Annotated in this window: 44 protein-coding genes and 2 pseudogenes (1 of these 46 cut by a window edge); 35 read left to right on the top strand and 11 right to left on the bottom strand. The window is 63.5% G+C overall.

The window, feature by feature from the left end:
* Window positions 1–459, bottom strand: partial view of an epoxyqueuosine reductase QueH gene (locus XalbCFBP2523_RS05905; RefSeq protein WP_045761188.1) — the 5' portion only. Its footprint begins 204 nt before the window's first position; only the first 459 of its 663 coding nucleotides appear in the window; its start codon is at window positions 457–459; its stop codon lies off the left edge, out of view.
* 235 nt (window positions 460–694) lie between these two features.
* Here XalbCFBP2523_RS05905 and XalbCFBP2523_RS05900 point away from each other — a divergent pair.
* The 6 genes and pseudogenes from XalbCFBP2523_RS05900 to XalbCFBP2523_RS05880 form a co-directional block, all read left to right on the top strand.
* Window positions 695–920, top strand: a pseudogene (locus XalbCFBP2523_RS05900) (transposase); the annotation flags it as partial.
* A gap of 173 nt (window positions 921–1,093) precedes the next feature.
* Window positions 1,094–1,279 (top strand): hypothetical protein, encoded by a 186-nt coding sequence (locus XalbCFBP2523_RS16290; protein WP_146084046.1) that lies wholly within the window; start codon window positions 1,094–1,096, stop codon window positions 1,277–1,279.
* 163 nt (window positions 1,280–1,442) lie between these two features.
* Window positions 1,443–4,088 (top strand): class III lanthionine synthetase LanKC, encoded by a 2,646-nt coding sequence (gene lanKC, locus XalbCFBP2523_RS05895; protein WP_146084045.1) that lies wholly within the window; start codon window positions 1,443–1,445, stop codon window positions 4,086–4,088.
* A gap of 82 nt (window positions 4,089–4,170) precedes the next feature.
* On the top strand, window positions 4,171–4,875 hold the full coding sequence (locus XalbCFBP2523_RS05890) for a hypothetical protein (RefSeq protein WP_146084044.1): 705 nt from the start codon (window positions 4,171–4,173) through the stop codon (window positions 4,873–4,875).
* Window positions 4,876–4,896: 21 nt separating this feature from the next.
* Window positions 4,897–6,192, top strand: a complete 1,296-nt coding sequence (locus XalbCFBP2523_RS05885) for an HlyD family secretion protein (RefSeq protein WP_146084043.1) — start codon at window positions 4,897–4,899, stop codon at window positions 6,190–6,192.
* Window positions 6,193–6,208: 16 nt separating this feature from the next.
* A complete protein-coding gene (locus XalbCFBP2523_RS05880; protein WP_211286559.1) occupies window positions 6,209–8,341 on the top strand; it encodes a peptidase domain-containing ABC transporter in 2,133 nt (710 codons plus the stop codon).
* Between the two features lie 51 nt (window positions 8,342–8,392).
* Here the strand turns inward: XalbCFBP2523_RS05880 and XalbCFBP2523_RS05875 are convergent.
* Window positions 8,393–8,685: pseudogene (locus tag XalbCFBP2523_RS05875) on the bottom strand (transposase); the annotation flags it as partial.
* Window positions 8,686–8,739: 54 nt separating this feature from the next.
* Here XalbCFBP2523_RS05875 and XalbCFBP2523_RS05870 point away from each other — a divergent pair.
* Window positions 8,740–8,985: a DUF6680 family protein gene (locus tag XalbCFBP2523_RS05870; protein ID WP_045765059.1), complete on the top strand. Its 246-nt coding sequence runs from the start codon at window positions 8,740–8,742 to the stop codon at window positions 8,983–8,985.
* 223 nt (window positions 8,986–9,208) lie between these two features.
* Here the strand turns inward: XalbCFBP2523_RS05870 and XalbCFBP2523_RS05865 are convergent, their stop codons facing one another.
* Window positions 9,209–9,751 (bottom strand): gluconokinase, encoded by a 543-nt coding sequence (locus tag XalbCFBP2523_RS05865; protein WP_045765060.1) that lies wholly within the window; start codon window positions 9,749–9,751, stop codon window positions 9,209–9,211.
* A gap of 151 nt (window positions 9,752–9,902) precedes the next feature.
* Here XalbCFBP2523_RS05865 and XalbCFBP2523_RS05860 point away from each other — a divergent pair, with 151 nt between their 5' ends.
* Both XalbCFBP2523_RS05860 and XalbCFBP2523_RS05855 read left to right on the top strand, forming a co-directional pair.
* Entirely contained in the window at window positions 9,903–11,282 is a 1,380-nt protein-coding gene (locus XalbCFBP2523_RS05860; RefSeq protein WP_045766579.1) for an MFS transporter, read from the top strand.
* Window positions 11,279–13,678: a GH36-type glycosyl hydrolase domain-containing protein gene (locus XalbCFBP2523_RS05855; protein WP_045765061.1), complete on the top strand. Its 2,400-nt coding sequence runs from the start codon at window positions 11,279–11,281 to the stop codon at window positions 13,676–13,678. The genes XalbCFBP2523_RS05860 and XalbCFBP2523_RS05855 overlap by 4 nt, the downstream gene beginning before the upstream one ends.
* Before the next feature lie 47 nt (window positions 13,679–13,725).
* On the opposite strand, the gene XalbCFBP2523_RS05850 is transcribed toward XalbCFBP2523_RS05855, so the two are convergent.
* Window positions 13,726–16,149: an AAA family ATPase gene (locus XalbCFBP2523_RS05850; RefSeq protein ID WP_045765062.1), complete on the bottom strand. Its 2,424-nt coding sequence runs from the start codon at window positions 16,147–16,149 to the stop codon at window positions 13,726–13,728.
* Between the two features lie 216 nt (window positions 16,150–16,365).
* Here XalbCFBP2523_RS05850 and XalbCFBP2523_RS05845 point away from each other — a divergent pair, with 216 nt between their 5' ends.
* From XalbCFBP2523_RS05845 to XalbCFBP2523_RS05830, 4 genes are all read left to right on the top strand, one after another.
* Window positions 16,366–19,794, top strand: coding sequence for a hybrid sensor histidine kinase/response regulator (locus tag XalbCFBP2523_RS05845; protein ID WP_045765063.1), 3,429 nt, complete (start codon window positions 16,366–16,368; stop codon window positions 19,792–19,794).
* A 128-nt stretch (window positions 19,795–19,922) separates the two neighbouring features.
* Window positions 19,923–21,779, top strand: coding sequence for a tetratricopeptide repeat-containing sulfotransferase family protein (locus XalbCFBP2523_RS05840; protein ID WP_045765064.1), 1,857 nt, complete (start codon window positions 19,923–19,925; stop codon window positions 21,777–21,779).
* 219 nt (window positions 21,780–21,998) lie between these two features.
* Window positions 21,999–24,746, top strand: coding sequence for a TonB-dependent receptor (locus XalbCFBP2523_RS05835; protein ID WP_045765065.1), 2,748 nt, complete (start codon window positions 21,999–22,001; stop codon window positions 24,744–24,746).
* Window positions 24,747–24,842: 96 nt separating this feature from the next.
* Window positions 24,843–25,430 (top strand): 2OG-Fe(II) oxygenase family protein, encoded by a 588-nt coding sequence (locus tag XalbCFBP2523_RS05830; RefSeq protein WP_045765066.1) that lies wholly within the window; start codon window positions 24,843–24,845, stop codon window positions 25,428–25,430.
* Window positions 25,431–25,457: 27 nt separating this feature from the next.
* On the opposite strand, the gene mntP is transcribed toward XalbCFBP2523_RS05830, so the two are convergent.
* The 4 genes from mntP to acs all read right to left on the bottom strand — a co-directional run bounded on the left by mntP (window position 25,458) and on the right by acs (window position 31,080).
* On the bottom strand, window positions 25,458–26,033 hold the full coding sequence (gene mntP, locus XalbCFBP2523_RS05825) for a manganese efflux pump MntP (protein ID WP_012914654.1): 576 nt from the start codon (window positions 26,031–26,033) through the stop codon (window positions 25,458–25,460).
* Window positions 26,034–26,575: 542 nt separating this feature from the next.
* Entirely contained in the window at window positions 26,576–27,754 is a 1,179-nt protein-coding gene (locus XalbCFBP2523_RS05820; RefSeq protein WP_045765067.1) for a hypothetical protein, read from the bottom strand.
* 612 nt (window positions 27,755–28,366) lie between these two features.
* Window positions 28,367–29,032, bottom strand: a complete 666-nt coding sequence (locus tag XalbCFBP2523_RS05815) for a response regulator transcription factor (RefSeq protein WP_012914656.1) — start codon at window positions 29,030–29,032, stop codon at window positions 28,367–28,369.
* Window positions 29,033–29,136: 104 nt separating this feature from the next.
* Window positions 29,137–31,080 carry an acetate--CoA ligase gene (gene acs / locus XalbCFBP2523_RS05810; RefSeq protein ID WP_012914657.1) on the bottom strand — a complete coding sequence of 648 codons (1,944 nt, stop codon included), beginning with the start codon at window positions 31,078–31,080 and terminating at the stop codon, window positions 29,137–29,139.
* A gap of 374 nt (window positions 31,081–31,454) precedes the next feature.
* Here acs and XalbCFBP2523_RS05805 point away from each other — a divergent pair, with 374 nt between their 5' ends.
* The 7 genes from XalbCFBP2523_RS05805 to xth all read left to right on the top strand — a co-directional run bounded on the left by XalbCFBP2523_RS05805 (window position 31,455) and on the right by xth (window position 39,250).
* Window positions 31,455–31,772, top strand: a complete 318-nt coding sequence (locus XalbCFBP2523_RS05805) for a DUF485 domain-containing protein (protein WP_012914658.1) — start codon at window positions 31,455–31,457, stop codon at window positions 31,770–31,772.
* 8 nt (window positions 31,773–31,780) lie between these two features.
* Window positions 31,781–33,499 carry a cation acetate symporter gene (locus XalbCFBP2523_RS05800; RefSeq protein WP_407070996.1) on the top strand — a complete coding sequence of 573 codons (1,719 nt, stop codon included), beginning with the start codon at window positions 31,781–31,783 and terminating at the stop codon, window positions 33,497–33,499.
* A gap of 120 nt (window positions 33,500–33,619) precedes the next feature.
* Window positions 33,620–35,050, top strand: a complete 1,431-nt coding sequence (locus XalbCFBP2523_RS05795) for a coniferyl aldehyde dehydrogenase (protein ID WP_012914660.1) — start codon at window positions 33,620–33,622, stop codon at window positions 35,048–35,050.
* Between the two features lie 420 nt (window positions 35,051–35,470).
* Window positions 35,471–36,577, top strand: a complete 1,107-nt coding sequence (locus XalbCFBP2523_RS05790) for a glycerophosphodiester phosphodiesterase family protein (RefSeq protein ID WP_045765068.1) — start codon at window positions 35,471–35,473, stop codon at window positions 36,575–36,577.
* Between the two features lie 100 nt (window positions 36,578–36,677).
* A complete protein-coding gene (locus XalbCFBP2523_RS05785; RefSeq protein WP_045765069.1) occupies window positions 36,678–37,550 on the top strand; it encodes a peptidylprolyl isomerase in 873 nt (290 codons plus the stop codon).
* A gap of 8 nt (window positions 37,551–37,558) precedes the next feature.
* Complete coding sequence (locus tag XalbCFBP2523_RS05780) at window positions 37,559–38,392, top strand: hypothetical protein (protein WP_012914663.1); 834 nt, start codon at window positions 37,559–37,561, stop codon at window positions 38,390–38,392.
* 78 nt (window positions 38,393–38,470) lie between these two features.
* The gene (xth, locus tag XalbCFBP2523_RS05775) at window positions 38,471–39,250 is read left to right on the top strand and encodes an exodeoxyribonuclease III (protein ID WP_012914664.1); all 780 of its coding nucleotides are present in this window, start codon (window positions 38,471–38,473) and stop codon (window positions 39,248–39,250) included.
* Between the two features lie 124 nt (window positions 39,251–39,374).
* On the opposite strand, the gene XalbCFBP2523_RS05770 is transcribed toward xth, so the two are convergent.
* A complete protein-coding gene (locus tag XalbCFBP2523_RS05770) occupies window positions 39,375–39,626 on the bottom strand; it encodes a GlsB/YeaQ/YmgE family stress response membrane protein (RefSeq protein WP_012914665.1) in 252 nt (83 codons plus the stop codon).
* 117 nt (window positions 39,627–39,743) lie between these two features.
* Here XalbCFBP2523_RS05770 and XalbCFBP2523_RS05765 point away from each other — a divergent pair, with 117 nt between their 5' ends.
* Complete coding sequence (locus XalbCFBP2523_RS05765) at window positions 39,744–40,373, top strand: 4'-phosphopantetheinyl transferase family protein (protein ID WP_012914666.1); 630 nt, start codon at window positions 39,744–39,746, stop codon at window positions 40,371–40,373.
* A gap of 33 nt (window positions 40,374–40,406) precedes the next feature.
* Here the strand turns inward: XalbCFBP2523_RS05765 and XalbCFBP2523_RS05760 are convergent, their stop codons facing one another.
* On the bottom strand, window positions 40,407–42,011 hold the full coding sequence (locus XalbCFBP2523_RS05760) for an alkaline phosphatase D family protein (protein ID WP_301272192.1): 1,605 nt from the start codon (window positions 42,009–42,011) through the stop codon (window positions 40,407–40,409).
* Window positions 42,012–42,110: 99 nt separating this feature from the next.
* On the opposite strand from XalbCFBP2523_RS05760, the gene rsmG reads away from it, so the two are divergent.
* The 11 genes from rsmG to uvrD all read left to right on the top strand — a co-directional run bounded on the left by rsmG (window position 42,111) and on the right by uvrD (window position 53,083).
* On the top strand, window positions 42,111–42,752 hold the full coding sequence (rsmG, locus tag XalbCFBP2523_RS05755; protein WP_012914668.1) for a 16S rRNA (guanine(527)-N(7))-methyltransferase RsmG: 642 nt from the start codon (window positions 42,111–42,113) through the stop codon (window positions 42,750–42,752).
* A gap of 87 nt (window positions 42,753–42,839) precedes the next feature.
* Entirely contained in the window at window positions 42,840–43,637 is a 798-nt protein-coding gene (locus tag XalbCFBP2523_RS05750; RefSeq protein ID WP_012914669.1) for a ParA family protein, read from the top strand.
* Window positions 43,637–44,554 carry a ParB/RepB/Spo0J family partition protein gene (locus XalbCFBP2523_RS05745; protein WP_012914670.1) on the top strand — a complete coding sequence of 306 codons (918 nt, stop codon included), beginning with the start codon at window positions 43,637–43,639 and terminating at the stop codon, window positions 44,552–44,554. Before XalbCFBP2523_RS05750 ends, XalbCFBP2523_RS05745 begins: the two co-directional genes overlap by 1 nt.
* Before the next feature lie 103 nt (window positions 44,555–44,657).
* Entirely contained in the window at window positions 44,658–45,623 is a 966-nt protein-coding gene (locus tag XalbCFBP2523_RS05740) for an SDR family NAD(P)-dependent oxidoreductase (RefSeq protein WP_045766580.1), read from the top strand.
* A gap of 91 nt (window positions 45,624–45,714) precedes the next feature.
* Window positions 45,715–46,437, top strand: a complete 723-nt coding sequence (locus tag XalbCFBP2523_RS05735) for a glycosyltransferase family 2 protein (RefSeq protein WP_045765070.1) — start codon at window positions 45,715–45,717, stop codon at window positions 46,435–46,437.
* A gap of 1 nt (window position 46,438) precedes the next feature.
* On the top strand, window positions 46,439–46,780 hold the full coding sequence (locus XalbCFBP2523_RS05730; RefSeq protein ID WP_012914673.1) for a lipid-A-disaccharide synthase N-terminal domain-containing protein: 342 nt from the start codon (window positions 46,439–46,441) through the stop codon (window positions 46,778–46,780).
* 456 nt (window positions 46,781–47,236) lie between these two features.
* Window positions 47,237–47,473 carry a 50S ribosomal protein L28 gene (gene rpmB, locus XalbCFBP2523_RS05725; protein ID WP_010342733.1) on the top strand — a complete coding sequence of 79 codons (237 nt, stop codon included), beginning with the start codon at window positions 47,237–47,239 and terminating at the stop codon, window positions 47,471–47,473.
* 10 nt (window positions 47,474–47,483) lie between these two features.
* A complete protein-coding gene (gene rpmG, locus XalbCFBP2523_RS05720; protein ID WP_169411268.1) occupies window positions 47,484–47,651 on the top strand; it encodes a 50S ribosomal protein L33 in 168 nt (55 codons plus the stop codon).
* A 161-nt stretch (window positions 47,652–47,812) separates the two neighbouring features.
* On the top strand, window positions 47,813–49,231 hold the full coding sequence (cls, locus tag XalbCFBP2523_RS05715) for a cardiolipin synthase (RefSeq protein ID WP_045765071.1): 1,419 nt from the start codon (window positions 47,813–47,815) through the stop codon (window positions 49,229–49,231).
* Window positions 49,232–49,342: 111 nt separating this feature from the next.
* Window positions 49,343–50,767, top strand: a complete 1,425-nt coding sequence (locus XalbCFBP2523_RS05710) for an FAD/NAD(P)-binding protein (RefSeq protein WP_045765072.1) — start codon at window positions 49,343–49,345, stop codon at window positions 50,765–50,767.
* Between the two features lie 114 nt (window positions 50,768–50,881).
* A complete protein-coding gene (gene uvrD, locus XalbCFBP2523_RS05705) occupies window positions 50,882–53,083 on the top strand; it encodes a DNA helicase II (protein WP_045765073.1) in 2,202 nt (733 codons plus the stop codon).
* Between the two features lie 82 nt (window positions 53,084–53,165).
* Here uvrD and XalbCFBP2523_RS05700 read toward each other — a convergent pair whose 3' ends face one another.
* Window positions 53,166–55,103: a M61 family metallopeptidase gene (locus XalbCFBP2523_RS05700; RefSeq protein WP_045765074.1), complete on the bottom strand. Its 1,938-nt coding sequence runs from the start codon at window positions 55,101–55,103 to the stop codon at window positions 53,166–53,168.
* A 382-nt stretch (window positions 55,104–55,485) separates the two neighbouring features.
* Here XalbCFBP2523_RS05700 and XalbCFBP2523_RS05695 point away from each other — a divergent pair, with 382 nt between their 5' ends.
* The 3 genes from XalbCFBP2523_RS05695 to XalbCFBP2523_RS05685 all read left to right on the top strand — a co-directional run bounded on the left by XalbCFBP2523_RS05695 (window position 55,486) and on the right by XalbCFBP2523_RS05685 (window position 57,660).
* Entirely contained in the window at window positions 55,486–55,932 is a 447-nt protein-coding gene (locus tag XalbCFBP2523_RS05695; RefSeq protein WP_012914678.1) for a universal stress protein, read from the top strand.
* Window positions 55,933–56,482: 550 nt separating this feature from the next.
* A complete protein-coding gene (locus XalbCFBP2523_RS05690; protein WP_045766581.1) occupies window positions 56,483–57,178 on the top strand; it encodes a hypothetical protein in 696 nt (231 codons plus the stop codon).
* Between the two features lie 56 nt (window positions 57,179–57,234).
* Window positions 57,235–57,660: a hypothetical protein gene (locus XalbCFBP2523_RS05685; protein WP_045765075.1), complete on the top strand. Its 426-nt coding sequence runs from the start codon at window positions 57,235–57,237 to the stop codon at window positions 57,658–57,660.
* Window positions 57,661–57,671 lie beyond the last annotated feature (11 nt).

Raw genomic sequence — 57,671 nt, 5'->3', positions numbered from 1 at the left:
CAGCCCAGCGTAAGGCGCGGCGGCGCGGATGCCGCTGTCGGTGATTTGCTGCATGTTCTTCCAGCGCGAGATTCCCAGCGAACTGGTGATGACCGGGAAACCATGTTCGTGCGCATACAGCGCCGTGCGCTCGAAGCGCATGTCGAAGCACATGGTGCAACGGATGCCACGCTCGGGCTCGTTCTCCATGCCTTTGGCACGCGCGAACCAGTTGTCGGTGTCGTAGTCGGCGTCGACGAATGGCACGCCATGTTGTTCGGCGAAGCGGATGTTTTCCTGCTTGCGCAGTTCGTATTCCTTGGCCGGATGGATATTGGGGTTGTAGAAGAACACCGTGTAATCGATACCCGATTCGACGAATGCTTCCATCAACTCGCCCGAACACGGCGCGCAACACGAATGCAGCAGCAGGCGGTCGCCGCCACCAGGCAAGACAAGTTGTTCACGTGTGTTACTCATAGGCTCCTCCCGATCGGCTTCACGGCGCTGGGGACATCCAGGCCGCTATCGCCCTGGCGGCGGTTCATTTTGAAGGGCGAAGCGCCAGTTTACCAAACATGGCCGTCATCCCGATGATGGCTGTGGCTTTCGCCGTCAGACCAGCATCTTCACATCTGGCCGCGACTGCGGATGCGCAATGTCGGCTAGCCGATGACGCCCGTTGAATCCAGCCGTGCGATTGACCCAAAATTAATTTCTCGCAGATCAGTACTGCGCATGGCGGCGCGGCACCAACGAAAATGCCAACGGGTTGACGCGCCAATACTTGCCACGGCAGACCGATTTCAGCACCATAACCGATGCACACCTACGATGGATCGAGCAGCGGCTACAATCGTCCGCGCAAGATACTCGGATTCAAAACGCCCCTCGAAGTCTTCTCCGAGGAGGTCCTCAACACCGTTGTGAATCGGAGCTGAATTCGCCATTCATGTAATCTTGACGGTGTGTGTTTGCTTCGGTATCTCTACGTGGGAGTTGCAGTTGCTTATTCTGTAACTCATTGGAGTGTATTAATCGCGTCTATGTTGGATAAATCAGCTAAAAGGGAGTTTCGATGAAAAGCGATTCTAGTCTCGGCAATAAGTCTGCTTTGAGCGATAAGTCTACCGGCAAGATGAAGGTGCTGGCGCTGCAGGAACTGGAAGGCGTGAGCGGCGGGGGTCTGGATGCGTGGAGTACCCAAAGTGCCGAATGCGGTGGCGTCACCGGTAACCAGTGGAGCACCATTAGTCGTGCCTGTCGGCAAGTCGGCGGCACTGGAGGCGTCGGAGAATAATCAGCCGCTAATCTCGCTTTGATGTAGCAAGTCGGCCGTGCGATCCGCTGGTTCGCACGGTTTGTTGCTTACCATGGGCCTATAGGCGCGGCTATCCGATCTTTAATCTGCGGCGCGCAACATATCGGCGCCTAGCATCGCGCATAATTTCTGCGAGGTTAACTTGAATCACCAGAATGCTGGGGATCTTAACGCGCATCCCGAGTTTTTCGTCCCATTAAATAAATACAGGCCGAAATCCACGTATCATGATTACGTTGTTCCGCTTCTGCCTGCGCTATGGCGGCTACGACGCGATTACTTCTGGACGCAGGCCGTGGCGCCAGTCTCTCCGTATCTCACGCAGGGCTGGAAGATCCATATTAGTTGCACATTGAAGGACGCTAAGACCGTGCTTGAGCGGGTGACGCGCGTCTGCACCGATGACGGAACCGAATTCAAGTTCGCGAGCGATGAATTCATACATCGAAAGTTGCTTTCCAAGTCAGCGGCAAGGCAGTCGGGCGGAAAGTTCATGACGATCTATCCAGCCAGCATCGAAAAATTCGAGGGTCTGATTGAGTCGCTGTACCGAACGCTCCAGGATATTCAAGGTCCTTACATCCTGTCCGACAGGCAATACAAGGATTCTGGTGCGGTGTTCTATCGATATGGCGGATTTCGCGCCTTCACTGTCCGTGATTTTCATGGCCGAGAGAAGAGCATGATTCTGGATGAAGGCTTCCGTTTGGTGGAAGATCAGCGCATCCCTCACTTTCGCGTTCCCGAGTTCGTGACCGATAAGCGCTGGGGACAAATCGACGAACCTGCTGATGCTGTAGTTGCGGATGTCTTATTCGGTGATGAGTATTCAATTGAGTCTGTGCTCAAGTTCTCCAATGCTGGTGGTGTATATGCAGGACGGCGCGTAACCGACGGTCTTTCGGTGGTAATAAAGGAAGCGCGTCCGCATGTCGATGCGGAGATCAACGGACTGGACCCATTGAGTCGTCTCAGGAAGGAACAAAGAATTCTGCATGTCCTGGAAGGGAGTGGCATCGCGCCGCGCCCGCTCGGCTTGTTTGTCGAGTGGGAGCATACATTCCTCGTCCAGGAGAAGATCGCGGGGAAAACACTCAGGGAATACTGCCTTGACGCAACAAAGTCGCTGTATCCAGGATCTTCTCAAGCCGATGTCAGAACATGGTTGCAGCAGTCGGCAGCCATTGGTGCCGATCTGATAGAGAAGGTGCGGTTGCTTCATGCCGAAGGCATCGTATTCGGCGATATCTCGACCAATAATATCATTATCGACCCAGAATCTTTGACATTGCGCCTCATCGACTTTGAAGGCGCGCTCCAAGTGGGAATTGACCAGAATATCAATATCTACACTCCTGGATTCGGCGCCCCAGATCGTCGTGAGCGAGAAGTTGCTCAGGCATCTGACGATCTCTATGCGCTGGGTTGCGTTTTGCTGGCGCTGCTGGCACCAAGCTCGGTATCGCTGGACATCGTGAAAGAGTATCCCGAGCGGATACTTGCCGAATTGATGGTTGATGTTGGCCTACCGCGCGCGTTTAAGACATGTATCGAGTCGCTGCTGCGAGATCCCTGCGCCGACCTGCGGGAGTGTCGGCGACTGCTCGAGTCGATCAGCCTGGATCGGGTGACAGAGTTTTCGATCGAATCGATGGATTCGCACCGTCCCAATGTCGCGCAAGTGGTCGGGAAAGCGATGGATTACATGCGCAACGTGATGTCGATGGATCATCCGTGGCGCCCATTCCCGTTGGGCGCGCAGAGTGTGGATCTCATTGCAGTCGATCATGGCGTTGCAGGAGTCGCGCTTGCCTGGCAACAGGTTGAAAAGAACGTTCCGGTCAATTTGAAGGAGTGGATGGCGCGTTCGGAGACCAAGGGCAACCATCTGCCAGGTTTGCTTAATGGCCTGTGCGGCATGGCGTGGGTTCAGTGCGCGATTGGCTTGACTGACGAGTCCGAACGCGTGTTGGCGCGAGCGGCCGAGCACCACTTACTGCACGAGAACATGTCGTTAGGGTATGGTTATGCCGGTTATGGTTTGACCTGCCTCAAACTTTGGCTTACCAACAAGGACGCCAAACACTTGGAAGAGGCGGAAAAAGTAGGTAAAGCGTTGCTGGCGACAGGTGTTGCTCAGGAGCCCGGGGTCGCCTGGAACCTGGATGCCCATGGTTATACTGGACTTGGCCTTCACACTGGAGCCTCGGGTATCGCCTTGTTCTTGCTTTACTTAGGCGTAGCCACGGGGAAAAACGTTTACATTAGCCTCGCAATGCAGGGTTTGGATTACGATATCTCCCATGGGCGCACTGTCAATGGCGCTGTAGGATTTTCGAGTGACACCGTGCCGGAAAATCGTATTCTGTATCCCTATCTCAGCGCAGGCACCGCCGGCGTGGCATCCGTTGCGGTGCGCATGTACGCCATTACCCGGCAGGAAAAATACAAGATGTTTGTCGATCAGGTTAAGGCGTCGGTTGCCCAGAAGTACACGATGAGCGGTGATCTGTTTCTTGGACTTTCCGGGATCGGGCATTATCTTCTGGACGCCGCGCAATTCCTAGAGGATGATAGCTACCGGCGCTTGGCATGGCGGGTTGCCAGCGGTTTGAATCTTTTCAAGATAGAAAAGGATTCTGGGATATGTTTTCCTGGCGGGAACTCGCCGAAGATAAGTTGCTCGCTGGCGAGTGGAGGCGCGGGCATCATTTCTTATCTGGATCGCCTGGCTTGTGAAAAGAAGAATGAAGTGCTTATGCTAGATGAAATACTGGCGACAAACTAGGGGTGTGTCCATGGTATACAGGAAAAGTGGAGGTCGGGGCGAGGCGGATGTCGTTGCCCAGCTGCGCACGCAGAATCGGATTTTGAAGGCGTTCTTGGCTGTGGCGCTGGCGCTGCCTTTGATGTTTATGATGATGGGCGCGCGTAGTCCGGTTCGCAGGGAGGTCTTCTCCGAAATTGATGTCAATCGCATCAATATCGTCAACCGCGATGGATCGAAATCCATGGTCTTGGCGGCAAGCGGATTTCTGCCGGATCCTGTGACGGATGGAAAGGTCGGGAAAAGCGATCGCGGCAAGATGCCTGGGATGTTGTTCTACAATGGCGTAGGCGACGAGGTCGGCGGGCTGATCTATGACGGCTATATCGATAAGGACGGCAAGCCAAATGGCGGCGTGCATCTCTCCATGGATCGGTATGGCGGAGATCAGCAGATGGCCCTGCATCATTACGAGGAGGGTGGGCTCATGGAGACGGGTCTTTCCGTATTCGATCGCGGTCTCTATAGGCAATACAAGGGGTTGTATGAGAAATACTTGGCTGCCCCGAAAGGTGTGGAGAAGGATGCGCTGTTGAAGCAATGGAAGGAGGCAGGCGGTCAGCAGACCCAGAGGCTCTTTGTTGGGCGCACGCGTGGAAAGTCGTCCGCCGTCATCCTCGCGGACGAGGCGGGAAGGCCCAGGATCATTATGTCCGTCGCGCCTGGCGGCAAGGCATCGTTGGACTTCATCGATGACAAGGGCGATGTCATCCAGAGTTTCCCGGGGAACTCTGCTGCGAGTAGGTAGTTGATAGGGAAGAGACAGATCATGGATCAAGATGCGCCTGGTAGAGCGGAGAAGAGTTCCCGCGGGATGTTTCGCCATCAGGCGCTCGCCGCATCGACGGAGCCAAAGTCCTACGGCACGGTGCTTCTGCTTGGAGATCGGCTCGCCGGAGGGATGGCGTTGGCAGGCGTGCTGATCGTCGCGCTGATCCTGCTGTTTCTTGCCACGTTCAGCACGTCACGGAAGGTGCAGTGGCAGGGCGTGGTTGTCCCTGCAGGCGGAACCGTGTCGGTCATAGCACCCTCCGCAGGGAGCGTCTCCAGGGTCTTGGTGAGGGAAGGCGAGCAAGTGCACGCCGGGCAAGCCATGTTCATGTTGTCGGAGTCGCTCGGCAATGCACGCCTTGAAGGCGGCGATGGTGCGATTCCCGAACTCCTCGATGAACGCCGTCAGAGTCTGAAAAGAGAGACAACAGAGCGTCAACGGAAAGCTGAGCTGCTGAAGACCTCGATGTTGGAGCGGCTTGGCGATTACGACGAAGAGGTTCGCGCGGCTTCCCAGCAGGAGCAGTTGCAGGTGCAGGTCATCGCGCTTGCCGAGCAGACTTCGAGGACCTATTCGGATCTGGAAAGTTCCAAGTATGTGTCAGGCATTGCTGTTCGCGAAAAACATCTGGATCTTCTGGGAAAAAAACAGCAGCTGGTGGACATCCGTCGGCAAATCCAGCGATTGCGCAGGGAACGCAGTTCCCTGGCGTCCGACATGCAGAGCCAAATGGAGCAGTCCAAACTCGACTCGCTCGATCTGCAGCGGAAGACGTTTGAACTGGATCAGCAACTGACCGAAAGCACGGGTACCCGCACTGTCGTGGTCCGCGCGCTTGGGAATGGCGTTGTCGGGACGGTCAATGTTGCTGCGGGCCAGGGGGTGGGTGCGCTACTGCCATTGGCTGTGCTGATACCCGAAGACCGTCCGCTTGAGGTCGAGATGTATGCACCGTCGCAGGCGGTGGGACTGATGCGCGAGGGGATGGATGTGTCGTTGCGGTATTCTGCGTTCCCATACCAGAAGTTCGGCCAGCAGAAAGGTCGGGTCAAGGCGATTTCGCGATCCACGATGCGAGTCGAGGAGGTCAGGCTTCCGGCAAGCCTAATGAAGTCGGGGGCGGAGCCTCTCTATCGGGTTCGCATCGATATCGGGTCTCCGACCGTCAGGGTGTACGGCAGAGAGGTGCCTTTGAGGCCGGGGATGCTTGTCGAAGGAAGCGTCAACCTGGAGAAACGAAAGTTATATGAATGGATTCTCGATCCGCTGTTTACCGTGACTGGACGACTCTGAAGAGGCTTGAATCGAGATGATGGATCGCCTGAGGGTCGGTCTTTGTAAGGGGCGCGTGCTGCCGGTGACCCTTCAAGCGGAGGCCAGCGAGTGCGGGATCGCCTGCATGGCCATGATCGCGTGCTACTGGGGACATCAGCTGGACCTGCAGAGCCTCCGCAAGAGGTTCCCCACGTCCATTCGAGGGGTCACCATGCTCGGTCTCGTCGATATGGCCGAATCCTGCTCGTTGAAAGCGCGCGCTTTAAGTCTGGATTTGGATGATCTTTCGGATCTGGCAACACCCTGCATATTGCACTGGAATTTCAACCACTTTGTCGTACTGAAGCGCGTGCTGCGCGATGGAATCGTTATCCACGATCCATCCACCGGGCGCCGCCACGTGCCGATGCGCGAGGTGAGCAAGGCGTTTACCGGCGTTGCACTTGAGCTGACTCCCAGTAGCGATTTTGTGCCGGTCAAGGAGGTGCAGACCTATCGCATTCGCGACCTGATGGGGCGAGTTATCGGGCTCCGGCGGGGTTTGGCGAAAGTGGTGTGCCTTGGCTTGGCAATCCAGGCGTGCATGCTCGTCTTGCCGTTCTATTTGCAATGGACCGTCGATGAGGCGCTGGTCAATGGAGACCTTGGCCTTATATCGGTTTTAGGCATCGGATTCATTCTTTTGGTGATGATGCAGGCGGTCTTCACCATGGCGCGGACCTGGGCGACAACGGCACTATCCACCAGCTTCAATTTTCAGTGGCTTGGGAATGCTTTCTCGCACCTGATGAAGTTGCCACTGCCTTACTTCGAAAAGAGAAGTACGGCCGATATCGTGTCCAGATTCAATTCGATTCTGGCAATGCAGCGAATCGTGACGACGCAGTTCGTTGAGGTGGTACTCGATGGATTGATGGCGATTGGCACTTTGGTGATGATGTTCATCTACAGCGGACGCCTTGCACTGGTGACGCTGGGTGCGGTGACGCTGTATCTGCTACTCCGCCTAGTGTTCTTCGGACGTCTGCGAAACGCCACGTCGGAGCAGATCATTCATGCTGCCCATCAGGAGCAGAATTTCATGGAATCAGTCCGAGGTATTCAGAGTATTCGGATCTTCGGTCGCGGCGAAGTGAGGCGCAACATCTGGGCGAATGCGTTGGCCGATCAATTCAATGCGGATCTCAATATATCGCGCATCTCAATCCTGCATCAGTCTGCTAATGGCCTGGTTTTCAATGTGGAAAGGATTGCTGTTATTTGGCTGGGTGCTTTGGCTGTTATTGAAAAGAATTTATCTGTCGGAATGTTGTTTGCGTACATCAGTTATAAGGATCAGTTCAGTCAACGGATGGCGAGCCTTGTCGATAAGCTGTTCGAGGCCAGGATGCTTTCATTGCACGGCGCTCGAGTAGCGGACATCGTGATGACGCCAGCCGAGGAGTCAAGAAGCCAGCTTGATCGGTCTGCGCCCTTGGACAATGTCGAACTTGAGCTGCGCAACGTCAGCTTTCGCTACTCACAGGGCGAGAGGGACGTATTGCGCGATTTGAATCTCAAGGTGGCTTACGGGGAGTCTGTCGCCATTATGGGCCCGTCTGGCTCTGGCAAGACCACTCTGGTCAAGCTATTGCTTGGACTGTTAGAGCCGACCAGTGGGGAGATAATAATAAATGGCATCCCAATAAATCGCTTTGGTCTGTTGCGGTACCGCAAACTCTTGGGGACGGTGATGCAGAACGACACTCTGTTCGCCGGCTCCCTAGCGGACAATATCGCTTTCTTCCATCCCGAGCCAGATATGGAGCGCGTGTATGAGTGCGCACGGCTTGCTTCCATCAGTAAGGAGATTGAAGAAATGCCCATGCAGTATCACACTATCGTGGGGGATATCGGTGCAGGTCTTTCCGGTGGACAGATCCAGAGGATTCTTTTGGCTAGAGCGCTTTATGGGGGGCCATCTATCTTGGTACTCGACGAGGCGACGAGTCACCTGGATATCGCCAATGAATCCGCGGTCAATGACGCGATAAAACACCTGGAGTTGACCAGGATCATCATTGCACATCGCCCAGAGACCATCGCGAGTGCGGGTCGTGTAGTGAAACTCGTTAATGGAGCCCTGTGGTCGTCGCCAGCGCCAGCGACTGTATCGGCAAGCGCTTGAGTTGCCCGGGCGGTTGGGGACGCCGGGCGTCGGCACACAACGTAGCTGGCCTATCCAGGTGCGTCGCTGGGCAGGCCTTAGAGCTTTTTTGTGACGACCTCCTGCAGCATCGCCTTATCCAGGCTTAGGTCGGCCACCAGCTGTTTAAGCTTGCGGTTTTCCTCCTCCAGCAGTCGCAAGCGCTTGAGCTCAGACGGCCCCAGACCACCGTACTTCTTCCGCCATACGTAAAACGTGGCCTCGGCAATTCCCATCTTCCTACAGATCTCACCGACCGCCATCCCCAACTCGGCCTGCTTGAGCGCATAGGCAATTTGCTCCTCGGTAAACCGTGACTTCTTCATCGCTTGACTCCTCGTGATGACGGGGGCCCATGCCGGCGAAGTCTCTACTTTACGATGCGCATGTTCTTAGGGGGGGGCACACTCAACCTTGTGCAGGTAGAGTTTCATGATGAAAAAGAGGTCATGGACGCGTGGCAAAACTTCCTTGCTCAATTGGGGGCGGAACGCACCGATCAAAATGCACAAAATTGGGACTTGGGATACCGCGATTTGCATTGCGCATTGTTGAAGAAAATGGCAGATAGCCTGAGCATCAGAGCTGACGCGGTGGACATTACCCGAGGTGGCTATACCCCATAGATTGGGCAAAGCGATCTCAGGACGAGGGAATGATCCTCAATGCAAAATAAAAGATTGCTGCTTTCCTGCTCAGCAATGAGTTTGATGAATGGGCAATAAACATGAAGAATGCCACGGGCAAAAAGGGGTCAGAGTGATTTACTACGGGTCTGCTATGACCCCATTGTTCGCCGTCAGACCAGCATCTTCACATCGGGCCGCGACTCCGGATGCGGGATGTCGGCTAGCCGATGACGCCCGTTGAATCCAGTCGTGCGATGACCTCATCCACCACGTTGACAAATGGCGCATCCACATTCACCGCGATCACGTCCGCCTCGTCAACGGGGGATTCCAGTGCGTCGATCTGGCTTTGCAACAGCGTCGGCGGCATGAAGTGGCCGCTGCGTGCGGCCAGACGCGCGGCGATCACGTTCATGGCCGCGTGCAGAAACACGAAGCGCATCGGAACTCCGCTGTCGCGTAGCTGTTGACGGTGCGCGCGGCGCAAGCCGGAGAAAGCCAACACGATGCCGTCGCCGACAGCGTGGGACTGGCGCAGTCGCGTCGCCAGCGCCGCGACCCAGGGCGCACGCTGCGCGTCGCTGAGCGGAATGCCACGGGCCATCTGCGCCTTGGCTTCGGCGCTATGCACGTCGTCAGCGTCCAGGAACGTCATCTGATAGTGCGCGGCCAGTGCCTGCGCGACGCTGGTCTTGCCGCTGCCCGCCACGCCCATCACGATGAGGGCGGCAGCAGGTGGTCGTGGAGGCGGTGTCGGGTCCATCACGTGTCGTTATACCTGGCGATGTCTTTGCTATGCCGCATGCGCTGGCGGGGTGCGTAAGCTGGTGTAGCGTCGGCACGCCATCGCGCATGCTGGAAACTGCAGCGTCGTTTCATCGAATCATCGCATGTTCGTCAATCCAGGATCGCCGATGTCCCTCTCATCGCAACGCACCGACGCGCCGCTGCGCTGGTCCGAGACACTCGGCTACGGCATCGGCGACATGGGGTTCAACCTTTACTGGGCCAATATTTCCGCATTCCTGCTGATCTTCTACACCGATACCATGGGCCTGCCGGCGGCCGCGGTGGGCACGATGCTGTTGGTGACCAAGCTGGTGGATGCGGTGTGCGATCCGTTGATGGGCGCGATCGCCGACCGTACCCGCACGCGCTGGGGTAAGTTCCGACCCTATTTGCTGTTCGCGGCGTTGCCAATGGCGGGCAGTGCGGTGCTGGCCTATACCACGCCGGAGTTGGACACGGGCGGTCGCCTGCTCTGGGCCTATGTCACCTTCGGGCTGATGATGCTGATGTACACCGTGCTTAGCATTCCGTACTCGGCGCTGTCGGGCGTGATGACCGCCGACAGTCAGCAACGCACTACGCTCATCAGCGTCCGCTTCATCGCCGCGTTCGTCGGCACCTGCCTGGTCAACTATGCCACGCTGGATCTGGTGCGCTGGTTCGGCAACGGCGACGACGCGCGGGGCTGGCAATGCACCATGCTGCTGTACGGCGCGGTGGCCGCGGCGTCGTTCGCGATCGTGTTCGCGAGCACGCGCGAACGATTGCAGCCGTTGTCGCAGTCGCGCGCGCCAGTGTTGCAGGATATCGCCGATCTGCTGCGCAATCGGCCGTGGCGGGTGTTGTTCGCGTTGGCATTGATCATCATGGTCACCATCGTCATGCGCGGCGGTGCCGGTGTGTACTACCTCAAATATTACGTTGGCCGTCCGGATCTGGCCGGTTGGTTCCTCGGCGGCTATTCGGTGGCGTTGGCGCTGGGTGCGGCCGCCACGCCGCTGTTGACCCGCTGGTGCGAGAAGCGGCGCTTGATGATTTGGTTGATGACCAGCGCCGGCGTGCTCAGTTGTGCGATGTTCTTCGTCCCGCGCAAGGCGATCTGGGTGCTGTTCGCGATCAATCTGTTGGTGGGCCTGGCGTTGGGGCCGAAATCGCCGCTGGCGTTCTCCATGTATGCCGATAGCGCCGACTACACCGAGTGGAAGACCGGGCGTCGCGCCACCGCGATGACGTTCTCGGCGGCGACGTTCTCGCAAAAGCTTGGCGCTGCGCTGGCCTCGGCCTGCATCGCCTGGATGCTGGCGGCGATGGGCTATGTCGCCAATCAGGTGCAGAGCGATGCCTCGCAACGGGGCATCGCGTTGTTGTTGACGGTGATTCCTGGCGCGATCGCGTTGCTGGCGGCGTGGACGATGCGCTTCTATCCGCTGGACGATGCCGCGCTACGCCGCATCCAAGACGATTTGGCCGCGCGCAAGCGTGCGGCGGGGGAGGTTGACCGATGAACATCGCGCACGATCCGCGGCAAGACACGACGTCGCTGCTCGCACCCAGCGCCGACGGCGAGCGCTATGCGCTGTACAGCCCGACGGCGCTACCCAACGCCGGCGGCTTCCTGTGGAACCGACGGATGATGATCCATGTGACCTGTCGCGGTTACGCCACCGCGCAGTTCATGCAGCCGGAGCCGACCAAGTACGCGCATGCGCCGATCCTGGAGGCGAAGACCTTCATGCAGCCGGAGCAGCCGTACTACGCGCACCATCCCGGACGCTTCTTCTACCTCAAGGACGAGGACAGTGGCGCGCTGTATTCGGTGCCCTACGAGCCGGTCAGGGCGATGCCGCAGGCGTTCTGTTTCTCGGCTGGTCAAGCCGATGTGGTCTGGTGCGTGCGTCATGCCGACATCGAGGTGGAGCTGCGCCTGCAGTTGCCGGTGGACGATCCAGTGGAGCTGTGGCAGTGCCAGGTGCGCAATCTGGATGGGCGTGCGCGCCGGCTCGCGCTGTATGCGTACTTTCCGGTCGGTTACATGTCGTGGATGTACCAGAGCGGCGAATACCGCGCCGATCTGGGCGGCATCGTTTGTCGCAGCGTCACCGGTTATCAAAAAGTGGAGGATTATTTCCGCCATCGCGATTTCAAGGACTGCACTTTTTTACTGCACGAGCAGACGCCGGATGCCTGGGAGGCGCGGCAGTCGGCGTTCGAGGGCGAAGGTGGCCTGCATGCGCCGAGTGCGGTGATGCAGCCGCGTCTGGGCGGCAGCGAGGCACACTACGAATTGCCGACCGCGGCCTTGCAGTACCGCATGCGCTTGGTGCCGCAGCAGGCGCAGACGCTGCGCTTTCTATTCGGCCCGGCCACGGACGCGGCGGAGATCGCCGACTTGCGCGCGCGCTACCTGTCGGCGCAGGGGTTCGCCACGGCGGCGGCGGATTACCGCGCCTATCTGGCCGAGGCGGTTGGCTGTCTGCACATCGCCACGCCCGATCCGCACTTGGACAACCTGACCAACCACTGGCTGCCGCGACAAGTGTTCTATCACGGCGACGTCAACCGTCTGAGCACCGACCCGCAGACCCGCAACTATCTGCAAGACCACATGGGCATGAGCTATCTGCGCCCGCACACGGCACGCGCCGCGCTGCTGCATGCGTTGTCGCAGCAGGAAAGCAGCGGGGCGATGCCGGATGGCATCCTGCTGGTCGAGGGCGCGGAACTGAAGTACATCAATCAGGTGCCGCATACCGACCACTGCGTGTGGTTGCCGGTGTTCCTGTCGGCCTATCTGGACGAGACCGGCGATAGCGCACTGCTGCACGCGGACGTGACCACGGCCGATGGTGTCAGCCTCAGCGTCGCCGAGCGGGTCGACGCGGCGATGCGCTGGCTGCTCGGCGCGCGCGATGCGCGCGGTCTGAGCTACATCGCGCAGGGCGACTGGTGCGATCCGATGAACATGGTGGGCTATCGTGGCCGTGGCGTGTCCGGCTGGTTGTCGGTGGCCACCGCGCATGCGTTGCAACTGTGGGCGCGGATCTGCGCGCAACATGGCCGCACCGTGTCGGCGGCGCAGTGGCGCGCGGGTGCGGCCGAGCTCAATGTCGCGGTGAACCGTGAGCTGTGGGATGGCGACTGGTATGCGCGCGGCATCACCGACGATGGCGTGCGCTTCGGCATCAAGGACGACCAAGAAGGCCGCATCTATCTCAATCCGCAGAGCTGGGCGCTGCTCGCCGGCACCGCCGATGCGGCACAGCGCCAACGCCTGTTGCAGGCGATCGACGCGCAGTTGGACACGCCCTATGGGCCGGTCATGCTGGACCCGCCCTATAAGGCGATGCGCGAGGACGTGGGCCGGCTGACCCAGAAGTATCCTGGCTCGGCCGAGAACGGCGCGGTCTACAACCATGCCGCCGCGTTCTACTTGCACGCGTTGTATGCGATCGGCGACGCCGACCGTGCCTGGCGCGTGCTGCGCGCGATGATTCCAGGCCCGGAGCTGGCCGATTATCTGCAGCGCGGGCAACTGCCGGTGTTCGTCCCCAACTACTATCGCGGCGCCTGGCGCTCCTTGCCGCGCACCGCCGGCCGCTCCAGTCAACTGTTCAACACCGGCACGGCGGCATGGTTGTACCGCTGTCTGATCGAAGGCTTGTTCGGGCTGAAGGGCGACGGCGATGCGCTGTGCGTGCGTCCGCAGTTACCGTCGCATTGGCCGCAGGCGCAGGTGCAGCGGCGGTTTCGCGGTGCGCTGTTCGCGGTGCGGATGCAGCGCGCCGCAGACTGCCTCGCGCCGCAGGTGCGCGTGGATGGACGGCTGTTGGAAGAACCACGGATCGTCGAGATCGAGGCTGGCCGCCACTATGTGGTCGAGGTGCGTTTGCCGCCTGGGTGAGCTCGTGCGAGAGAGAACGATCGCGCGGGACCGGAACGCTATGCGGCTTACATCGGCGCGGTGTTGGCGGTCGCGACCAGGTCGTCCCATTGCAGCCGGGTGCTGGCGGCATCGTCGCTTTCCTGTAGCGCGCGGCGCGCGGCGCAGCGCATCGCGCGGCTGATCCAGGTGTGCAGGTCGCGGCCGGAATGGCCCTTGCTGCGCTCGGCGACCCAGGCCGCCGCCGCGTCCGCATCGAACGCGAGCGGCTTGCCGCGCAACAGGCGCCCGACGATGGCGGTGCGCGCGGCGCGGTCGGGCAGCGCGATGGGGATGTGCCGGTCCAGGCGCGACAGCAGCGCCGGATCGATCGCATCGGCATGGTTGCTCGCGGCCAGTAGAAACACTTCCCCGGTGTGACTGGCGACGCCGTCCAATTCCTGTAGCAACTGGCCGACGATCTCGCGGGTCAGCGCATCGTCGCTCTCGGCGCCACGCGCGGGGGCGAGGATGTCGAGTTCGTCGATGAAGACGATGCACGGTGCTTGCGCCCGCGCCCGCGCGAATGCCGCCTGCACGCGCTGGCCGGACTGGCCCAGGTAGCCGGCCTTGAGGTCGGCGCTGGTCAGGGCGATGAAGGCCAGGCCCGATTGGTTGGCGAGGATTCGCGCGACCTGTGTCTTGCCGGTCCCCGGCGGGCCGGACATCAGAATCCCGCGCGGCACGGGCACGCCCAGTGCGGCGAGCTGCTCGGCGTTACGCAGTTCCTTGCCCAGGGCAACGAACTCCTCAAGCGCGGCCGGTGGCAGCACGATATCGTCCCAGTCCAGTGCCGCGACCTGGGTGGAACCCTTGCCGCGCAGCGCCCGCAGCTGGGTCAGCAGCATCGCGTTGTCCAATGCGCCATCCACGCATTCGGCCGCCACCCGCGCGACCAGGGTATGTAGATCACGGCCGGACAAGCCGGTGCTGTCGGCGATGACGTGCGGATCCAAGGTCAGCGCAAAGCCGGCGCGTTGCAGTTCGTGACCGAGAATGCGCGTGCGCGCCGCCGCGTCGGGCAGGCCAATGGCGATGCTGGCGGTGAAGCGCGACATCACTGCCTCGTCGAGCAGCGCCGGGCGGTTGCTGGCGCCGATCACCAGCACCTGTCCAGGCGCGGAGTGGAAGCCATCCCATTCGGCGAGGAAGGTCTGCACCAGTTCGGCGCCGAAACTGTCGCTGTCGGCACCGCCACGTCGCGCGAACACGCTCTCGCATTCGTCGATAAACAGGATCGCTGGCGCGTTGTCGCGGCAGCGCTGCCAGATCGCCTGCACCTTGGGTCCGGTATTGCCGACATGCGCGGCTTTCAGATCGGCCACGCCCAGTGCTTCGACATGGCAGCCGGCATGCTGCGCCAGCTTGCGTGCGATCAGGGTCTTGCCGGTGCCCGGCGGCCCGTGCAGCAGGATGCCCTTCGGCGCGGGAGCACGACCGGAGACGAACAGATCGACCAGTTTCAGGATCTCGTCCAGACAGGCATCGGGCAGCGCGACGTCGGTCCAGTGGCGCTGCACCGCGTCCATGCTCTGTAGGCGTTGTTGCACGGCGCGCTGCTGGCTGCGTGCCGCGTCCCATGCTTGCACGCATGCATGCAGTGCGCCGATCGGCGCGGCCTCGGCCGCCGCGTCGGTCGCCAAGGCCACGGCCATGGCGTGCAGGGAGGCCGATGCAGTGGCTTGCAGGTCGGCGTCGAAGGCAATCAGCGCGGCGGCATGGGTGGCGTCGGGCAGCACGATCAGCGCATGCAGGCGCGGTTCCATCGCGGCGTCGTGCAAGGCCAGCAGGCGTGCGCCGGACACGTCGCCGTGCGTGGCGGGGATCTGCCAGTGGCCGTATAGGTTGGATTGCGGCCATGGTGCGCGGGTCACCGGGTAAGCCGCGGTTGGCGTGCGCTGCGCCACGTCGCCGACCTGCGCCAGCGCCAGCGGCATGCGTGCGAATCGCCGCAGCAGCAGGCGTTCGTCGTAGCTGTGGTGCCAGGCCAGCAGTTGCGCGCCACCCACCACCAACACGGCGTACAGCAGCAACGAAGGCAGCGCGCATTCCAGCAGTGGCAGGATGTGGCCGTGCGCGCCGAGCTGGCGCCATCCTTCCAGAGCAGCCTGGTTCGCGCCGAACCATCGTGCGCTCATCCACGGCAGTATCAGCAGCAGCACGCCGAGCAGGGCCAGGCGCCAGCGGATATCCGGCAGAAACGGACGCAGCAGCAGCGCCGGACCCCAGGCACGTCGGCGTGCGCGCTGCATTGCCGCAGTCCTGGCGCGCGCGGCATGTGTGGCGAAATGCCGCTGAATCGTCGCGACCGCCAATTCCACCGCCGGCAACTGCGCCTGTACTTGCGCGTCGGCCTGCGCCTGACGCGCTTGCAGCTGCTGCAACTGCGTTTGCAGGCGCAGTGTTTGCTGCTGCAGATGCGTGGTCCGCGATTCGGTCGGTGGGCAGGACATCAGCGGTGGCGGGAGTAGACGTTCACCGCCCGCATCTTAGCCCGAGCCGTGGTTGTGCCGCTGCTACGGTGTCCGCTCGGGCTCCGTAGCAGCGGCGCTCCGAGACCCGCTTGCGTGGGAGTAGAGGCGTGGCGCCAGTGCCATCGCATCCGTGCCGACCGTGCGCGGGTCGAGCGATAGCGGCTAGACTGCGCGCATCGTCGCGGGGACTCGCCTTTGGTTTCGAGTTGGATCCTGTTGCTGGTGTCGGCGGGCTACGCGGCGCTGCTGTTCGCGGTGGCGTGGTGGGGCGACCGCCGACCGCTGTACCCGAAACGGCCCTGGCTACGCCCGGTGGTGTACAGCTTGGCGCTGGCGGTGTACTGCTCGTCGTGGACGTTCTACGGCGCGGTCGGCAGCGCGGTGCGCCACGGCATCGGCTATCTGCCGATCTATCTGGGGCCGCTGCTGCTGCTGCTGTTCGGTTGGCGCATCATCGAGCGGTTGGCGTTGATTGCGCGTAGCCAGAATACGGTGTCCATCGCCGACTTCATCTCCTCGCGCTACGGCCGCTCGCGGCGTCTGGCCGCGCTGGTGGCGGCGATCGCGTTGGTCGGGGTGGTGCCGTACCTGGCCCTGCAGTACAAGGCAGTGGCGATGAGTCTGCAGGTACTCAGCGGTCAGTCCAGCGCTGGCGTGCCGTTTTATGAGGATCCGGAACTATACGTGGCGTTGCTGATGGCGCTGTTCGCCACCTTGTTCGGTACGCGCCAGGTGGACGCCACTGAACATCGCCACGGCATGATGCTGGCGATCGCGCTGGAATCGATGGTCAAGCTGTTGGCGATCGTGGCGGTGGGCGTATTCGCCTACGTGTGGTTGTCCGCGCGCGACGCTGGCCAAGTGTTGCATTCTGCGCGCACGCTGTTCCAGAACACGCCGTCGGTTGGCTTTATCTCGCAGACCGTGCTCAGTTTCCTGGCATTGGTGTGTCTGCCTCGTCAGTTCCATGTGGCGGTGCTGGAATGTAGCGATGTCGGCGACATTCGCAAGGCGCGCTGGTTGTTCGGCCTGTACCTCGTGCTGATCTCGGTGATGGTGGTGCCGATCGCGGCGGCCGGCGTGGCCCTGTTCGGTGGTAGTGACGTGGCTGACGACAGCATCGTGTTGGCGCTGCCGCTTGCCCACAACCGCACCGCGCTGGCGCTGGCCGCCTATGTGGGCGGGTTCTCGGCCGCGACCGGCATGGTCATTGTGTCCAGCATCGCAATGGCGACGATGATCAGTAACGATCTGGTGATGCCGCTCCTGCTGCGTCGTCGCGGGCACCAGGCTGTCGGCGCCGATGTCGCCTCGCGGGTGCTGTGGATCCGCCGCATGGCGATCCTGCTTTTGGCGCTGATCTCCTACGGCTACTACCGCACCAGTCGCAACGACAGCACCCTGGCTTCGTATGGATTGATGGCGTTTGTCGCAGTGGCGCAGTTCGCGCCCGGGGTGATTGGCGGGCTGTACTGGCGTGGGGCCAGCCGCAAGGGCGTGGAGGCCGGCATGGTGTTGGGTTTCGCTACATGGTTTTATACCCTGCTGCTACCGGCGTTGACCCAGTCCGGCTGGCTGGGGTCGGCCTGGCTGCATGATGGCCTGTTCGGCATCGCTTGGTTGCGGCCGCAGCAACTGTTTGGTTTGCGTGGCTGGGATCCGTTGGCACACGGCACATTCTGGTCGCTGCTGATCAACCTCGGCACGCTGATGCTGGTGTCGGCACGCTGGCGTCCGGGTCTGGACGAGCAACTGCGCACCGCACCGTTCCTGGACCCGTATGCGCAACGTCCGGCGGTGGCCGACGACTGGCTTGGGCAGGTGCATGTGGTCGATCTGCAGACGCTGGCCGAGCGTATGGTCGGCGAACGTCATGCACGCCGCGCCTTCGCCGAACAAGCGCAGCTGCTTGGGTGCGAACCGCAGCCCAACGCAGTGGCCGACCGTGCCTGGGTGCAATTTACCGAACGTCTGCTTGCCGCTTCGATCGGCGCGGCCTCCGCGCGCCTGGTGCTGACCAGCCTGCTGCGCGGCTCGGGTATGGATCTGGGCGAGGTGGTGGCGGTCCTCGACCAGGCTGGTCAGGAACTGCGCTTCAACCGCGAGATCCTGTCCACCACGCTGGAGAACATCAGCGCCGGGGTCAGCGTGGTCGATCCGTCGATGCGCTTGGTCGCGTGGAATCGGCGCTACCAACACCTGTTCGGATATTCCGACGGCATGCTCTACGTGGGCCGTCCGGTGGCCGACCTGATCCGCTACAACGCCGAGCGCGGCCAACTGGTCGGTGGCCAGGTCGAGGAACAGATCAGTCGTCGCCTCGCGCATATGCGTGCCGGGACTAAGCACGTGTTCGAGCGCATCCACCACGACGGCACGGTGATCGAGATGCGCGGTCAGCCGTTGCCAGGTGGTGGCTACATCACCACTTACAACGACATCACCGACTACAAGCGCGCCGAGCAGGCTCTGCTGGAGGCCAACGAAACCTTGGAGCAGCGCGTGGCTGTGCGCTCGCGCGAAGCCGAATTGGCGCAGCAGTCCAAAACCCGCTTCCTGGCCGCGATCAGCCATGACGTGTTGCAGCCGCTCAACGCTGCGCGGTTGTTCGCCTCGGCTTTGCGCGATGCTGCTCACCAGAGCGAGGAACAACGCCATCTGGCCGAGCGCGTGGATGCCTCGTTGCGCGCCGCCGAAGAACTGCTGGATGGTTTGCTCGACGTATCGCGGCTGGATGCCGGCGGTTTGCGCCCGACCATCGAGGATGTCGATGCCAGCGCGTTGTTGCGCGAATTGGCCGCGCAATACGCCCCGGTGGCTGCCAGCCGTGGCCTGCGCTTGCGCGTGTATGCGCGGCCGCGCTGGGTGCGTAGCGACCGCCGTTTACTGCGCCGCGTGCTGCAGAACTTCCTCGCCAACGCACTGCGTTATACCCGCCAGGGCCGCATCGTTCTTGGCATGCGCGGGCGTGGCACGGCGCTGGAGCTGCAGGTTTGGGACACCGGTCCTGGCATTCCACAGCACCATCTACGGCAGATCTTCGAGGAATTCCAGCGCTATCAGCAGCCGTTCGATTGGGGCGAGCAGGGTCTGGGTCTGGGCCTGTCGATTTGCCAGCGCATCTCGCGTCTACTGGACCACGAGCTGGACGTGCGTAGTTATGTCGGCAGTGGCAGCATGTTTTCCATCACCGTGCCGCGTGTGGCGCCGCCGCCGCAGCAGCGCCAGCATCGCGTGGTGGCCGCAGTGGATTCATTGGCCGGGCTGCGCGTGCTGTGCGTGGACAACGACCAGGAGATCCTCGATGGCATGCGTGCATTGCTGGGTCGCTGGCAAGTGGAGGTGATCTGCGCCAACACGGTGGACGCTGCATTAGCGCAGGCCGCACATGCGCCGCATGTGATGCTGGTCGACTACCACCTCCATGATCGCCTCGATGGACTGGATACGCTGGACGCCCTGCGTGCGGTGATGTCGGGCCCAGTGGCGGGTGCGCTGCTTACCGCCGATGGCCGTGACGAACTGAAGCTGCAGGCGCGCGCACGTGGTTATCGCCTGTTGACCAAGCCGGTCAAGCCGGCTTCGCTACGCGCCTTCCTCAGTGCCTATCACGATGCGATCTAGGGCCCGTCGCGCCATTTGTTACAACGATTTACGTAATGTGTGGCGATCGGTGGCGTGGTCGGTGTGGCGCATTGCGTCGTACTGCGGCTAAGGTGGCAGGCTAAGTTACTTTCCCGACCCATACCCGCATGACCTCCCTGGACGACACCGCGTTTCCGCCGCTTACCGACCTGTTGCAGGCGCTGGAGGCCGGCCACGCGCAAGTGTTGGAAGATGGCGCGCGCCGCTATCTGCAACATCGGCCGGACGATCCGGTGGTAAGCAGCCTGCTGGCGATGAGCCTGCAGATGCAGGGCCAGCCGGCGCAAGCTGCCGCGCTGTATCGCGCATTGACCACGCGCCAACCGCAGGACGTGGCGCATTGGAACAATCTGGGCACTGCCTTGCGCGAGTGCGGCGAGCACGCGCAGGCGCGTCAGGCCTATGCGCGCGCCTGCGCACTGGTGCCGCAGGATCCGATGCCGCACCACAACCTGGGCCTTCTGGCGATGGACAGTGGCGATTACGCGACGGCCCGCGAGCATCTGCTCGATGCGCATGCGCTGGCGCCGCAACTGCCGCCGCTGCGCGTACACGCGGCGATGGCCTGCCACGAATGCGGGGACTTTCAACGTGTGCAGGCGCTGATCGCCGATTGGCGGCAATGGCCGCCGCTGGAGCCGGACACCACAATGGAACTGGCCTGGCTGTTGTCGCAGGAGGGAGACACAGAGAGCGCCTGCGCGCTGTTGCAGGCCTTTACCGGTGGCCCGATGCCAGAGTCGATACGCGCCTGGTCGCGGCTGGTATTGGTGCTCGAACGCGCCAACCGATTGCAGCAGGCGCGCGAGGCCGCCGCGCAACTGCCCACATCGGATCTGATTGCCGATGCCGATGTGCGCCAGGACGCCAGCAACGCATTGGCCGTGCTGGCGATGCGCGACGGACGCTGGGACGATGCTTACGCGCTGCTGCGCGGCCTGCTGTCGGAGGGTGGTGCCATCGACACACGCAAGCAGAGCAATCTGTTCTTTGCCTTGGCGCGGGTCTGCGACCGCCTCGGTCGGCCTCGGGAGGCGCTTGCGGCGTGCGCGCAGGGGCACGCTGGCCAGGTCGAGAGTCTGGCTGCGCTGGTGCCGGAACTGGCCGCTGCGGATGCGTCGCCGCTGCCGGTCGCACAGTACCGCTGGGACCCGGCGCGCCACGCGGCGGCCAGGCCGGTGATCGGGCCGGGTGCGGCGGCCTCGCCGATCTTCGTGGTGGGCTTCCCGCGTTCGGGCACGACCTTGCTGGAGCAGATGCTCGATGCGCATCCGCAGTTGTGCGCGATGGACGAGCGGCCATTCCTGCAAGGACTGGCCGACCGTCTGGAGCATCGCGGTGTGGCTTGGCCGGATGGTCTGGGCGAACTCGACGATGCCGATTGCGCTGCATTACGTGCCGAGTATTGGCAATCGGTGGGGGAGGTGGCGCGGCTGGCGCCGGGTCAGCGCCTGGTGGACAAGAATCCGCTCAATTTGTTGCGGCTGCCGCTGATCCATCGATTGTTTCCCGAGGCGCCGGTCATCCTGGCGTTGCGTCATCCCTGCGATGTGCTGTTGAGTTGCTACATGCAGGCGTTCCGTTCGCCGGCCTTCGCGCTGCTGTGCTCCAGCATGCAGCGCCTGGCGCAAGGCTATGCCGAGGCGATGGCATTCTGGTTGTATCACGCCGCCCTGCTACGGCCACGCGCGCTGGAGTTGCGCTACGAGGACCTGGTGGCCGATCCGCAGGCACAAGTGGAGCGGCTCGGAGAGTTCCTGCAACTTGAACAGCCCGAGCGTTTGCTGGAGTTCCAGCGCCATGCCCGTGCCAAGGGCTTCATCAGCACGCCGAGCTACGCGCAAGTGGTCGAGGGTATCAATCGCAAGGGCCTGGATCGCTGGCGTGCCTACCGCGATGCGTTCGAGCCGGTGTTGCCGACCTTGCAGCCGCTTCTGCAGCGTTGGAATTATCCCGTCGGATGATGGCGGCGGCGGCTGTGGTGGTGTCGGCGGGATAAATTTGTCAACGTTTGGCGTAATCTGTCACACTGAGATAACACCGTTCTTATAAAAATCTAACAAGTGCCTGGCGGCTCCCTGAGTGGCCCGCAGTACGCCGCTGGCCTGAAACATCGATTTCCCCTGTCGCGCCATGCCCTGCTGCGTCGGCGTGTCGTTGCCCATCACATGAGGTCTCCCCCGATGTCCTTAGTAAAGAACAGACTCGCGCATGCCGTTTGCCTGACTCTGACCGCACTGCCCGCCACGCTCTACGCGCAGAGCGCCGCACCCGCCGACAACGGAGCGCCGGTCGAGCTGGACCGCCTCACCGTCACCGGCTCGCTGGTGCGTCGCGTGGATGTGGAAACCGCCAGCCCGGTCGCCGTGGTCGATCGCCAGCAGATCCAGCAAAGCGGCAAGCAGACCCTGGGCGACCTGCTGCAGGCGCTGCCGGGCATCGCTGGCGACGCCACCAATCCGCAGGTCAATAACGGTGGCGGCGACGGTGCCTCCACCGTGTCGCTGCGCGGCCTTGGCGCTCAGCGCACACTGTTGCTGGTCGACGGTCACCGGGTCCTCAACAACGACGCCAATTCGATCCCGGCCAACATAATCGACCACGTCGAAGTGCTCAAGGTCGGCGCCTCGGCGATGTACGGCTCCGACGCCATCGGCGGTGTGGTCAACTTCATCCTGCGCAAGAACTTCGAGGGTGGCGAAGTCGCCGTCAACTACGGCCAGACCAGTCGCGGCGATGGTGCCCGCGATGGCGCCAGCTTCACTTTCGGCAAGACCTGGGACCGCGGCAACGTGGTGGTCGGCATGGATTACAACAAGCAGAAATCCGTCTCCACGGCCGATCGCGCGTTCTCCAAGTACGCCATGTACCTGTCCAACGCCAACGTCCTCAAGCGCGGCTCCAGCCGGACCCCGAGCGGCTATTACAAGCTGCCGGCGGCCACCCTGGCCGCCAACGGCTGCTCTCCCGGAGGCGCGCTGACCAGCGACGGCAACGGTGGCTACAAGTGCTACAGCGGGTCTACCGATTCCTATAACTACCAGGCGCAGAACCTGCTGCTGACCCCGCAGCAGCGCGTGGGCGGCTTCGTGCTCGGCAACTTCAACGTGACCGACAACGTGCAGGCCTACGTCAACGCCTACCACAACCACACCATGTCGCACTACGCGATCGCGCCGCTGCCGTTCGATGCGCAGAACGATGGCATCACCATTGGCGCGAACAATCCCTACAACCCGTTTGGGGTGGAGTTCGGTCCCAACGGTTACGAATTCCGCTCGCGTTTCACCACGCTCGGTCAGCGTCAGGGTTTCTACGACACCGCCACCGACCAGGACGTGCTGGGCCTGAAGGGCAGCTTCGGCGACACCAGTTGGATCTGGAATGTCAACTTCGACTATGGCCACTATCGCCAGCGCAGCTGGAACCACGGTTACGTGGACTACGCCAGTTTGCAGACGGCGATCGATGCTGGCCAAGTCAACATCTTCGACCAGGGCAACGCCAACACGCTGGCGTGGCTAAAGAGCCACGAATCGATCCCGCGCTTTGAAACCACCACGATCATGCGGCAGTGGGAAGCCAGCGCCAACGGCAACCTGTGGGAGTTGCCCGCGGGCAGCGCGCAGTTGGCGGTCGGTGCGCTGTATCGCAAGCAAAGCCTGGATTACACCGTGTCCAGCAACGCGCTGATCAATAGCGACAACACCTGCGCGATTTCCTCCGAAGCCTGCTCCTCGCCGCTGAGCGGCAGCTTCGACGTCAAGGAGGCCTATGCGCAGGTATTCGTGCCGGTGCTGGCGCAATCCTCGCCGGTCGGCGCGGTCAACCTCACCCTGAGCGACCGCTTCTCCGACTACAGTAGCGTGCGTTCGAGCAACAACAGTGCCTCGTTCCAGGTCGAGTGGCGGCCGATCCACGACCTGATGCTGCGCGGCACGGCGGCGCAGGTATTCCGCGCGCCGGCAATCGGCGACATCTACCTCGGGCCGACCGCCGATTCGCCGAACTTCACCGACCCATGCATCGGCTATAGCGGCAGCGGCCACGCCAATGCCTGTGCCGGGGTGCCGGCAGGCTGGGCCGGTTCGGGCCTGTCGCAGGCCAATAGCATCAAGTCCGGCTCGCGCTACGTCGGTTACCAGCTCAAGCCGGAGAAGGGCACATCGTTCGACTACGGCCTGGTCTACAGCCCCGAATACGTGCCGGGCCTGTCGCTCAATCTCGACTGGTGGAAGGTCAAGCTCGACGACCTGATCCAGTCGATCTCCGCGCAGACCGTGGCCGATCTGTGCTACAACGACGATAACAGCCCGTATTGCAGCTACATCCACCGCTATGCGGCCAACACGGTCAGCGCCGGCAACATCAATTACATCCAGACGCCGGTGGTCAACATCGGCAAGCTCAATACCCAGGGGATCGACTTCGGTGCCAACTACGTGCTGCCGGAGACCGCGTTCGGTAAGTTCAATCTGGCGCTGGATACGACCTACCTGCATCGCTACGACATCGACACCGGCGATTCCATCGTGCACATGGCTGGCCGTTACAGCTCGTCCTATGGCAACTACGCGCACTGGCGCGGGCGTGCCCAGGTTGGTTGGAAGTTGGGCAACTGGGATGCGAGCTGGAACACGCGCTGGGTTGGCAAGGTCCAGATCGGCAGCAGCGATCTGTCGCAGAACATGTCCGCCGATGCGTCAACCGCGGGCGTAGTGATGAAATATGGCAGCCAGTTGTACCACGCGCTGCAGGTGGGCTACGACATGACCGATGCTCACCTGCGTTTCGATTTGGGCGTGGACAACCTGACCAACAAGCAGCCGCCGGTGATGTATCAGAACAACGTGTTGAACGCGAACACCGACGTGAGCACCTACGACACGCTTGGCCGTTACTACTGGATGCGCGCCACCTACCGCTTCTGAGTGGAACCAGCACCGCTTGCGTGTGCAGCGGTGCTGGATCGTGCGACACGGCGTGCCTTCCCAGGCACGCCGTTGTGCTGTAGGGGCTAGGTGCCGATGCGGATGAACCAGACCGACCTGCGCCACTACGTCCGCGTCTACGACGCGGCGCTGCCACACGATTTCTGCGCGCAACTGATCGCGCAATTCGAACATGCGTCGGCGCAGCATAGCCGCAATGGCACCGGCCAACGTGCTGGGCTGGACGACAGCGCCTGGACCGAACTCAATATCACCCGTCTTGCCGATCCGGCCTTCCAGGGCTTTTTCATTGAGCAGGTACGTGCCGCACTGGAGTGTTACAACGCTGATCTCGGCCTGTCCGCCGCGGTGCCGTGGCGTCCACGCCTGGCCGACCTGCGAATCAAGCGCTATCGCGCCGATGCTGGCGAGCGCTTTCAGCCGCATTTTGATGCCTGCGATGCGGAAACCGGCCGTTATCTGGTGTTTTTGTGGTATCTCAACGATGTGGAGGAGGGCGGACAGACCCGCTTCCTCGACTTGGACCTGGAGATCGCGCCGCGCGCCGGGCGCCTGCTGATTTTCCCGCCGTACTGGATGTTCCTGCATGCCGGGATGCCGCCGCGCAGCGGCGACAAGTACATCCTGTCCACCTACCTGGAGTTCACCGCCAAGCCGGCGTGAGCGTGTCGCGCCCGGTGGCCATGGCGCTCAGCCTACGCCGTGCAGGTGTTCGTAGAGGATGGTGCAACCGATCGCGATCAGCAGCACGCCACCGACGATCTCGGCGCGCTTGCCGGCCAGCGTTCCGAGTACGCGGCCGAGCATGATGCCCAGGGTCACCATGGTCAGCGTGCACAGGCCGATGACGGTGGCGACCTCGATGATGTTGACATTGAGGAAGGCCAGACCGACGCCGACGGCCATCGCGTCGATACTGGTGGCTAACCCGGTGACGGCCAGATTCCAGAAGCCGTGGCGCTTGGGCGTTGGATCGGTGGCCGCTTCTGTCTGCGGCCTGAGCCCGGCGACAATCATGTGCAGGCCAAGCGCGCCGAGCAGGCCGAAGGCGATCCAGTGATCGAAGGCGGTCACGTACTTGGACGCGGCCTGGCCGAGCAGCCAGCCCAGGGCCGGAGTGAGTGCTTCGATGCAACCGAAGATCAGGCCGGCGCGTAGCGCATCGCGCCAGCACGGGCGCTGCATGGCCGCGCCTTTACCGACGGCGGCGGCGAAGGCATCGGTGGACATGGCGATGCCGAGCAACAGAATCGAAAAAAACGACATGGGGGACCATACCGGGACTGGCGACGGCGACGAGGGCGCGCGCCCGGCCATCGCCTTGCGCACTCGCCGCTGGTCTCGCCAACCGAGATGGCTGCCCGCACCACGGCGCAACGGCCGAGTCTGTTGATACGGGCGCTGTCCGCGCAGGTCGGACAGCAGGCTACTCCCCAAGGGGACGCGCAGTCTAACAGCGGTTAACAGCATTCAACATACCTGGAATGCACGCGAACCTGCCGCTGATTTTCATAGCCATCGCTATAAGGAAGCATCATCGCCGCCGCCGCGATGACGGGCAGTGATGTGTCGTATCTCCATGTCCGCGTACTCAAGCGCACCATGCACGCCGCAGTACGAGCCTGACAGTACGTCGATCTGTTTGCTGCTGTCGGTCGTAGGCTGACTTGGTTGGACGCCGCCGATTGCGCGGTTCGCTGCCATGCGTGCGGCAGTGCATCCGGTTCCATGTTTGCCCCGGGAAGGTCCAGAGGAAAATGACGCGGGGCGTCAAAACGCCCCGCGCTCATCAACATCAACGTACTGAACTAATTTGGCGTGTATGTATTGATATTGGTGCCGACGTAATGCCAATCGTCATTGTCCGATGGCGTGGTCGGGAAGTACCCGTGCTGCTGGTTTTCGGGTGTCTTTCGAATGAAGTAATACGTTGTTCCCGGCCTGATGAAGTAGGCATAGAGATCGCCGGGCTTGCCTCTACGGTCGTTTTCGCTCCAATTATGGAATGCAGGTCCGTTGTAGAACGGCTCAGTGGTACCTAGGTACTTCCAAGATTCATTGCTCGAATCGCCGCTCGGGTAATACCAGTAAGTCGGAGTAAGTAACTGGAAATACCTGGCCTTGCTATCGTCTGTCTTGAAGATGGAGCCGACGGTTCCTTCGTTATCGAACCATCCCCATTTCTGCGGACCCTGACTTAGTCCGATCTGTTGCACCGCGCTGTTTTCGACGGTGTCGGATCGAACGCCTACGTTTACACCGTTGATAGCACCGGACTTTTTCATCAATGCACATGGAGATTCGTTGAAAGAGATGGTCCATGGATCGACAGTCTCGACCTTGCCCTTGCCGTCATCGGATTGGGGTCGGTCGAATCTTGCGCGTGCGTAGGGAGTGGTTTCGCAGTTCGCCTTATTATCAAGCGAATAAGACGTTCCGGTTATGATACTCGTGATGTTTTTCATGTTTTCATCGATGCCGATACTGCCAAGAGATATAGAGGATTTGCTGGAGGCATCGATGATAGAAGCCTTCCACCACTGCAGACCGTCATTGTGCTTATCCTGATCCTTTTCGATCCGTAGAACATATTGATTATTAGACTTCCAATCGAAGTTCATTGAAATATTTTTGCCGGTCCCATCTAATGTGGCAGTCGTTGCTCCTGATCCCGCCGTGGCATTGCTGGCATTGTAGATTCCGTATTCGACTTGCTTCATTCCTTTGTTGCGTTGCAGTCCAATATAGCCTGTGGTGGATCTGCCGGACTTTCCCTTGCTATATGGTATAAAAACATAGCTCCAACGCACCGAAGCGCCGTCGCCCGCATCGCTCTCTATCGTCAATGGCATATCAATCTTCGTGTTGTCTTCCTTGCTGAGATAAAAGTCCACGAGTGCTACATTATCGGCGGAAGCCATAAACGGAAACAGGAGCGCGGCATAAACTAGCGTCCTGAGAAAGACGGTGGATTTACGCTTTTTCATTCAAGGAGTTCCTCTACTGTGAGGCCAAATGTGGTTGTGCGGCATGGATATCCAAGCCTGTTGCTTCTCAGCGCAAAGTGACGTGTCATGTAAGCGGCTGATTCAGAAACTCATATTGGGTACGCGGTCCTTTTTATTAACAACGGTCACACTTAATCATGTGTGGCCGGGGTATGGCGTGGACATGGGCGAATGCCTAATTGTGTGTCCCTGATGTGTGACGAGCCATGGAGCGAGAAGGGAATGTCATGCCCGTGGAGTCGGCCGATTCTTTCGAGGCAGTAACAAAACACGCTGTTTGCGGTCACCATTTATTAGTGTCGAAGCACAGGCGATTCCAATGGAGCGTGACGATGGCCGTTCCGGGGACCTGCCGCCATGGCTGCCTTGCCCGTGGCGCGCCCCTGGGGTGGCAGGTTCGCGCTGGCCAGATCCACGGGGTTCTGGAACCCGGCGACATTGGCGGGTCATTGGCCAGGCCGGTGTCGCCTGCGTGCATGCAGCGGAATGCTGTCTTCCGGCCAGGCGCTGCGAGGTAACCCTCTATCACTGTGCTTTCGACCAGACGGCTGTCGTCGTTGCAGACAGCGTGTTAGCTTTTCGCCAACGCGGTCAATCTTCTTCCTGCGGCAGCACGATGGCGTCGTTGTCGATGGATAACTTGCCGGCGAGCAGCACCGCCTGGGTACGATTGGTGACGCCGAGCTTGCGCAGGATCGCGGTGACATGCGCCTTGATTGTGGCCTCGGAGACGCTCAGGTCGTAGGCGATCTGCTTGTTGAGACGCCCAGCGCCGAGCATCTGTAGCACCCGGATTTGTTGCGGGGTCAGTTCGCGCAGACGTTGCCCGACCTCGCGCTCGGCGCGGTCGGTGGGCGGTGCGTCGTGTGCCTCCGGCGGTGCCCAGCGCTCGCCGTCGAGGACCGTGCGCAAGGCCAGTCCGATGGTGTCCGAGTCGGACGATTTGGGAATGAAGCCGAAGGCGCCATGGTCCAGCGCGCGTCGCATCACAGTCGGTTCTTCGCGTGCGGACACTACCACCACGGGCAATTGCGGATGCAGCACGCGGATCTGCACCAGCGCGCTGAAGCCCTGCGCGCCGGGCATGTTGAGATCCATCAGCAGCAGGTCTGCATCGGCATGGCGGTCGGCTAGTGCATACAACGCCTCGACGCTATCGGCCTCGTACAGTTGCACGCCTGGTATCACCCGCTGTACCGCGCCGCGCAGTGCCTCGCGAAACAGCGGATGGTCGTCGGCGATCAGCAGGGTAGGCATGGGCGGTGAAAATCGGCAAGAGAACGCAGTGGCGACGCATCAACCCCGGAGCGGGGGCGCCGTACGACGCACCCCGTTTCTCGCGTCCGAGCGTCGCGTGCGGCTCAGCGCGTCAGGCGTTCGTTGACCAGCGAGTCCACCACCGAGGGATCGGCCAGGGTGGAGGTGTCGCCGAGCTGATCGGGTGCGTTCTCGGCGATCTTGCGCAGAATGCGCCGCATGATCTTGCCCGAGCGCGTCTTCGGCAGGCCGGGTGCCCATTGCAGGTGGTCGGGCGTGGCGATCGGGCCGATTTCCTTGCGTACCCAGGCCACCAGTTCTTTGTGCAGTGCGTCGCTGGGACGTTCGTCTGCAACCAGGGTCACATAGGCGTAGATCCCCTGACCCTTGATGTCGTGCGGGAAGCCGACCACCGCCGCTTCGGCCACTTTGGGGTGGGCGACCAGCGCGCTTTCCACCTCGGCGGTGCCGATGCGGTGGCCGGAGACATTGATGACATCGTCCACGCGGCCGGTGATCCAGTAGTAGCCATCGGCATCGCGGCGGCAGCCATCGCCGGTGAAATAGTTGCCCGGATAGGTGCGGAAGTAGGTGTCGATGAAGCGCTGGTGGTCGCCATAGACGGTGCGCATCTGTCCAGGCCAGGAATCGCGCAGCACCAGGTTGCCCTCGGTGGCGCCTTCCAGGATCTGACCGTCGGTGTTGACAAGGGCGGGTTGAACGCCGAAAAACGGCAGTGTCGCCGAACCGGGCTTGAGGTCGGTGGCGCCGGCCAGTGGCGTGATCAGGATGCCGCCGGTTTCGGTCTGCCACCAGGTATCCACGATCGGGCAGCGACCGTCGCCGATTACGTCGTAGTACCAGCGCCATGCTTCGGGATTGATCGGTTCGCCGACGCTGCCGAGCAGCCGCAGGCTCTTGCGCGAGGTCTTTTTCACCGGCGCATCGCCTTCGCGCATCAGTGCGCGGATCGCAGTCGGAGCGGTGTAGAAGAGTGTCACTTGATGCTTGTCGATGACCTCCCAGAAACGCGACACGCTCGGGTAATTGGGCACGCCCTCGAACATCAGCGCGGTGGCGCCGTTGGCCAGTGGTCCGTAGACGATGTAACTGTGGCCGGTGACCCAGCCGACGTCGGCGGTGCACCAGTAGATGTCGTCCTCGCGCAGGTCGAACACGCTCTCGTGGGTGTAGGCCGCGTACAGCAGGTAGCCGGCGGTGGTGTGCAGCACGCCCTTCGGTTTGCCGGTGGAGCCGGAGGTGTAGAGGATGAACAGCGGGTCTTCCGCGTTCATGCGCTCGGGTTCGCAGGTGGCCGGTTGGTTGTCGACCACGTCGTGGAACCAGCGGTCGCGCGGGGCCTGCATGTTCACCGCGCCGCCCGTGTGGCGCACCACCAGCACGGTCTCCACGCTGGTGGTGTCGGGTAGCTTCAGTGCCGCATCGACGTTGGCCTTGAGCGGGATCTTCTTGCCGCCGCGCAGGCCCTCATCGGCAGTGATGATGAGCTTGCTGCCGCAGTCGATCACCCGGTCGGCGATGGAGTTGGGGGCGAAGCCGCCGAACACCACCGAATGGATCGCGCCGATGCGCGCGCAGGCCAGCATGGCCACCGCCGCGTCGGGGATCATCGGCAGGTAGATGGTGACGCGGTCGCCTTTCTGCACGCCGAGGTTGCGCAGCGCGTTGCCGAGCCGGCAGACGCGTTCGTACAGTTCGCGGTAGCTGACCCGATAGGACGGGACGTCCGGGCTGTCGGGTTCGAACAACAGGGCGGTCTTGTCGCCGCGGCTGGCCAGTTGCCGATCCAGGCAATTGACGCTGGCGTTGAGCTCGCCGTCGTCGAACCAACGGATGCGGAAGTCGTCCAGGGCGAAGTTCACGTCCTTGATCCGGGTGGGCGCCTTGAACCAGTCCAGGCGCTCGGCCACCTTGCCCCAGAAAGCCTCCGGCTGTTCCACCGATTGCCGATACAGAGCCTGGTATTGGGTCTTGTCGACCCGTGCGCGGGCGGCAACGTGTGGATCGACGGGATAGAGATCGGCCATGGTTCCCTCTGCGATTGGACGGGGATGCCGCATGCTGCGCGGCGTGTCAATACGCCATTTTGACGTATTCCACGTCAACCGCGTTAGTGGGCCCAATGGACTCTACCGGCCAACAAGGCCCCAGGCTGTCTACCGCTTGAGAATCATAGTGCCGACGACATCACTCTAATCGCCCTGGTCGGGACCAGGCGTTTGCCGCGCATTCACGGTAATCTCTAGTGCACCGGCGACGGGAGGATTGTCGGTGCCGAACGGAGGGGCGGCTAGCGCGAAATCGACTACGGTTGTAGAGGCGATACCCATTACTTGCGGTTTACCCAACCCACGTACAGCGCCTGATCCGCCTGTCGTGGTCACTTCCCGGGAGGCACCACATGAGCATTTCCAACGAGGCGTTGATTGCGAAGATCGACGCCGATCCGAAGTACCACGCGCTCAAGCGTCAGCGTAATGCGCTGGGCTGGACGCTGACCATCCTGATGTTGCTGGTCTACTTCGGTTTCATCGGCCTGATCGCCTTCGACAAGGCGTTTCTGGCGCAGCCGATCGGTAGCGGCGTCACCACCATCGGCATTCCGATCGCGATCGGGGTCATGGTGTTCACGATCGTCATCAACGCCATCTACGTGCGCCGTGCCAATAGCCACTACGACCGGCTGACCGCGCAGATTCTCGAGGACGCACGCTCATGAACATAGTCATGCGAATCCCTGTCTTGCTGCTGGCGACGCTGTTGCCAGTAGGTGTGGCGTTGGCGGCCGGTGGCGATGTCGGCCAGACCGACAAACAGCCGACCAACTGGGTGGCGATCGTGATGTTCGCCTTCTTCGTCGCCTGTACCTTGTGGATCACCAAGTGGGCGTCTAAGAAGACCCGTTCCGCCGCGGATTTCTATACTGCCGGCGGTGGCATCAGCGGCTTTCAGAACGGCTTGGCGATTGCCGGCGATTTCATGTCGGCGGCCTCGTTCCTGGGTATCACCGCAGCGGTGATGGCCAATGGTTACGACGGGTTGATCTACGCGATCGGCTTCCTAGTGGGCTGGCCGATCCTGACCTTCCTGATGGCCGAGCGTCTGCGCAATCTCGGCAAGTACACCTTCGCCGACGTAGCCGGTTACCGTTTTGCGCCGACCGCGATCCGTGGCTTCGCCGCCGCCGGTACGCTGGTGGTAGTGCTGTTCTACCTGATCGCGCAAATGGTCGGTGCCGGCGCGCTGATCAAGCTGCTGTTCGGCCTGGACTACTGGGTGGCGGTCAGCCTGGTCGGCGTGTTGATGATGGTCTACGTGCTGTTCGGCGGCATGACCGCCACCACCTGGGTGCAGATCATCAAGGCGGTGATGCTGCTGACCGGCGTGACCTTCATGGCGGTGGCGATCATGTTGCACTTCCACTTCAGCTTCGAAGCGCTGTTTGCCGAGGGCGTGCGAGTGAAGACCGCCGTGGCCGCCCATGCCGGCGCTTCGCCGGACGAAGCGGCCAGCGCCGGACGGGCGATCATGGGCCCTGGTGGCTTCGTCAAGGATCCGATCTCGGCGATCTCCTTCGGCATGGCGCTGATGTTCGGCACCGCCGGCCTGCCGCATATCCTGATGCGCTTTTTCACCGTGCCCGATGCCAAACAGGCGCGCAAGTCGGTGCTGTGGGCCACTACCTGGATCGGCTATTTCTACATCTTGATCTTCATCATCGGCTTTGGCGCTATCGCCCTTGTGCTGACCAACCCGCAGTTTGCCGATGTCGCCACCGGCACCATCCACGGCGGCAAGGGCGCCGCCAATATGGCGGCAGTATTGGTCGGCAATGCGGTGGGCGGTAACGTGTTCATGGGCTTCATCTCCGCGGTGGCCTTCGCCACCATCCTGGCGGTGGTCGCCGGCCTGACCCTGTCCGGCGCTTCGGCGGTGTCCCACGACCTGTATGCCACGGTGCTGAAGAAGGGGCAGCCCGCGCCTGGCTCGGAGTTGAAGGTGTCGCGCATCACCACCATCGTGCTGGGCGTGATCGCGGTGTTGTTGGGCATCGTGTTCGAGAAGCAGAACGTTGCCTTCATGGTCTCGCTGGCTTTCGCCATCGCCGCCTCGGCCAACTTCCCGGTGCTGTTGTTGTCGCTGCTCTGGAAAGACTGCACCACCCGTGGCGCGGTGATCGGTGGCTTCCTCGGCCTGATTTCCTCGCTGGTGCTGACTGTGCTGTCGCCATCGGTATGGGTGGACACGCTGGGAAATGCCACGGGCTCGGCGCCGTTCCCGTATACCTCGCCGGCGCTGTTCTCGGTGACGATCGGTTTCGTGGGCATCTGGCTGTTCTCGCTGCTGGACCGCAGCGCGCAGGCGGACAAGGAGCGCGCGGCGTTCAAGGCGCAGCAGATTCGCGCCGAAACCGGTCTGGGCGCCTCGCGCGGATCGGCGCACTGATGGATCCAAGGCGCGTCTTCGCGGCGGTGGTTGCACACGACGCCGGCCTTCGCGCCGTCGTCGTTGTGTGTGCGGTGCAGGCCGTGCTGTCGCGCATGCAGTGCATCGTATAGTGCGCCCATGCCGATACCCGTTGCCGATGCCGCCGACACGCCGCTGGTCGCCTTGCCAGCCACTGTGCAACGCCTGCGCGCGGCCTGGCAGGCGGCGAAGCCGGAGCGGAGCCAGCGTCGCGACGATCTGCTAAAGCTGCGCGCGACGCTGAAACGGCGTTTGCCGGAAATGGCCGATGCCATCGCTGACGATTTCGGCCACCGCTCGCGCCACGAGTCGCTCATTGCCGACGGTATGATCGTGCTCGGCGAAATCGACCATCTGCTGCGCCATCTCACGGGCTGGATGCGCCCGCAACGGGTCGGCGGTGGCTGGCGGCTGTGGCCGGCGCGCGCAGAAGTGCGGCCGGTGCCGGTCGGTGTGGTCGGCGTGATCGCGCCGTGGAACTATCCGGTCAATCTGGCGCTGATCCCGTTGGCCACCGCCATCGCCGCCGGCAACCATGTCTATCTGAAGCCATCCGAACACACCCCGCGCACCGCGCAATTTCTGCAATCGCTGCTGGCCGAAGTGTTCCCGCCGCAGCGGGTGGCGGTGGCGCTAGGTGGCGCCGAGGTGGGCGCTGCGTTCGCCGCGTTGCCGTTGGACCATCTGGTGTTTACCGGCTCCACCGCGGTCGGGCGCAAAGTGATGGCCGCGGCCGCGCCCAATTTGACCCCGCTGACCCTGGAACTTGGCGGTAAATCGCCGGCCATCGTCTGCCCGGACTATCCGCCGGGACGGGCGGCTGCGCGCCTGGCCAGCGGCAAATGGTTCAACGCCGGGCAGACCTGCATCGCTCCAGATTATGTACTGATCGATGCCGGCCGCATCGCGGCGCTGGTGCAGGCGCTGCGCGCGCAGGTGCTGGCGCGCTACGGCGATTTCGCCAACGCCGAGGACTACACCCGCATCGTCAACGAAGGCCAGTACCGACGCCTGCGTGGCTACCTGGACGATGCGCGTGCGCGCGGCCTGGAGGTGATCGAACTGGCCAGCATCGACCCCGTGCGTGCCGAGCGCGAGCGCCTGATCGTGCCCACCGTGGTGCTGCAGCCCGGCGATGACGCACTGGTGATGCAGGAAGAGATCTTTGGCCCGATCCTGCCGTTGCGCGGCTACCTTACCCTGGACGCGGCCATCGCCGAGATCAATGGCCGCGACCGGCCGCTGGCGTTGTATCCCTTCAGCCACGACCGCGACCAGATCGAAACGATCCTGCACGCCACTGTCGCGGGTGGCGTCACCATCAACGACAGCTTGCTGCACTTCGCCGCCAATGCGCTGCCGTTCGGCGGCATCGGCGCGAGCGGCATGGGGGCCTACCATGGCCGCGCCGGCTTCGATGCTTTCAGCAAAGCTTTGCCGATTTTGTGGCAGTCGCGCCGTGCCGGCACCGACCTGTTGAAACCGCCGTACGCGCGGATCGCGCGCATGCTCTCGTTTCTTTTACGCTGACGCGGCGATAGTGGCGAAGGCGGTGCGACATCGGCCTTGCCGGATGCTGCATGCGTGCTGCTGTCGCGGGGTCGGCCTCGCGGTGCACGGCGGCGTCACTGCGCCGTCGTGCGCACCGTCTTGGTGTCACGATATAGCGCCTGCTCGCGTCTCACCTCACATTCCGCGTCGGCGATCTCTGTGATTGACAGCACAGCAGGATACAACCGCAATCGGTACTTTATCCTTTAATTTGCATCCCGAAAATAAATAATCCATAGCGAGTTATTAGATTTTCTCCTGACGCCACCGCCTATCACACTGGCTCAGGCTTTTGCGCGAGACGTATGTGCGGAGTGCAGTAAACGAGCTGCCGCCTGCGTCGACCTGACGGGGGCTCGTCCCAGTATTTCTCCTTTCTCTCAGAGCCAGACCAACCTAATGAATATCCCATTGGTTTCCTCGCCCATGACGCGTGCCTGCTGTGTGTTCGGTGCCCTGGTGGTCATGGCTGCCCTGCCGCAGATGGTGTTGGCCAACTGCAACGACAACGTCGGCACCAAGATGAGCAACATCCTGTTCGCCGACAGCAGCGCCGACACCATTGTGCTGGCCCACCGCGGTCTTTGGGGCAAGTACAGCAGTTTCCCCGACATGCCGGAAAACTCGCGCGGTGCACTTCAGCTCGCCGACGATCAGTGCATGGACGGTGTGGAGTTGGATATCAAGATGACCCGCGATGGCGTGCCGGTGTTGCTGCACGACTGGAACCTCGGCCGCACCACCAACGTCTGGACCAGCCGCGCCGGCAAAATCAAGTACAACCCGATGAAAAATCAGGGCTATAACCCCTCGATCACCGTGACCCCGTGGTCGGTGGTCAGCCGTCTGTTTCTGTTGACCCCCGACCGCCGCACCACCACCGGCTACCATGTGCCGCGCGTGGACGACCTCTTCGCCTACTTCAAGCGGCATCGCCTGAAGACGCCGATCGTGTTCGACTTCAAGGACGCCGCCTCGGTCCGCGCCGTGTCGCGCGCGGCCGACGCCGCGTTCTCGTTGGCCTCGCCCAGCTTCGTCGCGGCCAAGGTCAATGCGACCCTGTACCCAACCCGTTCGGCGTTCCGCGCCGACGGCAGCAGCATGGTCGGCATCCCGGTGTTCACCACCAACATGCTCACCAAGATCAACGTCAGCAACGCGATCTCGGACTGGCTTGAGGACAACAAAGAGGCGATGGAAATCAACGTCAAGCAGCTTGGCGGCCTGCTGCAAAACGAGGCCGACCGGGTGCGCGAGCGTGGCGCACGCGTCGGTGTGTTCCAGGCGATTCCGGATAGCCCGTTGGCCGGACAGTTCTACAAGAAAAGTGGCGCGTGTTGCTATCGGCTGTCGGACCTGTACTTCTCCTATTCCGGTGGCCGCGATACCGCCGACAACCGTGGCGATCTCAACTTCATCGTCAACCAGGAGGCCTTCAACCTGATCACCACCGACGATCCGAAGGGAGCGATCGCCTATCTAAAGGCGCGCGGCAAGCACGACTGAGTCCTTCGCATGCCCCGGCGTTCGGCCATCCGGTCGACCGCCTCACCCCGACGACGGCGCTTCTGCGCCGCGCGTCGACCACCAGTTTCTGGAGAAGCGCATGTCCCTTTTCTTCGCCAAGTCCGCGGTACTGGCGGTTTGCGCGCTGACGGCCTTCGTCGCCCTCGCCACGCCGGCCGACGTAGGCACCGCTGCCGTCGATCCGGTGGTGCTGCGCGTGGGCGCGCAGCAGTTCACCGCTAGCGAGTACCACGCCCTGGCTGGCGAGGGTACTCGCGGCGTCTCCAGCATCGACGATCCCTCCGTCGTGCGCCGCTTCGCCGACCGCGCCATCCTGCTGGACCAAGCCAGGCAGCAGCACTTGCAGGACGATCCGGTGGTGGCCGCACGCCTGCGCCGTGCCGCCGACGCGATCCTGGTCGACGCCGCGCGGGCGCGGCTCGGTGCCACCGCGCAGATCGACGAGTCCATGTTGCATCAGCAGTTCGCGGCGTATCCGGACGACTACACCGAATACCATCTACGCCATCTGTTCGTCGCCCTGCATCCGCAGGGCGGGCCACGCGGTGGGCAGTCCTTGACCGAGGCACAGGCGCTGCAGCGTGCCGAGGCGCTCAAACGCCAGCTCGACGGCGGTGCCGATTTCGCTACCCTAGCGATGCACGAGTCCGATGACGGCGCCACGGCCGCTGAGGGCGGGCAATTGTCGCCGACCTTCGGCCGCTACCTAGCCGATGCGTTCGTCGCGCCGATCCACCAACTCGCGGTGAATCAGGTGTCCGCGCCGGTGCGCGGTGCCGACGGCTACCATCTGATCTACCTCGATGCGAAGACCGATGCGCGTTTTGAGGCGGTGCGCGGGCAGATCGAACTGCAGCTGCGCGAGCAGGCCGCCGCCGACGCTATGCAGCGCCTGCGTCAGGCGCATCCGATGGCGTTCGATCGCGCCGCCTACGCCGCCGCGGTGCACTAAGCCGGCCGATGCTGTCGCGTCCTGCACTGATCTGGCTCACTGGTGCGGTCGCGGTCGTGGCGCTCGCAGCTTCCCTGTGGTTGCCAACGGCAATGCCTGTGGCGGCCGTCGCGGTCGTACTGTCTCGACCATCGTCGCCGCCGTCCGCGCTGTTGTCGTCCCCTGTGTCCGTCGCCGCGCTACCTGAGTTGGCGTTGCCGGCAGGTGCGAGCGAGGCGCAACGCCTGTACGCCACCGCGTTGCTCGCGGTGGACTGCCGACAACGCGCACAGGCGCCTGCACCCAGTGCGGTGCTGCCGCCGGGTGTGGATGACACCACTGCCGAGGACGCTGCGGCGCGCCGCGCGGCCGAAGGGCAATGGCGCGCGGCCTGTCGTGGCGTCGGCCAGGTCGATGCCGCGCAGATCGAAGCGATGCTGCGCACAGCGGCCACGCGCGGTGATCCCGACGCGCAACGCTATTTGTTGAACCAGCGGGTGGCGCAGCTGGTCGCCCACGCCGGCGACATTGCGCCAGACGGGCAACGCCCGCGTCTGTCGGCCACCGACGAACGCGATGCCGAGGATGTGGTGACGCAACTGGAGGACCGCGCATTGCACGGCGACCGGCAGTCGATCGAGACGTTGGCGCAGCTGCTGCAATCGCCGGCGCTGGCGGTGGCCGACCCGCCGTATGCCGCGGCCTGGGAACTGGCTGCGCGGCAGGCGCCGGAGCGGCCATTCCCTCCGCCGGAGCAGGCGGTCGGCGCCGAGGAACTGCTCGACGGATTGAACGAAGCGCAGCGCCAGCAGGCGTTGGGCCTTGCGCCTATGCTGTTCGCGCAGTGCTGTGCGCGGCGCTGAACGACCCGGCGGTCACCCGTTTGGCCGTCGCGCCGGCTGCGGTCAGAATAGTGGCCGGCTCCTCGTCTTGGATTTCCCTTGAAAATCGCCTCCTGGAACGTCAACTCGCTCAACGTGCGCCTGCCGCACTTGCAACAGTGGCTGGACACGTTCGCGCCGGACGTGGTGGGGATCCAGGAGACCAAGCTGGAAGACCACAAGTTTCCCGACGCGGCGCTGGCCGAAGCCGGCTACCGCAGCGTATTCGCCGGGCAGAAGACCTACAACGGTGTGGCGATTTTGTCGCGCACGCCGCTCAGCGATGTACAGATCGGTGTGCCGGGCCTGGAAGACGAGCAGAAGCGTGCCATCGCCGCGACCGTAGGCGATCTGCGCATCGTCAACTTGTACGTGGTCAATGGCCAGGATGTGGGGAGCGACAAATACGCATACAAATTGCGCTGGTTGGAGGCCGTGCATGCCTGGCTTGCCGTCGAACTGCAGCGCTATCCGCGCTTGGTGGTGCTGGGCGACTTCAACATTGCGCCAGACTCGCGCGACGTACACGATCCGCTGGTGTGGAACGATGACCACATTCTCACCTCCACCGCCGAACGTAACGCGTTGCGCAAGTTGTTCGACCTGGGCTTGCATGACGGTTTCCGTCTGCACCATGCCGACGGCGGCATTTTCAGTTGGTGGGATTATCGTCAGGCCGGCTTCCGCCGCGATCTCGGCCTACGCATCGACTTGACCTTGGTGTCCGAAACGCTGAAGGAGCACACCCGTGGTGCCGGCATCGATCGCACGCCACGCACCTGGGAGCGTCCCAGCGATCATGCGCCGGCCTGGATCGCGCTGGAGCCGACGCAGGCATGATCGCCTCCGGTCATGGCGACGACCGGCGCGGCAATCCGTTCGCTCGCCGTGCGGCCTGCATGCCGCTGCAAAACGCAAAACGCCCGGCGAACCGGGCGTTTGCGCGACCTATAGCTGCGCCGCGTCAGCGTGCGCGGCCGCGGGTGACCAGGTTGACGACCGCGAGCAGGATGATCGCCCCAATCAACGAATACAGGAACGTCCACAGATTGATCGCTTGGTTGATCCCGCCGCCGAACAGCCAACCGGCGATCAACGCGCCGACGATGCCGACCACGATGTTCATGATGATCCCCTGCTGTGCGTCGCGGCGCATGATGATGCTGGCCAACCAGCCTACGATGCCACCAACGATCAACCAGATGATGATGCCCATGCGTGACACTCCTCGGTTCTGCCCGCACCAGGAGCGGTGGAGCATGGAGCATTTAAGGCGCGTGGCCGTGAAGCGACCGTATAACGCCAGGGCCGGCGCGCAGCGTGTGGGGGCGAGGTGAGCGCGCCGATTCCGCTGCCGACGTCGGCAGCGTTGCCGGACTGGCGCATCGGCCCGGTGGCGCTATGGCTGCGGCCGCACCCACCACGCACCTCCGGTGAGGCGACAGCGCGGTGCCTGCTGGCCGCCGAACTGGGGGTGACGTCGGCGCAGTTGCCGCTGTACCGCGACGCACGCGGGCGGCCCGGCCTGCATGCGCCCCTGGCGCATGTGGATACTGGCTGGAGCCACAGCGGCGATTACCTGTTGGTGGCGGTTGCCGCAAATGCGCGGCTGGGCGTGGACATCGAACGCCAGCTTCCACGTCCGCGTTTGCTCGAACTGGCACAACGGTTCTTTCATCCTGACGAGGCGGCGGCGCTGCTCGCGTTGGCGACGCCAGCGCGCGAGGCGCTGTTCTTTCGTCTGTGGTGCGCCAAGGAGGCGCTGCTGAAGGCGCACGGTCACGGTCTGGCGTTCGGCCTGCATCGGCTGTGTTTTGCCGAAGATGCCACCGGCGGACTGCACTTGGCGTGGTGCGACCCTGCCCTGGGCAGTGCGGCTTGCTGGCAGGTACACGAATGGCAGGCAGCATCGGGCTATCGCGCCGCACTGGCCTGGCGCCGGCTCGATTCATCGAGCCGGTGATGCAGGTTGGTCACTCGGCGACGCGCGTTGGGGTCACGCTTCCAGCGCGCCGGCACGGCCATCCTCGACCACGAAACGCTTGAGCGTGGAGACCGTGGCTTCGCGGTCGCGGCGGTCGGAGATCGTCTGTAGCCGCGTCTCCATTTGCGTCGGACTCAGTGACACCGACACGTAACCGCGGTAACGGCTCTCGGCATAGCGGACTTGCGGGTTGTCCGTCAGCATCTGCGTGATCGATGCGTATGGCGGGCCGTCGGAGGTGACGGAGGTACCGACGAATTCGGTCGCCAGCGTTGGCGAGTGCGGGTCGCTGGCGTCGGTTTTGAGGTCGGTGACCCAATAGGAATGGATGTCGCCGCCCCAAAACACCGGATTGCGCATGCCGCTGCGCGCGACCGCCTGCAGCATGCGTGTACGCGTGGCCGGGTAGCCGTCCCAGCCATCGGTCCAGTGACCGAGCTGGCTGTTATCGCGTTCGCGTTGCAGGATCGGAGCGACCAGCAGATCCTGTGCGATCACGTTCCAGCGCGCCTGCGAACGCGCGAAGCCGGCATACAGCCAGCGCTCCTGCGCCGCGCCGAGCATGCTGCGCGCCGGGTCGTCGATCTCCTTGCAGTCGCTTGTGGCAACGTGTCCGCCGCGCCAGCCGTTTGACATCGGACAGGGCTGCTCGCTGCGGTATTGACGACCGTCGAGGACGAAGAAGCGCGCCAAGGCGCCGTAGTCCAACGCACGGTACAGGCGCATGTTCGGCCCATGCGGACGATGCCGTGCACGTAGCGGAAAGTGTTCGTACATGGCCTGATAGGCGGCGGCGCGGCGGCGCAGGAAGCTGGCCGTGGAAATGGACGGGTCCTGCGACCAGCGGTTGGCGTAGTCGTTCTGTACTTCGTGGTCGTCCCAGGTCGCCACGCAGGCGGAGACAGCGTGCAGGGCTTGTAGGTCGGGATCGGTGCGGTACAGCGCGTAGCGGTTGCGGTAACCGGCCAAATCCAGGCAGTCGCCGCTGCCGTGCGCACGCACCACGTTGGCCGCTGTCGCGCCCTTGTGGGTGTACTCGTAGATGTAGTCGCCGAGGAAGAACACCAGATCCGGCTGCTCGGCGGCCAGGTGACGGTAGGCGCTGAAGTAGCCCTGCTCCCAGTGCGAGCAGGACACGAAGCCGAAGCGTGCGCTGTCCATGCGTTCGGGTGCCGGCGTCGTGCGCGCGCAGCCGAGCGGGCTCTGCGCGCCCAGCGCTTCGAATCGATACCAGTAGGGTCGGCCCGGTTGCAACCCGTTCACTTCCACGTGCACGGAATGTCCCCAACGCGGATGCGCGATCGCCACGCCACGTTGGACCACCTGCGCCATGCCGGCATCGGTGGCGATGCTCCAGCGTACCGGTACCGGATCGTGCAGGCCGCCTTGGCCGTCCGGGGCTAGCGGCTGCGGTGCCAGCCGCGTCCACAGCACCAGGCCATCGGGCAGCGGATCGCCGGCCGCCACGCCCAGGGTGAACGGATCGTCGCTGCCGCGAGCGCGGGCGAATGGACTCAGCAGTGGCGTCGCCGCCAGCAGCCCCAATCCCGTCAGCACACGGCGGCGACCAGGGTCGGCTGCTGTGCCGGTGACGGGGGTGTTTGTGGAGTTCGCCATGTTGATGGTCGCGATTGCAAGAGAGCAATTTCTTATTCTCGCCCATGATGATGGCGGTCGCATGGCGGCACGCTTGGCAGCAGCTGCGATAATCCAGCGATGACCGATGCTTCCCTTCCCGATTCCGTCCGCGCTGTGCTCGAGCAAGGCCTGCGCGCGCAGGCACTGGACGCCGTCGTGCTGGCGCCGCCACTGCTGGCTTACCTGGCGCTGCTGGCGCGCTGGAACCGCACCTACAACCTCACCGCCATCCGCGATCCGCATGAAATGGTGACCCGTCATCTGCTCGACTCCCTGGCGATGCAGCCCTTCGTCGGCGAGGGCGTGCTCGCCGACCTGGGCACCGGTCCGGGTCTGCCGGGCCTGCCGCTGGCGATCGCGCGGCCGCACTTGCACGTGACCCTGGTCGAGAGCAACGGCAAGAAGGCGCGCTTTCTGCGCGAGGCCGTGCGCCAGTTGCGTCTGGACAATGCACGGGTGGCCGAGACGCGCGCCGAGGCGCTGGACGAGCCGGGTGGCTATGACCTGTTGACCGCGCGCGCGCTGGATACCCTGGCCGGCATTGTCGCCGTCGGCGGGCATCTGCTGCGCCCCGGTGGGCGCCTGCTGGCGATGAAGGGGGTGCGTCCGGATGCGGAAATCGCCGCGCTGCCGTCAGGCTGGACGGTGCCGACGGTGCACAGGCTGCAAGTCCCGGGCCTGGGTGAGGACCGCCATCTGGTGGTGGTCGAACGCGATTGAGTGGTGTTTACGTCCAGCCCGGATTTCCGCCCTGGGGAATGTGCCCGCATAATGCCCGGTCACACCCATCGCCGACGAGGCTCCCGCATGGCCCGCATCATCGCCATCGCCAACCAAAAGGGCGGCGTCGGCAAGACCACCACCGCGGTCAATCTGGCCGCCGCGCTTGTGCGCCAGACGCAACGCGTGCTGCTGGTGGACCTGGACGCGCAGGGCAACGCGACGATGGGCAGCGGCATCGATAAGCGCGAACTGGACGCCTCCACCTGCGACGTCTTGCTCGGCGAACGTACCGCCGTGCAGATCCGGGTGACCGCGCCGGAAGGCTTCGACCTGCTGCCGGGCAACATCGATCTCACCGCGGCCGAGATTCAACTCATGGACCAGACGGCGCGCGAGCAGCGACTGAAGACGGCGCTGACCCCGCTGCGCGCCGAGTACGATTTCATCCTCATCGACTGCCCGCCGGCGTTGTCGCTGTTGACCTTGAACGCGCTGACCGCGGCCGATTCGGTGATCGTGCCGATGCAGTGCGAGTACTACGCGCTGGAGGGGCTGACCGCACTGCTGGAAACCATCGAAGCGCTGCGCGTCGAGCTCAACCCGGGATTGGAAATCGAAGGCGTATTGCGCACCATGTTCGATGTGCGCAACAACCTTGCCAACGCGGTATCGGCGGAGCTGACCAACCATTTCGGCGACAAAGTGTTCCGCACCATCGTGCCACGCAACGTGCGCCTGGCCGAGGCGCCCAGCCACGGCCAGAGCATCGTCGGCTACGACCGCACCTCGCGCGGCGGGGTTGCCTACCTGGGGCTGGCCGGCGAGGTCGTGCGCCGCCGCAACCAACGTAATCGGCCAATGCCGGTGATGGAGACGTTCTGATGAGCGCCAAGCCCCCCGCCCTCGGAGCGAAAAAACGCGGTCTTGGTCGCGGCCTGGAGGCGCTGCTGGGGTCGACGGCCGCGTCGACGCCCACTGTCGACACACTGCAGCCGGGCGATAGCCTGCGCCGGTTGCCGGTGGGGCAATTGCAGCCGGGCAAATACCAACCGCGCCAGGAGATGGATCAGGCCAAGCTGCAGGAACTGGCCGAGTCGATCAAGGCGCAGGGCGTGATCCAGCCGATCGTGGTGCGCGAGCTGGTGCCGGGAACCTTCGAGATCGTCGCCGGCGAACGTCGCTGGCGCGCCTCGCAGTTGGCCGGCCTGAGCGACGTGCCGGTGGTGGTGCGCGAACTCGACGACCGCACCGTCATCGCCATGGCGCTGATCGAGAACATCCAGCGCGAGGACCTCAACCCGTTGGAAGAGGCACTGGCGTTGCAGCGTCTGATCGACGAATTTTCCCTGACCCATGCCGAGGCTGCCGAAGCAGTGGGCCGCTCGCGTGCCTCGGTGTCCAACTTGCTGCGCCTGTTGGAATTGCCACCGACGATCCGCATGCTGCTGGAGGCGCGGCGGCTGGAAATGGGCCATGCGCGCGCGTTGTTGACGCTGTCGCCGGAACTGGCCAGCCGGCTGGCGTCCGACGCCGCCGACCAGGGCTGGTCGGTGCGCGAGGTCGAGCACCGTGCGCAGCAGTTCGCCGCCGGGAAGGTGCCGAGCAACCGGAAGCCCAAGCCGGGCCGCAACGCGCCGCAGGCCGATATCGCTTCGTTGGAGACCGAGTTGTCCGAATCGCTCGGGACCAAGGTCGCCATTGCGCATGGCGCTGGCGGCAAGGGCAAGCTGGTCATTCACTACACCGATCTGGACACGCTCGACGGTGTGCTGGAGCGGCTGCGCGGTAAAACGTCCTGAGTCCAGCGCGGATTCGTCCCATGCATTGCGCCTCTGCCCTGGCCGCTGGTTGTGCGCCGTCCTCGTGCGGCTGCCTGACCTGCGCGCGTTGCTGGAGATCGCGATGACGGTGCTGGTGACAGGCGCAGCCGGCTTCGTCGGCGCTTACACCTGCCGTGCGCTCGCGGCGCGTGGCGAGACGGTCGTCGGTCTGGACAACTATAACGATTACTACGATCCGCAGCTCAAGCGCGATCGCGTCGCCGCGCTGTGCCCGCAGGTGGACATCCGCACGCTCGACCTGACCGACCGCGAGGGCTTATCCGCCCTGTTCGACGAGACGCGGCCCGAGCGCGTGGTGCATCTGGCCGCACAGGCCGGTGTGCGCTATTCGCTGCAAAACCCCCAAGCTTACGTCGACAGCAATCTGGTCGGCTTCGTCAATATGCTGGAACTGTGTCGGCACCGCAGGGTCCAGCACTTGGTCTATGCCTCCAGCAGTTCGGTGTACGGTGATTCGGCCGCTGCGCCGTTCTCCGAGGACCAGCGCATCGATCAACCACGTTCGCTGTACGCGGCGACCAAGGCCGCCAACGAACTGATGGCGCACACCTACGCGCAATTGTATGGACTACGCGCGACCGGATTGCGCTTCTTCACCGTCTATGGCCCGTGGGGGCGGCCGGACATGGCGCCGCTGCTGTTCAGTCGCGCAGTATTGGCCGGGCGTCCGATCGAGGTGTTCAACCATGGCCGCATGCGCCGCGATTTCACTTTCATCGCCGACATCGTCGCCGGCGTGCTCGGCGCGCTCGATCACCCTTGCATCGATGCGGTACCGCATCGCGTGTTCAACCTCGGCAACCACAGGCCGGTGGAATTGGAGCGCTTCATTGGCGTGATCGAGGCCGCCGCTGGCCGCCCCGCCGAGAAACTGTATCGACCGATGCAACCTGGCGACATGATCGAGACGATGGCCGATACTGCGCGCGCGCATGCGGCCTTCGGCTTCGATCCGACCACTCCGATCGAAACCGGCTTGCCGCAGGTGGTGCAGTGGTGCCGGGACTATTTCGGCGCTGCCGCTTGAGTCGCGTCCATGGCCCGGCCCGCGCGCCGGGGCGTGACCGACGGAGTATGCGTTCCATTCTTCGCATTCCTTGCCGAACCTTGCCGTCCTCATGAACCAGCTTTCCCTTTCCGTTGTCGTCCCGGTGTTCAACGAGCGCGACAACGTCTCGTCGCTGGTCGCCGAAATCCTCGCCGCGTTGCGCGGCGCGATCGATTTCGAAATCGTCTACGTGGACGATCATTCGCGCGACGACACCCTGGCGGTGCTGGAAGGGTTGAAGGCCACGACGCCGGAACTGCGCGTGCTGCACCATGTCAGCCAGAGCGGGCAGAGCACCGCGGTCCGCAATGGGGTCAAGGCCGCGCATGGGCGGTGGATCGCCACCCTCGACGGCGACGGCCAGAACGACCCGGCCGATATTCCCAAGCTGCTGGCCGCACACGCCGCAGCCTCGCCGCAGGTCAAGTTGTTCGCCGGTTGGCGGGTATCGCGACAGGATTCGAGCAGTAAACGCTGGGCATCGACGTGGGCCAATGCGATTCGTGCGCGCATGTTGCGCGACGCCACCCCGGACACCGGCTGCGGCATCAAGTTGTTCGAACGCGAGGCGTTCCTGGATCTACCGTACTTCGACCATATGCACCGCTATTTGCCGGCGCTGATGCAGCGCGCCGGCTGGCAGACCTCGAGCGTGCCGGTGAACCACCGCCCCCGCACCGCCGGCGTGTCCAAATATAACAATCTCAACCGCGCCCTGGTCGGCATCCGCGACCTGCGCGGCGTGGCCTGGTTGATCGCGCGCAGCCGCCGCACCGCCGTGCAGGAGCGCTGAGATGCCACCGCACCTGCTCGACCAGCCGATCCAGTCGCTGTATTGGACCGGCGTGCACGTCACCGGCTGGAAGTTGATCGGCTATATCGGCGCGCTGATGTTCGGCGGTCGCTGGCTGTTGCAGTTCATCGCGTCCAAGCGTGCCGGCAAGCCGGTGATCCCGCGCATGTTCTGGTATATGAGCGTGATCGGCAGCCTGATGACGCTGAGTTATTTCCTGTTCTCGGCCAAGCAGGATTCGGTCGGCGTTCTACAGAATCTGTTCCCCGCCTTCACCGCCTTCTACAGTCTGTATCTGGATATCAGGCACCGTGGTTGGCGCCGCGACCGCGCGTCGCACTGAACGCTGGTGCAGCCTGCGTCGCGACGACGTCGAGATGGGCATCGGCTGCTTGCCCGCAGCGATCAGGCGCGGAGAAATGCGCCGGCGGCATGGGGCGATTCGGTCGTCAGGCCGCGGCCCGGTCGCTAGCGATGGTGCCCAGACCGGGCGCCGCCAAGGTCTGGGCACCATTGGCCCGCAGCGGATCGATCCATCCTCTGTGCGAGCAATTTGCGCAAGTCATTGATCCCCTGCATAATACGCGGCTCGCTGTGCCCGGTTTTGGCCGGGCCGGCGGTCGGAAACGCGATCTCCGGCCGGCCTTTTCCAGCGTAACCGTTTGATTTCCCACGTCGCGTGGTGGCCGCAAGGCGACCGGGGCCGCCGTCTCCCAGGCTATGGGCGACCCAACCTGCGGATCCTTCCGCAAGAGCCCGGCTGTCCATGGCCGGACTTCCAACACGATCGAGGTGCGTAATGTCCCGCGTATGCCAAGTGTCCGGCAAGCGTGTGCAGACGGGTAACAACGTCTCCCACGCCAACAACAAGACCCGTCGTCGCTTCCTGCCCAACTTGCACGAGCGCCGTTTTTGGGTCGCCAGCGAGAACCGCTGGGTCAAGCTGAAGGTTTCCGCGCACGCGCTGCGCACCATCGATAAGAACGGCATCGACACCGTTCTGGCTGAGCTGCGTGCGCGCGGCGAAAAGGTTTGAGGAGTAACCCATCATGGCAGGCAAGCGCGATAAGGTCCGTATGATTTCCTCGGCCGGTACCGGTCACTTCTACACCACGGACAAGAACAAAAAGAACACCCCGGGGAAGATGGAATTCCTCAAGTACGATCCGGTCGTGCGCAAGCACGTCCTGTACAAGGAAGGCAAGATCAAGTAATCGGCTGGTCGCAGAATCGCCATTGTTGATCGACACACAACCCGCCACCTGGCGGGTTGTGTGCGTTTGGGTCCGACGCAGGGCCGACGGGGTCTGGCGGCGAGACTTGCGTTTGCCCGCATAGTCCGCAGAATCTGGCGACCTGGGTTGCGAGCATTGCGATGTTGCCGGTCTGGTTGGAAGGCACGTGGCTGTTGGCGTTGGACTGGCTGATCCGGCTGGTGGCGTTGTTGTGGATTCCCACCCGCACCACTCCCGGCGCGGCGCGCAGCTGGTTGCTGCTGGTGGGGTTCGTGCCGCTGTTGGGGCTGCCGTTGTACCTGCTGTTGGGTCATCCTTGGCTGTCGCGCGAACGCGTCCGCCGCCAAGTGCTGGCCTCGCAGGTGATTCGCGAGCAGCAGGGGCCGCTGACCGCGCTGCGCTGGACGCCGCCAGCCGATACCGTGGTCGCCGAAGTGGTGCCGTTGGTAGAGCGTCAGGGCGATTTCATGCCCACCCACGGCAACACCGTGGAATTGCTCGACCGTTACGCGCCATCGTTGCAGGCGCTGATCGAGGACATCGAGACGGCGGTCGAGCGCGTGCATCTGCTGTACTACCTGATGTTCGACGATGCGGTCGGCGATGCGGTGGTCGCGGCCCTGCTGCGCGCCGCCGCACGCGGTGTGCGCTGCCGCCTGTTGCTGGATGCGCGTGGCGGCCGCCGCGCCCTGCGCCGCTACCGCATCCGCCTGCATGCGGCGGGGGTCGAGGTACAGGCGCTGTTGCCGGGCGGCCTGCGCTGGCGCCGCAGTGGGCGCATGGATCTGCGCAATCACCGCAAGATCGCGGTGATCGACAACCGTGTTGGCTATATCGGTTCGCAGAATCTGGCCGCGCCGGACTTTGTGCCCGGCCATCCCAACCGCGAACTGGTCGCGCGGGTGCAGGGGCCGGTGGTCGGGCACCTGGAAGCGGTGTTCGCCAGCGATTGGTTCATCGAGACCGGGCAGCGCCTCAGCGTGGGGGCCGCCGCCACGGCGCGCGGTACCGGCGTTCCGACGCAACTGCTGCCGAGCGGGCCGGCCTATCCGTTCGAAAACGCGCGCGATACGGTCAATGCGCTGATCCATCAGGCGCGGCGCCGGATCGTGATGGTGACGCCGTACTTCGTGCCGGACGAAGTCACGCTCAGCGCGCTGCGCATCGCCGCGCTGTCTGGCGTGGAGGTACAACTGATCCTGTCCGAGAGCAACAATCAACCGCTCAGCGCCTGGGCACAGGAGGCGTGCTACGACGAACTGCTGCGCAGCGGGGTCAAGATCGCGTTGTATCGGCCGCACTTTCTGCATGCCAAGCACTTGAGCGTTGACGAGAGCATTGTCCTGGTCGGCTCGATCAATCTGGACATTCGCTCGTTCGCACTGAACGCGGAGATTGGCATGCTCTGCTATAGCGCCGAGGTGTTGCAGCGGCTGCGGGTGGTGGAAGCGGAATACCTGGCCGATGCGCGGGTGCTGTCGCTGGAGACATGGCGCAAGCGGCCGGCGTGGCGGCGCAGTCGCGAGGGGATCGCGCGTCTGGCCGATGCGCTGATGTGAAACGTGCCGCCGATGCGCGCATGATGTCGGGGCCATGCGCGAGCGTTCGTTGCCCCCTGGGTTTTTTGCCATCGGCCTGGCATGCGAGGCCTTCGCTTACAATTGCCGAATATGAGCGAGCTTCTGCCCAGCAAACCGATTGACGATGATTGCGATGTTGCCATCATCGGCGGCGGCGCGGCTGGTGTTCTGGCTGCATTGCATCTGCTGCACCAGGCCGACGGCCCGCTGCGCTTGCAACTGATCGAGTCGCAGCCAGCGCTGGCGCAGGGCGTGGCCTATGCGACGCCTCGCGCGGAGCATCTACTGAACGTGCCGGTCGGGCGGATGAGTGCCTTCGCCAATGCGCCCGAGGATTTTCTCGATTGGTTGCAGCACCAAGCGCTGTATCCGGAACTGACGCGCGATGCGTTGGCGCAAGCTTACGTGCAGCGTCGCCATTACGCCGTCTATCTGCGCACGCGTCTAACGCAGGCGCAGGCGACGCGCCCGGCGCGCTTGCAGTGGCGTCAGGCGCGGGTGCTGGCCATGCAACCGGATGCGGCCGGCGGACACATGCTGCACTTGCACGATGCTCGTCAACTGCGCGCCGGTGCCACGGTGCTGGCGCTGGGCAACAGCCTGCGTCCGTTGCCGGCACGCGGTGCCGCCAGTCTGTCCGAGTCGATGCGGGTGGAAGCCTGGAACTACCCGCAGTTATGCGAGATCCCCCGCGAGGCGACGGTGTGCATCGTCGGTTCCGGCCTGAGCATGGCCGACAGCGTGCTGACGCTGCTGAGCAACGCCCATCGTGGTCTGGTACACGTGGTTTCGCGACATGCGTTGCTGCCGCTGCCGCATGCTGCGCACGGCACGCCGGCCGAATTCGATCCGCAAGCGTTGCTGGCGCTCTCGTTGCGCCAGCGGCTGCGCGCGTTGCGCGGTTACGCCGCCGCCGCGCAGGCGCACGGACACCCCTGGCAGAGCGTGATGGATCGGGTGCGGCCGTTCGGCCAGGCGCTGTGGCAATCGCTGTCGGCGACCGAGCAACGCCGTTTCCTGCGGCATACGGTGCGTTACTGGGACGTGCACCGGCATCGCGTCGCTGAGCCGGTATACGCGCAGTTGCAGGAGATACACCGTAGCGGCCAGTTGCGCGTGCACCGCGCGCGGCTGGAGAGCGTGTCTGCGGTCGATACCTGCGTGCAGGTCAACGGAATGGGCGCCGATGGTGTTCCGTTGCAATTGCAGGCGCATTGCGTGATCAACGCCACCGGCGTGGAGTTGCGTGTGCAGACCATTCGCAATCCGCTGCTACACCAGCTATTGGGCAGCGGCCATGCGCAGCAGGGGCCGCATGGGATCGGCCTGGCGACCGGCACCGATGGCGCGTTGCTCGATGCCAACGGTCGCGCCGATCCACGGATCCGCGTACTGGGCAGCTTGCGCATCGGCAGCCTGTGGGAAAGTCTGGCGATTCCCGAACTGCGGATGCAGGCGCAGGCGACCGCGCAGGCGTTGCTGAGCCTGGAACTGCCGCTCGCGCGGATTTCCTGACGCTGTCCTGCTTGCTCCGGCCACGGGAGCAGCAGGTTGCCGTGCGGAATGCTGTCGCCAACCGCGCGACGTGCATCGCCGCCCATGCGCTGCCGCACCGGCTAAAATGCTTGGGTGGATGTCTCTCATTTACTCGACGATCTGAACCCCGCCCAGCGCGAGGCCGTCTCCGCACCGCCCGGTCATTATCTGGTCCTGGCCGGTGCCGGATCCGGCAAGACGCGCGTGCTCACCCATCGCATCGCCTGGCTGCACGAGGTGCATGGTGTGCCGGTGCATGGCATGTTCGCGGTCACCTTCACCAACAAGGCGGCCGGCGAGATGCGCCATCGCGCCGACCTGCAGTTGCGCAACGGCAGCCGCGGCATGTGGATCGGCACCTTCCACGGCCTGGCCCACCGCCTGTTGCGCCTGCACTGGCAGGATGCGCGGTTGCCGGAGAGCTTCCAGGTTCTGGATGCCGACGACCAACTGCGGCTGGTCAAACGCGTAGTGCAGCAACTGGAGCTGGACGAGGGCAAGTTCCCGCCCAAGCAAATCGCGTGGTGGATCAACCAGCAGAAGGACGAAGGCCGCCGCGCGCAGCACATCCAGCCCGAGCCGCACGATGTCTGGATCAACACCCTGCGCAACGCCTATGCGCTGTACCAGGAGCGCTGCGACCGCGCCGGACTGGTCGACTTCGCCGAGTTGCTGCTGCGTGCGCACGAGTTGCTGCGCGACACGCCAGCGTTGCTGGCGCATTACCGTGCTCGCTTCGCTGAGATCCTGGTCGATGAATTTCAGGACACCAATGCCATCCAGTACGCGTTCGTGCGCGTGCTCGCCGGTGACAGCGGCCGTGTGTTCGTGGTCGGCGACGACGACCAGGCCATTTACGGATGGCGCGGCGCCAAGGTTGAGAACGTGCAGCGTTTCCTCAAGGATTTTCCAGGCGCGCAGACCATCCGCCTGGAGCAGAACTACCGTTCCAGCGCCAACATTCTCAACGCCGCCAACGCGGTGATCGCGCACAACCCCGATCGCATCGGTAAGCAATTGTGGACCGATTCGGGCGATGGCGAGCCGATCGACCTGTATGCGGCGTACAACGAAGTGGACGAAGCGCGCTATGTGGTCGAGCGCGCGCGCCAATGGGTGCGCGATGGCGGCAGCTACAGCGAAGCCGCCGTGCTCTATCGCAGCAACGCGCAATCGCGTGCGTTCGAAGAGGCGTTGCTCGCCGAGCAGGTGCCGTACCGCGTGTATGGCGGCATGCGCTTCTTCGAGCGAGCCGAAATCAAAGATACGCTGGCCTATCTGCGCCTGGTCGCCAACCGCGCCGACGATGCGGCGTTCGAGCGTGCGGTGAATACGCCGGCGCGCGGCATCGGCGACCGGACCCTGGACGAAGTGCGACGGCTGGCGCGTGCGCAATCGCTGTCGCTATGGACTGCCGCGCAACACGCCGCGCAGCAGGGCGGCGAACTTGCCGCGCGCGCGCGCAATGCGCTGGGCCAGTTCCTCGGCCTGATCGAACAACTGGCCGTGGAAGTGGCCGACCTGTCGCTGCCCGAGCAGATCGATCATGTGCTGGCGCGCTCGGCGCTGCGCGATCACTGGAGCAAGGAAAGCCGCAGCGGGCTGGATTCGGAGTCGCGCACCGACAACCTCGACGAACTGGTTTCGGTGGCTTCGCGCTTCGTCCGTGTCGACGCCGAGGATGATGCTGACGAAGCGCGCCAGGCGATGAGCGAATTGGTCGCGTTCCTGGCCTATGCCGCATTGGAAGCCGGCGAAGGTCAAGCCCGGGCCGACGAGGACGGCGTGCAACTGATGACGCTGCATTCGGCCAAGGGCCTGGAATTCCCGCTGGTGTTCCTGGTCGGCATGGAAGACGGCCTGTTCCCCAGTGCGCGCTCGTTGGAGGAAAGCGGGCGCCTGGAGGAAGAGCGGCGCCTGGCCTATGTCGGTATCACCCGTGCTCGCCACACATTGGTACTCAGCTACGCCGAATCGCGCCGTATCCACGGCCAGGACAATTACAACGTTCCGTCGCGCTTCCTCCGCGAGATCCCGCGCGAGCTATTGCACGAGGTGCGACCGAAGGTGCAGGTCTCGCGTAGCGCTTCGTTAGGTGCGCCGCGCAACCCGGGGCATCCTCGGATCGAGGCGCCGGCGATCAAGCTCGGCGCCAATGTGCAGCACCCCAAGTTCGGTGGTGGCGTGGTCATCGACTACGAAGGCAGCGGCGCGCACGCGCGCGTGCAAGTGCAGTTCGACGAGGCCGGCGCCAAGTGGCTGGTGATGGCCTACGCGAATCTGACGGTGCGCTGACGGAGCCGTTAGCCGGGCGGCCCGTCGCGGTGTTCAGCGGGGGCGCTTGTGGGCGATGCAGGATGCCTTGGGCGATTCATGGTCAGTGCCGCGCGGCGATGATCTGGCTCAGGTAATCCGGCGTGCCATTCACTCGCACCAAGTGTGGATATTGCAAGCCGTCGTGGTAGTGCACCGCGACGTCGCGCAGGCTGCCTTGGTATTTCAGTGTCAGCACGATCGGTGCGGTGCCGCCCTTGGCCTCGGCGATGGCTTGCTTGAGCGTATCGCGCGAGTAATCCTGGCCGTTGACCGCCAGCAGCGTGGCGCCGGTGCTGATCCCGGCCTTGAACGCCGGACCATCCCACAGCACGTCGTTGATGCTGGCGTCATCGTTCATTACCAGGCCGATCGACCAAGCGAAGTTGTAGCGGTGTCGCGCCGATGGGTGGCTGCCGTCGTATTGCTTCTCGAATTCGCTGGGTTGGTCGGTGTACACCAGTTTCCAGCCACTGGCTTGTAAGCCTTCCAATAGCGGTGGATCGACCGCGTACACGCGGCGCTGGAGGTAAGTGGTCCAGTCGAAGTGGGCGACGTCATCGAGCGCGGCGACGACGTCGTCGAAGCTGTAGGTCTTGACCGCATGGCTGCCGTCGTCGACGCCGAAAAATGCTTTGGCCACGTCGTCCAGCGACTTGCGTCCACCGCTGAGCGCGCGCAGTTTGGCGTCCACTGCCAGCCAGACCATCTGCCCGCCGCTGTAGTAGTCCTCGCTCATCTGCCAGCTGCGGTAGGGCAGCGGCGCGCGATGCGCGGCGGTGGGGTCGTTGGTAGTGTCTTGCAGGGAGCGCCAACGGAATCCGGCACGGTTGCGATCGTAGTTGGCCGCAGTCATCGCCAGCGCGTCGCGGAACTGTTGCGGTGTCCACATGCCGGCGCGCGCGGCCAGCACGTAGCCCCAGTATTGGGTCTGGCCTTCGTAGACCCACAGTAGCGAGTCGCCCATCGGCACGTTGAAGGTCGGTGTCCACAGGTCGGCCGGACGCCGGAACTTGCCGTTCCACGAGTGGGTGTACTCGTGTGGCAGTAGGTCGCGGTCGGCTGCGTTGTCGGCCCAGGCGCTGAAATAGTCGGCGCCCAGCCCGTTTTCGCTGGACTGGTGGTGCTCCAGTCCGTTGCCGCCGAGCACGTCGGACAGCGAGAACAGGAAGTCGTAATGGTCGTAGTGTTGGGAGCCGAACAGCTTGATCGCCTGCACCGGCAGGTTGCGGTGTGCCTGTCGCTGTTCCGGGCTGATTTCCAGGAACCTGGGCGCATCGGCGACCATGTCTAGGTGAACCGGCGCGCTACCGGGGGGCGTCAGATCCACGCGCTTGAAGTAGCGTCCGGCGTAGATCGGCGAGTCGACCAATGTGGTGAAGTCCACCGGTTTGAAGATAGTCGTGGCGCCGCTGTGACTGGCGGTCTCCAGCGCCGTGCCGAACTCCCATCCGGCCGGCAGGATCACGCTCGGCGCCACCGTGATCTGGCGCGTGTCGTGGCCAGCCGGGTATAGCGCGACCTTGTTCCATTCCAGTTGCAGCATTTTGTCGGTCATTTCGAAGCCGTCGTCGCGGGGCGACAGGTACTGGAAACTGGCTTCGATCGCGCGCACGCCGTCCGGCACATCCACATGAAAGCTGTAGACGTCAAATGTGTCGCGACGCCATGGCAGCGGCTTGCCGTTGGCGGTCAGAGTGAGGCCGGCCAGCATCGCCACCGGCCCGCTCGGCGAATGGTCGCCGGGAATCCATTGCGGATATTGCAGGGTCAGCTGCCCAGCGCCGACCGGGATGGTCTCGTGGACCCGGTAGATGCCCTGGCGTACGTCGCCAGCGTCCACCTGCAGCGTGATGGTGCCGGGGTAGGGGGTGTCCCGCGGTGCGGGCACGTCGGCGGTACGGGCAGCCTGCGCATGCGCGGTGCCGCTCACAGCCAGGGCGATGCCCAGCGACAACGCCAGGTCGAGGCAACGAAAGGCAGGACGGAAGGGCGCGGGCATAAACGGCTCCTGGATGGGGGAATGCGGTGCAGGACGTTAGCATCTGTGACCAGCGTCGGCGCGACTTACTTTGTGGCCAGGCACTGCTGAGTCATGCAAGGAGGGGCCAGGCGCATCGGTCCAGCCGTTGCGGTTTGCCCCGATGCGTTTCAACGACAGCGGCGTGATCGGTGACGGGTGTCATTGCGCATCGTTGCAGTTGCCTCGATCGGGCGGGCGGCATAGGAATACACGGCCTGTCGGCTGGTGCGCGCATGGCCGGCAAGCCGATGCGTCGGTTGAACCCGCTCGTGACTGAATTTGATCTGGCTCAAGGCGTGCAGTCCACAGCGGGTGTGCAATGCTGCTGCTGTCGCCGCATACGGCGCCACCGGAGCACACCATGTACCAGCGCATCCTGATTGCCATCGATGGTTCTGAGTTGTCCGCCAAAGGCTTGCAGCATGGGCTGGCGCTGGCCGCCAAGCTCGGTGCGCAGGTGGACATCCTCACGGTCTCCGAACCGTGGGCCATGGGCATGTACGATGCCATGGGCTGGGGCGTGGGCTATGAGGCCAGTCCCGGATACCGTCGCGACCGCGAGGCCAGCGCGCAGTCGATCCTGGCGCCGGCGCTCGCCGCCGCCGCGGCTGCCGGCGTGACCGCGCATGGCCGTCACCTGCTCGACCGTTATGCGGCCGAGGGGATCATCGACATGGCCATCGACTGTGCCAGCGACTTGATCGTGATGACCTCGCATGGCCGTCGCGGTATGAGTCGGATACTGCTTGGCAGTCAAACGGCGGAAGTGTTGGCGAACAGCAAATTACCGGTGCTGGTGATTCGCTGACGTCGAGGCGGGCGCGGGGCGCGCCGGCTCGCTCCGCGCCAAGTGGTCGCCCGCGGCAGGCGTCCGTCGAGGACATGGCCCGTGCATCGGTTGCAGGCGACCGACGCGCCTCGACAGCGCGATGTACGGCCGGGTGCGCGTCCGTCGTATTGCGGCAGCACGCGCATTCCCGCGCTGGGCCGCATCAGGCAGGGGCAGTCCGGAGCCGGACCGTGCAAGCCCAGCGTCAGGCGTGCCGCCCAGTCGATCAAGAGCGGGCGAGAGCGCTGCAATGCGCGTGACGCAGCGCGCCGTACATGCACATCGAGGACCACGGCACGGATGACCTGCCACGTCCCCTGCGCGGACGTGCATTGCCGCGTGCGCGCAGGGTGAGGCAATCGCATCGCGGCGCTGTCCGCCCACATCCTCCGTGTGGCAGGCCGATGTCAGCGATTTGCCGATGGGCCGCACTGTCGACACCGCCGATGCTGGACGCCGATGCCGTAGCGGTGCGCGCGCCTGCATTGCGCCGCTGGGACGGCGTCCTTCCAGCCAACGGAGCCTGCCTATGTCCATTCTCGCGTTTCATCCGCCACATCTGGCCCATCACTTCCCCCAGGGCGTGCATGCGATCGAGCACCCTGCTGATACGTTTCCCGATCGCGCCCAGATCGTCGCAGCCTTGCCGCGCACCGATCAAGGTGAAGTGCAGCTGCATTACGACACGTTGTGGATCGGCGGCGGCCACGGCGATGTCGACGATCAGGGCGCACCGATCCAGTTCAACGGCTGCCGCAATGTCGCCGTGTTCCAGCGCTTCATCGCGGATCTTGTCGATATCGGCATCCGCACGCCGGCGCTGATCGTCGATACCTGCTTTTCGCTGGCTTCCCTGCCGCAACTGGCCCCCCTGCTCACCGAGGACGGTGTGTTCGCCGGTTGGTCGTGCATCTGCGCCACTACCCGCAACGAATTGCTGGCATCGCACCGGTTGCCGGCGCTGGTGGAGCAGACCGAGACCGCGCTGGCCGAAGTGACCACGGCGGCGTCCAGCCAAGTGGTCTACCTGGCACCCGACCGGGTGCTGATCCGCCATGCGCGGTTGACCGCGAGCGCGGGCGGCATGGAAGCCAACGACCTCCCCGATGCCGAGGCAACCCTCGCCCGCGTAGGCAGCTTGACCTGGCAGCACAGGCCGCTGATCGCCACCGACCAGCCCATCGAGGGCCACGACGCGTTCATCGACCGCCTGCGCCAACTCTGACCGGCCCTGCGCTGGCGCCCATCCGGGCATCCACCCAACACCAGAGGACTTTCCCCATGACCACCTACACCAACAACAACACCGGCACGTTCAGCAGTGCCAGCAGCAAGATCCGCGACCATGTGCTCGAAGATTACTTGGCGGCGAAGATCGCCAACTATGTCGGCATCCGTCGCGACGACGTCAACGACGCTACCGTGATTCGAATCCCTGCCAACTACGCCAACAGCGAAGGCGTGATCAAGGGCATGGAACTGGTCAAGGGCCTGCGCGTGGACCTGCAGGCCGCGCAGGTTCACGGCGGTAACAGGTACGCGACCTGGCAGGTGCAGTGGGGCACCGGCAGCGGTGGCAAGAACGGCGGCGCCTATGCCGGTGTGCTGATGCGGGTGGATACCGACTTCACCTTCGCTGAGTTCCGCCAAGCGATGCGCGAGAGCTTCGGCTACACACCGGGCGCCTATTGCCGGCTCGATCCCTGACCGGCCCGGCA

Origin of the sequence: Xanthomonas albilineans (genome assembly GCF_002939705.1) — a bacterium.
Classification (GTDB): Bacteria; Pseudomonadota; Gammaproteobacteria; order Xanthomonadales; family Xanthomonadaceae; genus Xanthomonas_A; species Xanthomonas_A albilineans.
Note: the sequence above shows the minus strand (reverse complement) of the source record. Positions and strands in the feature narration are given on the sequence as shown.

Excerpts from the sequence above, each read along its gene's own strand:
- XalbCFBP2523_RS05750 (WP_012914669.1), top strand. The coding sequence starts at position 42,840 with ATGGCCCGCATCATCGCCATCGCCAACCAAAAGGGCGGCGTCGGCAAG.
- XalbCFBP2523_RS05745 (WP_012914670.1), top strand. The coding sequence starts at position 43,637 with ATGAGCGCCAAGCCCCCCGCCCTCGGAGCGAAAAAACGCGGTCTTGGT.
- XalbCFBP2523_RS05870 (WP_045765059.1), top strand. The coding sequence starts at position 8,740 with ATGCGCATGTTCTTAGGGGGGGGCACACTCAACCTTGTGCAGGTAGAG.
- rsmG (WP_012914668.1), top strand. The coding sequence starts at position 42,111 with ATGACCGATGCTTCCCTTCCCGATTCCGTCCGCGCTGTGCTCGAGCAA.
- XalbCFBP2523_RS05780 (WP_012914663.1), top strand. The coding sequence starts at position 37,559 with ATGCTGTCGCGTCCTGCACTGATCTGGCTCACTGGTGCGGTCGCGGTC.
- XalbCFBP2523_RS05785 (WP_045765069.1), top strand. The coding sequence starts at position 36,678 with ATGTCCCTTTTCTTCGCCAAGTCCGCGGTACTGGCGGTTTGCGCGCTG.
- XalbCFBP2523_RS05830 (WP_045765066.1), top strand. The coding sequence starts at position 24,843 with ATGCGGATGAACCAGACCGACCTGCGCCACTACGTCCGCGTCTACGAC.
- XalbCFBP2523_RS05840 (WP_045765064.1), top strand. The coding sequence starts at position 19,923 with ATGACCTCCCTGGACGACACCGCGTTTCCGCCGCTTACCGACCTGTTG.
- XalbCFBP2523_RS05835 (WP_045765065.1), top strand. The coding sequence starts at position 21,999 with ATGTCCTTAGTAAAGAACAGACTCGCGCATGCCGTTTGCCTGACTCTG.
- XalbCFBP2523_RS05855 (WP_045765061.1), top strand. The coding sequence starts at position 11,279 with ATGAACATCGCGCACGATCCGCGGCAAGACACGACGTCGCTGCTCGCA.
- acs (WP_012914657.1), bottom strand. The coding sequence starts at position 31,080 with ATGGCCGATCTCTATCCCGTCGATCCACACGTTGCCGCCCGCGCACGG.
- XalbCFBP2523_RS05735 (WP_045765070.1), top strand. The coding sequence starts at position 45,715 with ATGAACCAGCTTTCCCTTTCCGTTGTCGTCCCGGTGTTCAACGAGCGC.
- XalbCFBP2523_RS05685 (WP_045765075.1), top strand. The coding sequence starts at position 57,235 with ATGACCACCTACACCAACAACAACACCGGCACGTTCAGCAGTGCCAGC.
- XalbCFBP2523_RS05790 (WP_045765068.1), top strand. The coding sequence starts at position 35,471 with ATGAATATCCCATTGGTTTCCTCGCCCATGACGCGTGCCTGCTGTGTG.
- XalbCFBP2523_RS05740 (WP_045766580.1), top strand. The coding sequence starts at position 44,658 with ATGACGGTGCTGGTGACAGGCGCAGCCGGCTTCGTCGGCGCTTACACC.
- XalbCFBP2523_RS05690 (WP_045766581.1), top strand. The coding sequence starts at position 56,483 with ATGTCCATTCTCGCGTTTCATCCGCCACATCTGGCCCATCACTTCCCC.
- XalbCFBP2523_RS05730 (WP_012914673.1), top strand. The coding sequence starts at position 46,439 with ATGCCACCGCACCTGCTCGACCAGCCGATCCAGTCGCTGTATTGGACC.
- XalbCFBP2523_RS05885 (WP_146084043.1), top strand. The coding sequence starts at position 4,897 with ATGGATCAAGATGCGCCTGGTAGAGCGGAGAAGAGTTCCCGCGGGATG.
- mntP (WP_012914654.1), bottom strand. The coding sequence starts at position 26,033 with ATGTCGTTTTTTTCGATTCTGTTGCTCGGCATCGCCATGTCCACCGAT.
- XalbCFBP2523_RS05760 (WP_301272192.1), bottom strand. The coding sequence starts at position 42,011 with ATGGCGAACTCCACAAACACCCCCGTCACCGGCACAGCAGCCGACCCT.
- XalbCFBP2523_RS05850 (WP_045765062.1), bottom strand. The coding sequence starts at position 16,149 with ATGTCCTGCCCACCGACCGAATCGCGGACCACGCATCTGCAGCAGCAA.
- XalbCFBP2523_RS05820 (WP_045765067.1), bottom strand. The coding sequence starts at position 27,754 with ATGAAAAAGCGTAAATCCACCGTCTTTCTCAGGACGCTAGTTTATGCC.
- XalbCFBP2523_RS05865 (WP_045765060.1), bottom strand. The coding sequence starts at position 9,751 with ATGGACCCGACACCGCCTCCACGACCACCTGCTGCCGCCCTCATCGTG.
- XalbCFBP2523_RS05770 (WP_012914665.1), bottom strand. The coding sequence starts at position 39,626 with ATGGGCATCATCATCTGGTTGATCGTTGGTGGCATCGTAGGCTGGTTG.
- XalbCFBP2523_RS05815 (WP_012914656.1), bottom strand. The coding sequence starts at position 29,032 with ATGCCTACCCTGCTGATCGCCGACGACCATCCGCTGTTTCGCGAGGCA.
- XalbCFBP2523_RS05805 (WP_012914658.1), top strand. The coding sequence starts at position 31,455 with ATGAGCATTTCCAACGAGGCGTTGATTGCGAAGATCGACGCCGATCCG.
- XalbCFBP2523_RS05800 (WP_407070996.1), top strand. The coding sequence starts at position 31,781 with ATGCGAATCCCTGTCTTGCTGCTGGCGACGCTGTTGCCAGTAGGTGTG.
- rpmB (WP_010342733.1), top strand. The coding sequence starts at position 47,237 with ATGTCCCGCGTATGCCAAGTGTCCGGCAAGCGTGTGCAGACGGGTAAC.
- XalbCFBP2523_RS05795 (WP_012914660.1), top strand. The coding sequence starts at position 33,620 with ATGCCGATACCCGTTGCCGATGCCGCCGACACGCCGCTGGTCGCCTTG.
- cls (WP_045765071.1), top strand. The coding sequence starts at position 47,813 with ATGTTGCCGGTCTGGTTGGAAGGCACGTGGCTGTTGGCGTTGGACTGG.
- XalbCFBP2523_RS05880 (WP_211286559.1), top strand. The coding sequence starts at position 6,209 with ATGATGGATCGCCTGAGGGTCGGTCTTTGTAAGGGGCGCGTGCTGCCG.
- XalbCFBP2523_RS05860 (WP_045766579.1), top strand. The coding sequence starts at position 9,903 with ATGTCCCTCTCATCGCAACGCACCGACGCGCCGCTGCGCTGGTCCGAG.
- XalbCFBP2523_RS05710 (WP_045765072.1), top strand. The coding sequence starts at position 49,343 with ATGAGCGAGCTTCTGCCCAGCAAACCGATTGACGATGATTGCGATGTT.
- XalbCFBP2523_RS05695 (WP_012914678.1), top strand. The coding sequence starts at position 55,486 with ATGTACCAGCGCATCCTGATTGCCATCGATGGTTCTGAGTTGTCCGCC.
- XalbCFBP2523_RS05700 (WP_045765074.1), bottom strand. The coding sequence starts at position 55,103 with ATGCCCGCGCCCTTCCGTCCTGCCTTTCGTTGCCTCGACCTGGCGTTG.